At 66.6% G+C, this 57,379-nt stretch carries 50 protein-coding genes (2 of these 50 only partly in view); 29 read left to right on the top strand and 21 right to left on the bottom strand.

What is annotated here, in order from left to right; all coding sequences use genetic code 11:
* A protein-coding gene (locus CKJ84_RS06225) for an LCP family protein (protein ID WP_095535981.1) crosses the window boundary here: on the bottom strand, positions 1-955 show its 5' portion. Its footprint begins 275 nt before the window's first position; the window shows 955 of its 1,230 coding nt (coding positions 1-955); it begins with the start codon at positions 953-955; its stop codon lies beyond the left edge, outside the window.
* Positions 956-1,140: 185 nt separating this feature from the next.
* Between CKJ84_RS06225 and CKJ84_RS06220 the strand changes: the two genes are divergently transcribed.
* Complete coding sequence (locus CKJ84_RS06220; protein ID WP_095278884.1) at positions 1,141-1,467, top strand: helix-turn-helix transcriptional regulator; 327 nt, start codon at positions 1,141-1,143, stop codon at positions 1,465-1,467.
* Positions 1,467-2,600 carry an MFS transporter gene (locus tag CKJ84_RS06215; protein WP_233125556.1) on the top strand — a complete coding sequence of 378 codons (1,134 nt, stop codon included), beginning with the start codon at positions 1,467-1,469 and terminating at the stop codon, positions 2,598-2,600. The genes CKJ84_RS06220 and CKJ84_RS06215 overlap by 1 nt, the downstream gene beginning before the upstream one ends.
* 98 nt (positions 2,601-2,698) lie before the next feature.
* Here CKJ84_RS06215 and CKJ84_RS06210 read toward each other — a convergent pair whose 3' ends face one another.
* Positions 2,699-3,445, bottom strand: coding sequence for a CPBP family intramembrane glutamic endopeptidase (locus CKJ84_RS06210; protein WP_095546259.1), 747 nt, complete (start codon positions 3,443-3,445; stop codon positions 2,699-2,701).
* A gap of 17 nt (positions 3,446-3,462) precedes the next feature.
* Between CKJ84_RS06210 and pheA the strand changes: the two genes are divergently transcribed.
* Positions 3,463-4,383, top strand: a complete 921-nt coding sequence (gene pheA, locus CKJ84_RS06205) for a prephenate dehydratase (RefSeq protein ID WP_095546258.1) — start codon at positions 3,463-3,465, stop codon at positions 4,381-4,383.
* Here the strand turns inward: pheA and CKJ84_RS06200 are convergent.
* The 3 genes from CKJ84_RS06200 to CKJ84_RS06190 are packed head-to-tail and all read right to left on the bottom strand — an operon-like array spanning position 4,380 to position 6,553.
* The gene (locus CKJ84_RS06200) at positions 4,380-4,727 is read right to left on the bottom strand and encodes a metallopeptidase family protein (protein ID WP_095278888.1); all 348 of its coding nucleotides are present in this window, start codon (positions 4,725-4,727) and stop codon (positions 4,380-4,382) included. The genes pheA and CKJ84_RS06200 overlap by 4 nt on opposite strands.
* The gene (locus CKJ84_RS06195; protein ID WP_095546257.1) at positions 4,727-5,806 is read right to left on the bottom strand and encodes a septum formation family protein; all 1,080 of its coding nucleotides are present in this window, start codon (positions 5,804-5,806) and stop codon (positions 4,727-4,729) included. The genes CKJ84_RS06200 and CKJ84_RS06195 overlap by 1 nt, the downstream gene beginning before the upstream one ends.
* A gap of 3 nt (positions 5,807-5,809) precedes the next feature.
* Entirely contained in the window at positions 5,810-6,553 is a 744-nt protein-coding gene (locus CKJ84_RS06190) for a GntR family transcriptional regulator (protein WP_095535985.1), read from the bottom strand.
* Between the two features lie 143 nt (positions 6,554-6,696).
* Here CKJ84_RS06190 and serS point away from each other — a divergent pair, with 143 nt between their 5' ends.
* The 3 genes from serS to CKJ84_RS06175 are packed head-to-tail and all read left to right on the top strand — an operon-like array spanning position 6,697 to position 9,642.
* Positions 6,697-7,950 (top strand): serine--tRNA ligase, encoded by a 1,254-nt coding sequence (gene serS / locus CKJ84_RS06185; protein WP_095536086.1) that lies wholly within the window; start codon positions 6,697-6,699, stop codon positions 7,948-7,950.
* Positions 7,950-8,810 carry a 1-acyl-sn-glycerol-3-phosphate acyltransferase gene (locus CKJ84_RS06180; RefSeq protein ID WP_095278891.1) on the top strand — a complete coding sequence of 287 codons (861 nt, stop codon included), beginning with the start codon at positions 7,950-7,952 and terminating at the stop codon, positions 8,808-8,810. Before serS ends, CKJ84_RS06180 begins: the two co-directional genes overlap by 1 nt.
* A gap of 4 nt (positions 8,811-8,814) precedes the next feature.
* On the top strand, positions 8,815-9,642 hold the full coding sequence (locus CKJ84_RS06175) for an HAD family hydrolase (RefSeq protein ID WP_095546256.1): 828 nt from the start codon (positions 8,815-8,817) through the stop codon (positions 9,640-9,642).
* A gap of 37 nt (positions 9,643-9,679) precedes the next feature.
* On the opposite strand, the gene CKJ84_RS06170 is transcribed toward CKJ84_RS06175, so the two are convergent.
* Positions 9,680-10,594, bottom strand: coding sequence for a LysR family transcriptional regulator (locus CKJ84_RS06170; RefSeq protein WP_095535988.1), 915 nt, complete (start codon positions 10,592-10,594; stop codon positions 9,680-9,682).
* Positions 10,595-10,652: 58 nt separating this feature from the next.
* Here CKJ84_RS06170 and CKJ84_RS06165 point away from each other — a divergent pair, with 58 nt between their 5' ends.
* From CKJ84_RS06165 to glpK, 4 genes are all read left to right on the top strand, one after another.
* On the top strand, positions 10,653-11,552 hold the full coding sequence (locus CKJ84_RS06165) for an EamA family transporter (RefSeq protein ID WP_095535989.1): 900 nt from the start codon (positions 10,653-10,655) through the stop codon (positions 11,550-11,552).
* Complete coding sequence (locus CKJ84_RS06160; protein ID WP_036316262.1) at positions 11,549-12,202, top strand: NAD(P)-dependent oxidoreductase; 654 nt, start codon at positions 11,549-11,551, stop codon at positions 12,200-12,202. Before CKJ84_RS06165 ends, CKJ84_RS06160 begins: the two co-directional genes overlap by 4 nt.
* Before the next feature lie 86 nt (positions 12,203-12,288).
* Positions 12,289-13,275: an IS481 family transposase gene (locus tag CKJ84_RS06155; protein ID WP_095546255.1), complete on the top strand. Its 987-nt coding sequence runs from the start codon at positions 12,289-12,291 to the stop codon at positions 13,273-13,275.
* Between the two features lie 22 nt (positions 13,276-13,297).
* Positions 13,298-14,764, top strand: a complete 1,467-nt coding sequence (gene glpK, locus CKJ84_RS06150) for a glycerol kinase GlpK (protein WP_095546254.1) — start codon at positions 13,298-13,300, stop codon at positions 14,762-14,764.
* Between the two features lie 16 nt (positions 14,765-14,780).
* On the opposite strand, the gene CKJ84_RS06145 is transcribed toward glpK, so the two are convergent.
* Positions 14,781-16,751, bottom strand: a complete 1,971-nt coding sequence (locus CKJ84_RS06145; RefSeq protein WP_095546253.1) for an N-acetylmuramoyl-L-alanine amidase — start codon at positions 16,749-16,751, stop codon at positions 14,781-14,783.
* Positions 16,752-16,907: 156 nt separating this feature from the next.
* Here CKJ84_RS06145 and glf point away from each other — a divergent pair, with 156 nt between their 5' ends.
* Genes glf through CKJ84_RS06120 form a run of 5 tightly spaced genes read left to right on the top strand, consistent with a single transcriptional unit; the run spans position 16,908 to position 21,859 of the window.
* Positions 16,908-18,101 (top strand): UDP-galactopyranose mutase, encoded by a 1,194-nt coding sequence (glf, locus tag CKJ84_RS06140; RefSeq protein ID WP_095546252.1) that lies wholly within the window; start codon positions 16,908-16,910, stop codon positions 18,099-18,101.
* Between the two features lie 58 nt (positions 18,102-18,159).
* Positions 18,160-19,062, top strand: a complete 903-nt coding sequence (locus CKJ84_RS06135; RefSeq protein WP_095546251.1) for a siderophore-interacting protein — start codon at positions 18,160-18,162, stop codon at positions 19,060-19,062.
* A 12-nt stretch (positions 19,063-19,074) separates the two neighbouring features.
* Entirely contained in the window at positions 19,075-20,097 is a 1,023-nt protein-coding gene (locus CKJ84_RS06130; RefSeq protein ID WP_369801157.1) for a FecCD family ABC transporter permease, read from the top strand.
* The gene (locus CKJ84_RS06125; protein ID WP_095546250.1) at positions 20,097-21,092 is read left to right on the top strand and encodes an iron chelate uptake ABC transporter family permease subunit; all 996 of its coding nucleotides are present in this window, start codon (positions 20,097-20,099) and stop codon (positions 21,090-21,092) included. Before CKJ84_RS06130 ends, CKJ84_RS06125 begins: the two co-directional genes overlap by 1 nt.
* Positions 21,089-21,859: an ABC transporter ATP-binding protein gene (locus CKJ84_RS06120; RefSeq protein ID WP_095546249.1), complete on the top strand. Its 771-nt coding sequence runs from the start codon at positions 21,089-21,091 to the stop codon at positions 21,857-21,859. Before CKJ84_RS06125 ends, CKJ84_RS06120 begins: the two co-directional genes overlap by 4 nt.
* Positions 21,860-21,879: 20 nt before the next feature.
* On the opposite strand, the gene CKJ84_RS06115 is transcribed toward CKJ84_RS06120, so the two are convergent.
* Together CKJ84_RS06115 and CKJ84_RS06110 are read right to left on the bottom strand one after the other, a co-directional pair.
* Entirely contained in the window at positions 21,880-22,833 is a 954-nt protein-coding gene (locus CKJ84_RS06115) for an ABC transporter substrate-binding protein (RefSeq protein ID WP_233125520.1), read from the bottom strand.
* Positions 22,834-22,932: 99 nt separating this feature from the next.
* A complete protein-coding gene (locus CKJ84_RS06110) occupies positions 22,933-23,136 on the bottom strand; it encodes a hypothetical protein (RefSeq protein ID WP_233125519.1) in 204 nt (67 codons plus the stop codon).
* Between the two features lie 292 nt (positions 23,137-23,428).
* On the opposite strand from CKJ84_RS06110, the gene CKJ84_RS06105 reads away from it, so the two are divergent.
* Positions 23,429-25,033, top strand: coding sequence for a sodium:proton antiporter (locus tag CKJ84_RS06105; protein WP_095546248.1), 1,605 nt, complete (start codon positions 23,429-23,431; stop codon positions 25,031-25,033).
* A 3-nt stretch (positions 25,034-25,036) separates the two neighbouring features.
* On the opposite strand, the gene CKJ84_RS06100 is transcribed toward CKJ84_RS06105, so the two are convergent.
* The 3 genes from CKJ84_RS06100 to CKJ84_RS06090 are packed head-to-tail and all read right to left on the bottom strand — an operon-like array spanning position 25,037 to position 27,432.
* A complete protein-coding gene (locus CKJ84_RS06100; RefSeq protein ID WP_095546247.1) occupies positions 25,037-25,381 on the bottom strand; it encodes a hypothetical protein in 345 nt (114 codons plus the stop codon).
* A 49-nt stretch (positions 25,382-25,430) separates the two neighbouring features.
* Entirely contained in the window at positions 25,431-26,648 is a 1,218-nt protein-coding gene (locus tag CKJ84_RS06095; RefSeq protein WP_095546246.1) for an acetyl-CoA C-acetyltransferase, read from the bottom strand.
* 16 nt (positions 26,649-26,664) lie between these two features.
* Positions 26,665-27,432: an IclR family transcriptional regulator C-terminal domain-containing protein gene (locus CKJ84_RS06090; RefSeq protein ID WP_095546245.1), complete on the bottom strand. Its 768-nt coding sequence runs from the start codon at positions 27,430-27,432 to the stop codon at positions 26,665-26,667.
* A gap of 151 nt (positions 27,433-27,583) precedes the next feature.
* Here CKJ84_RS06090 and CKJ84_RS06085 point away from each other — a divergent pair, with 151 nt between their 5' ends.
* Both CKJ84_RS06085 and CKJ84_RS06080 read left to right on the top strand, forming a co-directional pair.
* Positions 27,584-28,327 carry a CoA transferase subunit A gene (locus CKJ84_RS06085; RefSeq protein WP_095278995.1) on the top strand — a complete coding sequence of 248 codons (744 nt, stop codon included), beginning with the start codon at positions 27,584-27,586 and terminating at the stop codon, positions 28,325-28,327.
* Positions 28,328-28,966 carry a 3-oxoacid CoA-transferase subunit B gene (locus tag CKJ84_RS06080; RefSeq protein WP_095278996.1) on the top strand — a complete coding sequence of 213 codons (639 nt, stop codon included), beginning with the start codon at positions 28,328-28,330 and terminating at the stop codon, positions 28,964-28,966.
* Between the two features lie 286 nt (positions 28,967-29,252).
* On the opposite strand, the gene CKJ84_RS06075 is transcribed toward CKJ84_RS06080, so the two are convergent.
* Positions 29,253-30,023, bottom strand: a complete 771-nt coding sequence (locus CKJ84_RS06075) for an alpha/beta fold hydrolase (protein WP_095546244.1) — start codon at positions 30,021-30,023, stop codon at positions 29,253-29,255.
* 22 nt (positions 30,024-30,045) lie between these two features.
* Positions 30,046-31,161, bottom strand: coding sequence for an ATP-binding protein (locus CKJ84_RS06070; RefSeq protein WP_233125518.1), 1,116 nt, complete (start codon positions 31,159-31,161; stop codon positions 30,046-30,048).
* A gap of 261 nt (positions 31,162-31,422) precedes the next feature.
* Here CKJ84_RS06070 and CKJ84_RS06065 point away from each other — a divergent pair, with 261 nt between their 5' ends.
* From CKJ84_RS06065 to CKJ84_RS06015, 11 genes are all read left to right on the top strand, one after another.
* On the top strand, positions 31,423-33,369 hold the full coding sequence (locus CKJ84_RS06065) for a glycosyltransferase (protein WP_255407223.1): 1,947 nt from the start codon (positions 31,423-31,425) through the stop codon (positions 33,367-33,369).
* On the top strand, positions 33,359-33,892 hold the full coding sequence (locus CKJ84_RS06060; protein ID WP_095537459.1) for a phosphatase PAP2 family protein: 534 nt from the start codon (positions 33,359-33,361) through the stop codon (positions 33,890-33,892). Before CKJ84_RS06065 ends, CKJ84_RS06060 begins: the two co-directional genes overlap by 11 nt.
* Positions 33,889-34,869: a decaprenyl-phosphate phosphoribosyltransferase gene (locus CKJ84_RS06055; protein ID WP_095546242.1), complete on the top strand. Its 981-nt coding sequence runs from the start codon at positions 33,889-33,891 to the stop codon at positions 34,867-34,869. Before CKJ84_RS06060 ends, CKJ84_RS06055 begins: the two co-directional genes overlap by 4 nt.
* A gap of 13 nt (positions 34,870-34,882) precedes the next feature.
* Positions 34,883-36,706, top strand: a complete 1,824-nt coding sequence (locus CKJ84_RS06050) for a hypothetical protein (protein ID WP_095546241.1) — start codon at positions 34,883-34,885, stop codon at positions 36,704-36,706.
* 76 nt (positions 36,707-36,782) lie between these two features.
* The gene (locus tag CKJ84_RS06045; RefSeq protein ID WP_095536009.1) at positions 36,783-37,793 is read left to right on the top strand and encodes an alpha/beta hydrolase family protein; all 1,011 of its coding nucleotides are present in this window, start codon (positions 36,783-36,785) and stop codon (positions 37,791-37,793) included.
* Positions 37,794-38,081: 288 nt separating this feature from the next.
* Positions 38,082-40,043 (top strand): alpha/beta hydrolase-fold protein, encoded by a 1,962-nt coding sequence (locus tag CKJ84_RS06040; RefSeq protein WP_095546431.1) that lies wholly within the window; start codon positions 38,082-38,084, stop codon positions 40,041-40,043.
* Entirely contained in the window at positions 40,040-40,531 is a 492-nt protein-coding gene (locus CKJ84_RS06035) for a DUF732 domain-containing protein (protein WP_095546240.1), read from the top strand. Before CKJ84_RS06040 ends, CKJ84_RS06035 begins: the two co-directional genes overlap by 4 nt.
* Before the next feature lie 12 nt (positions 40,532-40,543).
* Positions 40,544-41,515, top strand: a complete 972-nt coding sequence (locus CKJ84_RS06030) for a cutinase family protein (RefSeq protein ID WP_095546239.1) — start codon at positions 40,544-40,546, stop codon at positions 41,513-41,515.
* 29 nt (positions 41,516-41,544) lie between these two features.
* Complete coding sequence (locus CKJ84_RS06025; protein WP_095546238.1) at positions 41,545-43,404, top strand: FadD32-like long-chain-fatty-acid--AMP ligase; 1,860 nt, start codon at positions 41,545-41,547, stop codon at positions 43,402-43,404.
* Positions 43,405-43,438: 34 nt separating this feature from the next.
* Complete coding sequence (pks13, locus tag CKJ84_RS06020; protein ID WP_095546237.1) at positions 43,439-48,268, top strand: polyketide synthase Pks13; 4,830 nt, start codon at positions 43,439-43,441, stop codon at positions 48,266-48,268.
* Positions 48,252-49,793 (top strand): acyl-CoA carboxylase subunit beta, encoded by a 1,542-nt coding sequence (locus tag CKJ84_RS06015; protein WP_095546236.1) that lies wholly within the window; start codon positions 48,252-48,254, stop codon positions 49,791-49,793. The genes pks13 and CKJ84_RS06015 overlap by 17 nt, the downstream gene beginning before the upstream one ends.
* A 170-nt stretch (positions 49,794-49,963) precedes the next feature.
* On the opposite strand, the gene CKJ84_RS06010 is transcribed toward CKJ84_RS06015, so the two are convergent.
* The 7 genes in view from CKJ84_RS06010 to trmB are tightly spaced (at most 51 nt apart) and all read right to left on the bottom strand, a layout consistent with a single transcriptional unit that may run on beyond the window.
* Positions 49,964-50,317, bottom strand: coding sequence for a DUF3054 domain-containing protein (locus CKJ84_RS06010; protein ID WP_233125517.1), 354 nt, complete (start codon positions 50,315-50,317; stop codon positions 49,964-49,966).
* 41 nt (positions 50,318-50,358) lie between these two features.
* Positions 50,359-51,663 (bottom strand): cyclopropane-fatty-acyl-phospholipid synthase family protein, encoded by a 1,305-nt coding sequence (locus CKJ84_RS06005; protein WP_095546235.1) that lies wholly within the window; start codon positions 51,661-51,663, stop codon positions 50,359-50,361.
* Positions 51,664-51,695: 32 nt separating this feature from the next.
* A complete protein-coding gene (locus tag CKJ84_RS06000) occupies positions 51,696-53,180 on the bottom strand; it encodes an FAD-binding oxidoreductase (protein ID WP_095546234.1) in 1,485 nt (494 codons plus the stop codon).
* A gap of 51 nt (positions 53,181-53,231) precedes the next feature.
* Positions 53,232-54,263, bottom strand: coding sequence for a YbhN family protein (locus CKJ84_RS05995; protein WP_233125516.1), 1,032 nt, complete (start codon positions 54,261-54,263; stop codon positions 53,232-53,234).
* Positions 54,247-56,565, bottom strand: a complete 2,319-nt coding sequence (locus tag CKJ84_RS05990) for an MMPL family transporter (protein WP_095546233.1) — start codon at positions 56,563-56,565, stop codon at positions 54,247-54,249. Before CKJ84_RS05990 ends, CKJ84_RS05995 begins: the two co-directional genes overlap by 17 nt.
* A 13-nt stretch (positions 56,566-56,578) precedes the next feature.
* A complete protein-coding gene (locus CKJ84_RS05985) occupies positions 56,579-57,250 on the bottom strand; it encodes an NYN domain-containing protein (RefSeq protein ID WP_095275712.1) in 672 nt (223 codons plus the stop codon).
* Between the two features lie 3 nt (positions 57,251-57,253).
* Positions 57,254-57,379 carry the 3' portion of a tRNA (guanosine(46)-N7)-methyltransferase TrmB gene (gene trmB / locus CKJ84_RS05980; protein ID WP_095536024.1) on the bottom strand. The gene runs 654 nt beyond the window's last position, so 126 of the gene's 780 nt are visible here — the last part of the coding sequence; the start codon falls outside the window, past its right edge — the gene reads right to left on this strand; its stop codon occupies positions 57,254-57,256.

Here is a 57,379-nt window from a genome sequence, read left to right as displayed (position 1 = left end):
GCCGCATGACGCGGTCCAGGTCGCCCTGTGCGGTGGCGCGGGTGCGCACGTAGCCCAGGCTGGTCGCGCCGTCCATCTTCTGGCAACCGGGCTGGACGGAGATGTTGGCCAGGGGGTCGTCGATCGGCTCCTGCACGCAGATCTCCACGCCGCCGACGGCGTCGACCACGTTGGCCAGCCCGCCCATGCCGATTTCGGCGTAGCGGTCGATGTGCAGGCCAGTGCTCTCCTCGACGGTCTGCGCCAGAAGCGGGGCGCCGCCGTACGCGAACGCGGCGTTGATCTTGTCGTAGCCGTAGCCGGGGACGGCCACGTACGAGTCGCGCGGGATGGACACCAGCGTCGGCTTCCCGTGCAGCGGGAGGTGTAGCAGCATGATCGTGTCGGTGCGGGTTGTGCCCAGGTCGCCGCCCGTGCCGAGGCGCTCCACGTCCTTCTCGCTCAGGCCCTGGCGGGAGTCGGAGCCGACGAGCAGCCAGTTCGTGCCCGAAGTGTTCGCAATCTGCTCGGGCGGGAGCGCCTGGATGCGGGTGAGGCGGGCGTCGGTAAACAGCGTGCCCACCACCACGAGCACGATCAGCGCGAGGAAGAGGACGCCGCAGCCTGGGGCCTTCGCTTTTCGACGCCGCTTCGTTCCCCTTCGACGCCCCCGCGACACCTGCGACGGCACCGGCTCGCGGGCGGGCTCGGGCGCCGGGCGCGAGTACTGCGGGGTGCGACGGGGCTGGTATTCCTGGCGCGGCGCTTGCTGTCGGGGGCGCTCCACGCGGGTGAATTCGGGGACGCGTCGTGGCTCGTATTCCTGGCGCGGCGCCGGCTGCCGGGGAGGCTCCTGGCGCGCGCTGCGCTTGCGGATTGGCCGACCGTACCGGTCTACCAGGGGCTTTCCATCCTTGCCCAGCACGAACTCCCCCAGGTGATCGCGTGGGTCGTTGGAGTGGGGCGTCGAAGACATGCACTTAGTGTAACGGTTGTGGCGTGTGGGACCTACTGCTTCGTAGCGCCGCGCGCTGGGAGTTCGCCGGGAAATCCGCCACTAGATGCCCTGGACGGGGCGGTCGGAAGCTACCGAAGAAGAGTTGTGCAACAATTGCTGCACGATTATCATGCAGGTATCACTGCACGAAAGAAGGAGGTTTCATGTCCCCTCGCACATACCACCATCCAGAAACCGATGAGATCACACTGGCTAGAGTGTTGGCAGCCCTGAGCGATCCCACGCGTCTGGAGATGATTCGTCGCCTAGCGGACGGGGGTGAGCACGATAGTCTCGAGCTCGCAGACGATCTTCCTCGGTCGACCCTGACTTATCACACCCGCATGCTGCGCGATGCGGGTGTGACATGGACGCGGAGTGAAGGTCGTGCGTGTCTCATTCGGCTGAGAAGTGAGGATCTAGATCAGTTGTTCCCGGGCGTGCTTGCGGCTGTGATCGCCAACGCCGGCACGAAGGCGGGACGAGCTTGATGGGGCGGCTTTGGCCCTTCGTGGTGGGCAGTGTTGCTCTCGGGCTAGACGCCTACGTTGTTGCCGGTCTTCTTCCTGCTATTGCCTCGTCCATGAATGCACGCGAATCCACCGTGGGCCTGGGGGTGGCGGCCTTCACCGGCGCATATGCAGTAGCAGGACCCCTGCTGGCTGGGCGTGCGGGTCGGAGATCACGACGGAGCCTGATCCTTTCCCTTCTGGTTTTTACAGTGGCGAACTTATCCACAGCGCTCTCGTCGACCGTCGTGGTGTTCTTGGTTACCCGAATAGTGGCTGGCGCGGCAGCGGGGGTGTACTCGCCCTTATCGTCCGCGGTTGCCGCCGAACTCGTGGGAGAAGAACGCCGGGGACGCGCGTTAGCCCTGGTCCTTGCGGGTTTGGCAGTTGGTACCGTGTTCGGTGTCCCGATAGGCTTGGAGCTGGCACATCGCTGGGGGTGGCGAGCCGCCATTTTGTTGATCGTGGCTATCGGTGGCGCATCACTAGTGGGAGTCGCTGTGCGGGGAGGAGAACTGCCAGCAATACCTGCGTCGGGCGCGGGCGACCGGCTGCGATCGATCGCGCGCCCCAAGAACTTACTCACGGTGACAGTGACATTGCTGACTGGCGTAGCTTCTCTGGGGCTCTATACATATATGACCGTGATTCTGTCCGTGGGAAGTCTCGCCACACACCAGACTCTTGCGATTTGGGTTTGGGGCGTTGGAGGCGCGGTGGGTGCGCTAGGTATAGGCAGACTCATGGATCGGTGCAATCCGCTGCGTCTAAGTGTGACCATCCTCGTGGGGCTCATCTGTGCGTTGCTCGGTATGACGCAGGGGCAGACCGTCTGGCTTCTGGTTGCGAGCCTATTTGTTTGGGGAATGTGCGGGTGGGCCTCACTTGCGCCCCAGCAGCACATCCTTCTCCAGGCAAACCCGGCTGACGGCGCCACTGCCGTAGCCGCGAATGCCTCTGCTAACTACTTGGGATCAGCACTGGGCGCGACTGCTGGCTCACTGCTCGTAGCGGCACAGGCGGCGCCTACCGTTCTCTGTAGCTCTGCAGCTGCCGTGGCCGGGATGGCACTGCTTTGCCAGCTTTTTAGGCAGCGCATGAATTCCAAGGAGTAGACACGTGCTCGCCAGCGCCCAGGCCGTGCATCCTGACGGATTACGAGGACGTGTGATTGTTGCAAAAACCAGCGGAGCCGACTAGCACGGAAGTATATCTAGATACCCAGCCAGGAGAGGTCTACAAGCGGGTACGCCACGAACGCGACGGAGTCAATGAGGAAGTGCGCGAGCACCAGCGGCCACACGGCGCCGATCTCGGGTGTGCGCCACTCTGCGGCCGCAGAGTGGCTCCGCCTGCTCCGCCACAGGAAGTAGCACGCGAAGACCACGCCCATCACAATATTGCCCGCGCCCGCCGAAACGCCCTGGTAGAGGTGGTAGGAGCCGCGCAGCACCGCCGACGCCGCGACCGCCTGCCAGGGTGCCCACCCCAGGGCCCGCAGCCGGGTCACCAGGTAGGCCACCACCACGACCTCCTCGCCAAAGCCGTTGGCCAGCGCCCACAGCAGCGAGGTGGGGATCTGCACCGCCTCCGTGGCGGGCACCACCACCTTGGACAGGCCGAGGTGCACCGCGCCAATGTAGAACGCCAGGCCCGGCAGCCCGATGAGTGCGGCCAACCCCGCCGCGTGCGCCCAGTCGCGCCACCTCGGCCAGCACCATCGAGAGCCAAGGAGGTACCAGGCCAGCCCGCCCCACGCGAACAGCGTGCCCGCGGAGGCGACCTGCATGGCCAGGTCCAACCAGCCGATGGCCGAGGCCTGCTGCACCAGCGTGGTGGACTGCTCGTTCAAGGGGGCGGTGAGGTAGGCGTCGATAAGCTTGAGCCCGGAGCGAAGCCCGCTCATGCCGAAGGTGACTGCGAGCACGAGAATGATTTCGGTGATGAGGCGGCGGCGCATGCGATAACTTTAAGCCCATGACCCGTATCGCGTACCTGGGACCTGCCGGCACGTTTACTGAGCAGGCTGTGCACGCCTTCGCGCTGCCCGCACCGGAGCTCGTGGCCGTGGACTCGTCGGCGGAGGCGCTCGCCGCGGTGGCCGAGGGGCGGGCCGACCGCGCGGTGGTGGCCATCGAGAACTCGGTCGACGGAGCCGTGACCACCACCTCGGACGCGCTCCTGGCCACCCCGGGCGTGCAGATCTTCGCCGAAACCGAGCTGGAGATCGCGTTTGCCATCATGACTCGCAAGGGGCAATCGCTTGCGAGCGCCACCCGCTTCGCCACCCACCCCGTCGCCTACCAGCAGGTGAAACGGTGGATGGGCGAGCACGCGCCGGGCGCCACCTTCCAGGCCGCGACCTCGAACGCGGCCGCCGCGCAGCAGGTCGCCGAGGGAGCGGCCGACGTCGCCGCCGCCCCGGAGCGCGCCGCCGAGCTCTTCGGGCTTGAGGTTCACGCCCGCAACGTGGCGGACCTGGAGGCGGCGCGCACCCGCTTCGTCCTCGCGGGTCCGGTCGCGGCCCCGCCCGCGCGCACGGGCAACGACCGCACCTCCATCGTCTTCCAGACGCCCAACGAGCCGGGCAGCTTGGTGGGCATCCTGCAGGAGTTCGCCTACCGCGGCGTGGACCTCTCGCGCATCGAATCCCGCCCGACCCGCAAGGAACCGAACACGTACGACTTCTTCGCTGACCTCGTCGGCCACATCGATGACGCGCCGGTCGCGGAGGCGCTGCGCGGGGTGTACCTGCGCTCCTCGCGCATCCGGTTCCTTGGGTCGTGGCCGCGCTGCGCCGACGGGCCGCACCCGGTGCGCGACGCACGCATCGCGGCGGCTGCGGAGTGGGTCGACGCGGCCCGCGCCGGGACACTCGGGCAGCAGGAGCGCGCTTAGCCCCAGCCGAGGGCGTGGAGCTCGTGCTCCTCCATGCCGAAGTAGTGGCCCACCTCGTGCTTGACGGTCACGTCCACCTCGTGGCGCAGCTCCTCCACGGAGTGGCACATCGCCTGGAGCGGCTGCTTGTAAATGAACACCGCGTCGGGCAGGTAGCCGGTGTGGTTGGCGTGCTGCTCCGGCAGCGGCACGCCCTCGAACAGGCCCAGGATCTCGGGCTGGTCCTCGTTGAACTCGCGCGCAAGGATGACCACGTTGGTCATCCGGCGGGCAAACTCGTCGGGGATGGTGTCCAGGGCGTCGTCGATCATCGCCTCGAACTCCTCGTCGCTGACCTCGACCATTACTGCACAGTCTCCGGGGCAGCCTCCGGGGCGGCTTCTGGGGCAGGCGAGGCCGGGGCGGAGGAGGCGGCCGGCGTCTGGTTCTCGCGCAGCGGGCGGCGCTGGGGTCGCTCCGGCGGCGGGGTGCCGTCGATAAGCAATGCCTCCCGGCCTCCGGTTGCCGAGCCCGTGAGCTCGGAGAACCCGCCGTTGGGCGAGGAGAAGACGAGCGCGCAGTTTACGCTGTGCGAGCCGCCGTCCCACGAGGCGGGCTGCTGCGTGGTCCAAAACGGCTGCAGCGAGATCTGGTACAGGTTCTCCTCGCTGCCCAGGTAGGTGTGGGCGGCCTCGGTGCAGGCGTCGCCGAGGTACTTGTCCTGGTCCTCCACGGACGGCGTGCCGTCGGGGAAGACCGGTGCGAGGTCGACTTTGCTGGTGATCTCCATCTGGTGCGGCTGGCCGCAGTCGACCACTGTGGCGTTGTTCGCGCCGTCGATGGCCACGCACTCGCCGGGCGCGAAGGTGCGCGCCTGGTCCTCCTCGGCGACGCGGCCCGTGGTGAGCAGCTGCTCGCCGGCGCGGTTGGTCTCCTGCAGGCCGCACAGCATGGTGCGGTCGCCCGCCTCCCAGGCCGCGGCCGGCGGGAGGATCGGCGCGATGGAGTAGCGGCCGTTCGGGTCGTATTTGCCCTCCAGGTAGCGCAGGGTGGACGCGCCGCACAGCTCCTCGCGCAGCTGGGCCTGGCGCGTCGGGTTGGGCATGGGTGCGTCCTGCCCGAACTCGGAGGTGGGGTAGATGGCCAGGTCTTGGCGCGAGGCCACCTCGAAGCGGTGCTCGACGGCGCAGTCGGTCTGTTCAAAGTCGGTGACGCTGCCGTCCTCGGCCACGTTCCAGGTCAGGCAAGCGCCCTGGTCAGCGGTGGTAAACGGCGTTGGCGGCGCGCCGTGCTCGCTGGTCTGCGCCTGGGGTTGTCCCTGCTCGCCGTTCGCGCCCCCGCCTGGGGCGTTCGCGTCGGTGGTCATGGCGTAGGAACCCATGCCCACCGAGCCGGCGAGCGCGGCGATGAGGAACGCGCGGGTGGCGTTGGAAGTCGAAACCATGCCTTACATACTAGGCAACTGCTCGCCGCAGTCAGCGTCCTGGCCGACGCGGGTGGTCAGCCAGTAGCGGTCCGAGCGGTAGCACGAGGTGCAGTATTCCACCGGTCGCGCGCCGCTTCCGGCCCGCCGCACGATGCGCAGCAGTGCGGTCCCGGTTTGCACCTCCAGCGCCTTCGCGTTGGCGGCCGTGGCGCTCGCTGCGGTGACGGTCTGCTCCGCCTCGGTGATGGGCAGCCCGTAGCGGGTACGGAGTAGCGAGTAGACGGATTGCTCCACGTCGTGCTCGAGTAGATCCGGGACGAGCGCCGCGTTGTACCAGGCGTCGTCCACGGCGTAGGGCTGGCCGTCGCCAAGCCGCAGCCGGCGCAGCTGGATGTGCGGGGTCTCCGGCGCGGTGCCAAAGAACTCGGCCGCGTCGAGCGGGGGAGTGGCGAGGCCAGAGTGCAAGATTATCGACGCCGCGTCCACCCGCTGCTCACGCATCTCCTCCGAAAAGCTCGCCAGGTGCATGCGGCTTACCAGCGGCGACGGCGCCACGAACGTGCCCTTGCCGCGCACCCGCCGCAGCTTCCCGTCCGCGACGAGGTCCCCAATTGCGCGCCGCACCGTGATGCGCGAAACGCCGTACTCCTCCTCCAGCGCCCGCTCGCCGGGCAGCAGGTCCCCGGGAGCGAGTTCCTCGGCGCAGCGCCGCTCCAACAGTGCCCGCAGCTGGGCGTGTTTGGGGACCGGGCCGTTGGTGATCATACCTCCACCATACCGCGCTGGTTATGACCAGCTGGGGTGAAATGGGATGTGGTGTGCGTCGCTAAGCGTCGCTAAGCTCGGTGCGCAACGCCACGCCCCATTCCCGGCTGCGGTGGGGCGGCGACAAGGTAGAGTGAGTGCTTGTGATTGATCTGAAATTCCTGCGCGAAAATCCGGACGTTGTACGCCAATCCCAGACCGCCCGCGGTGAGGACCCGGCGCTGGTTGACCAGCTGATTGCCGCCGACGAGCAGCGCCGCGCCGCGATCCAGGCGGCGGACGAGCTGCGCGGTGAGCAGAAGGCGTTTGGCAAGAAGATTGGGCAGGCGGCGCCGGAGGACCGCCCCGCACTGCTGGAGGGTTCGAACGAGCTCAAGGCGCGCGTGAAGGCCGCCGAGGCCGAGCAGGAGGAGGCAGAGGCCAAGGTCAAGGCGCTGCAGTTCAAGATCCCGAACCCCATCCAGGGCGCGCCCGCCGGCGGTGAGGAAGACTTCGTCGTGCTCGAGCACGTCGGTGAGGTCCCGGAGTTCGACTTTGAGGTCAAGGACCACCTGGACCTGGGCGAGGCGCTCGGCGCGATTGACATGAAGCGCGGCACCAAGATCGGCGGCGCCCGCTTCTACTACCTGGTCGGCGACGGCGCCTGGATGCAGCTGGGCATGCTCATGCACGCCGCGAAGAAGGCGCGCGAGGCTGGCTTCAAGGTCGTCGTCCCGCCGGTGCTGGTGCGCCCCGAGATCATGGCGGGTACCGGCTTCCTGGATGAGCACGACGAGGAGATCTACTACCTCGAGCGCGATGACCTCTACCTGGTGGGCACCTCCGAGGTGGCGCTGGCCGGCCTGCACCAGGACGAGATCATCGATCTCTCCGACGGCCCGCTGCTCTACGCCGGCTGGTCCTCATGCTTCCGCCGCGAGGCCGGCTCCTACGGCAAGGACACGAAGGGCATCCTGCGCGTCCACCAGTTCGACAAACTCGAAATGTTTGTCTACTGCAAGCCGGAAGAGGCAGAGGACATGCACCAGAAGCTGCTCGGTCTGGAGCGCGAGATGCTCGCCGACGTGGAGGTGCCTTACCGCGTCATCGACGTCGCCGCGGGCGACCTCGGTTCCTCCGCGGCCCGCAAGTTTGACACCGAGGCGTGGGTGCCGTCGCAGCACACCTACCGTGAGCTGACTTCCACCTCCAACTGCACAACCTTCCAGGCCCGCCGCTTGAACATCCGCTACCGCGACGAGAACGGCAAGACCCAGATCGCCGCGACGCTGAATGGCACCCTGGCCACGACCCGCTGGCTGGTGGCTATCTTGGAGAACAACCAGCAGGCCGACGGCTCCGTCCGCGTGCCCGCCGCGCTGCAGCCGTGGGTGGGCAAGGAAGTGCTCGAGGCCTAATGGGCACCGCACCGCAGTGGAAGACGCTGCGCGGGTTCACCGTCCCGGCGGACTACCGGGCCCCGGCGAAGCACCCGGTGGAGTCGAAGGAGCGGCTCTACCCGTTCACCGTGCGCATGTTCAATCGCCTGATGCGCCTGCAGCGCATGCGCGTGCGCGTGGTGGGGGCGGAGCACGTCCCGGAGCGCGGTGGCGCGATCATCGCTGCCAACCACACCGGCTACTACGACTTCATGCTCACCGGCACCGGCCCGCTCCTGCAGGGCGGGCGCCTGCTGCGATACATGGCGAAGCAGGGCGTGTTTGACATCCCCGTGCTGGGGACGCTGCTGCGCACCATGAAGCACGTGCCGGTGGACCGGGACAACGGGGGCTCGGCTGTCGACGCCGCCGTGCGCGGCCTCCGCGACGGCGACCTGGTCGGCATCTTCCCGGAGGGCACGATCTCGCGCTCCTTTGAGCTCGCGGACTTCAAGACGGGTGCGGCACGCATCGCCGCGCAGGCGGACGCGCCGCTGATCCCGTGCGTGATCTGGGGCTCGCACCGCATCTGGACCAAAGATTTGCCCAAAAAGTTCCGCGGCGTCGGCGTGATCGTGCGTTATGGCGCACCGGTCGAGGTCACCGGCGACGCCGAGGCCGACACGGCGCGGCTCAAGCAGGCGATGCAGCGCATGCTCGAGCAGTCCCGCGCGGAGTACGACGCGGAGTTCGGACCGTTTGCGCCCGGCGACAAGTGGGTGCCCGCCTCCCTCGGTGGCGGCGCGCCCACGCTGGAGCAGGCGGCCGAGATGTACGAGCGCGAACGCGCGGAACGCAAGGCGAAGAAGGCCGCGAAGCAAGCCAAGAAAGGCACCTAAACTCATGCACGCCCCCAAGCTCATCATCAGCGACATCGACGGCACCTTCATCACCCCCACCGGCCGGGTGACACCGAGGTTGCGCGACACGGTGGTCCGCGCGGTGCGCTCGGGGGCCAAGTTCGCCCTGGCCACGGGGCGCCCTCACCGCTGGCTCATGCCGGTGCTGGATCAGCTGCCCATCGCGCCGACCTGCGTGTGCGCGAACGGTGCCGTGGTCTACGACCCGGTGAAAGACACCGTGGTGCGCTCCTTCGAGCTCGCGCCGGAGACGATGCAGCGCGTCGTCGACGCCGTCGGCAAGGCGCTCGCCCCGCACGGCCTGCAGCACGGCTTTGGGGTGGAGCGCGTCGGCCAAAGCGCGCTCGACCCGGAGGAGGACTGCTTCCTCATCACCCCCGAGTACAACCGGGACGCCTGGGACAGCAGCTTTGGCATTGGCACCGCAGCGGAGATCGTCGCCGAGCCCGCCGCCAAGCTGCTCGTGCGCTGCCCGCAGCTGCGCTCCGCGGAACTGTTCGACCTGGTCGCGCCCACCATCGAGCCGGAGGACGCGCACCTGACCTATTCCATGGACGAGGGCCTCATCGAGCTGTCCCACCCGGGCGTGAACAAGGCGACCGGCGCGTCCGTGCTCGCCGCCAGCTACGGCATTGACGCCTCCCAGGTCATCGCGTTCGGCGACATGCCCAACGACCTCGAGCTGCTCGCCTGGGCCGGGATGGGCGTGGCGATGGGCAACGCCGCGCCCGCGCTTCTCGACGCCGCCGACTACACCACCGCCACCAACTCCGAAGATGGGGTGGCGCAGGTGCTGGAACACTGGTTCTAGCTGTACGGACCGGAGACGTTGATCGATGGGACCGGCATCAGCCGACCATGTGCAGGGCGATTGATTCCTTGACCTGTTCGATGAACGCCCGAGACGCGGGGCTCGGATTGAAAGAGCCCCACGCGACGTACTCGGCCCGGCAGGGGCCATCGGCCACGGGAACTGCTCGCAGCGCTGGGTTAGCCGGCACACATTCGACGGGCAGCAGGCAGACGCCCAACCCACGTTCGACGAGGGCGAGCATGAACTCGGTCGACATCGCCTCGAAGCCCACGCGGCGCTGAAGGCCTGCGGCAGCGAATGCCCGATCGCCTTGGAGTCTGCCTGGTGAACCGGCCGGGAAGTCGATGAACGTCTCGTCGACCAAGTCAGCCAGGGCCAGGGTGCCCGTGTGCGCTAGCCGGTGTTGTGACGCCATGACGGCGACGAGACGCCCTCGGGCGATCTCGTGCGCGGTGAGTCCGGACGCTGGGGCGACGTCGGCGTCCACGCCGAGAAAGGCCACGTCGAGTCTCCCGCTGCCGAGGTCGCGCATGAACTCATTGCTTCCCCCGCCCCGCACGGTGAGGTCCACGTGGGGATGGCTGGCGTGGAAGGCCGCGATGATGTCGGGCACGCTGACGGCTGTGACCGTCGGGATGACACCTACCGATAGGCTTCCGCGGACCTGGCCCACGGCCTCGGCAGCGACCGCCACGGCACGGTCGGCGGCTGCGAGGCTGGCGCGTGCTTCCATGAGGAAGGCTTCGCCGGCGGCGGTCAGCTCCACCCGACGGGATGAGCGCACGAACAGTGCCGTGCCGAGTTCCTGTTCGAGGGCCTTGATCTGGTGGCTCAGTGCTGATTGCACGACGAAGCAGCGTTCTGCTGCTCGCGTGAAGTTGCGCTCCTCGGCGATCGCCACGACGTACCTGAGCTGTTGGAGTTCCACTAAACCATGATTGTAGGTCATTGTTTGGATGAGAACAATGTGTTGGACTCACCGCTGGTGGGCGACTGACAATGGATCTATGAACACTTCTTCCCATGGTGCCCGCAGTTCGTTGCTGTGGACCTGTCTGACGGCGCTGGCCCCCGCTACGTGGGGGACAACGTACATCGTGACCACCCACCTCCTCCCAGCCGGACACCCCTTGTTCGCCGCGTTCATGAGGACGCTGCCGGCAGGGATCATCGCGGTGGGCCTGTCGATGCAGCTGCCGCGCGGCTCGTGGTGGTGGAAGAGCTTCGTGTTGGGCGGTCTGAACATGGCCGCGTTTTTCCCCCTGCTGTTCTTGTCGGCGCAGCGTCTTCCGGGCGGGGTCGCGGCCACGCTGGGTGCGGTGCAGCCCATCATCGTTGCCCTGCTGGCCGTGGCTGTCCTCCACGAGCAACTCTCCGGCTGGCGCCTGGGATGGGGTGTCGTGGGTGTCGTGGGGGTGGCTCTCGTGGTCCTTGGGCCGAGCGCCGCCCTGGACCCGGTGGGTGTGGCTGCAGGACTCGGTGGCACAGGGGCCATGGCCACGGGCGTGGTCCTGACCAAGAAGTGGAAGCTCCCCCAAGGTGTCTCGCCCATCGCATTGGCCGGTTGGCAGCTGACGGCCGCCGGCCTTCTGCTGGCGATCCCGGCGCTGCTGGTGGAGGGGCCACCGGCAGTGATTTCCGGTCGTGGCTGGCTTGGGTACGCCTGGCTCGGCCTGGTCGGGGCACTGGTCTCTTACAGCCTCTGGTTCACCGGCATCCGACGCCTGCCCGTCACGTCCACAGCCCTCCTGGGACTTCTCTCGCCGTTGGTCGCCGCCCTGCTCGGCGTCCTGATCGCGCACGAACACCTCGGAGCCGAGCAGTACCTCGGCTTCGCGATCGCCCTGGCCGCCATGGTCTGTGGCCAGCTACCCGCACCCACTCATCATCGAAAGGACAATTCATGAACATCACGGTTCTCGGAGCCACCGGCATGGCCGGCGCAGCGATCGCGCAGGAGGCCACACGCCGCGGCCACCACGTCACTGCCGTATCGCGGAACCCACAGGAGACCAACGACCCGCATACCACCGTCACTCGTCTCGATCTGACAGACCTCGAGGCACCCTTGCAGCCCGTCCTGAACGACGCAGACGCCGTCGTGCTCGCCGTGCGCATGGCCCCCGGCGACGAAAGCCGTGTGGCTCCGCTGACCAGCCGTGTCCTCGACCACGCCGCCGTCGCGGGGGTCCGGGTCTTGGTCGTGGGAGGAGCAGCGCCCTTGCGCTCACCTCACGATCGAGAGTTGCTCGTCCTGGACGACCCCGCCTTCGTGCCGACCCAGTGGCGTGACGTCGCGTCGGCCAGCCTCGACCAGTTCAACGCGTGTACCGAACATCCGAACCAGAACTGGATCTACCTGAGTCCGTCGGCAGTCTTCGAGCCCGGACAGGGAACCGGCGCCTATCGCCGTAGCGGTGACACGCTCCTCATCAACCACGATGGCACGTCGCGGATCACCCCTGCGGACCTGGCCCTAGCGGTGCTCGACGAGCTCGAGCAGCCCAGCGCCGTACATCACTTCACCGCCATCGAGCTGGCAAAGGGTCTGGCCTAGGGCCAGCGGTCCACAGAGGAATCCACGCTAACAACCGTGAGGGGGTCGAGCTATCGGCCCCCTCCGTCTATTCCAAGGGGACGCTCTTGCTCCACGCCAACGCAGCACTGACCCCGCGCCACCGCTTGATCGTCGGCCAGCTCGTGGTCGACCAGGGCTGGCCGATCAGCGAGGTCGCCGCCCGGTTCCAGGTTTCCTGGCCCACTGTGAAGCGCTGGGCCGACCGCTATCGCGCCGGCCAGTCGATGCAGGACCGCTCGTCACGGCCGCATCACTCGCCGAACAAGACCAACGCGAAGACGACGAAGCGCTGCATCCAGCTCCGTCTCCGTCTTCGAGAAGGACCCGTGCAGCTCGCTTGCCGGCTGGGGATCGCTCCGTCGACGGTTCACCGGATCCTCGTCGACGCGCACCTGAACCGGCTTTCGCATGTCGACCGGGCAACCGGGGAGCCGGTCCGCCGCTACGAGCACGACCACCCCGGGGCGATGCTGCACGTCGACGTGAAGAAGCTCGGCAACAACCCCGACGGCGGCGGCTGGCGCTACGTCGGCCGCCAGCAGGGCGAGAAGAACCGCGCCGCCACCCCGGGCAAGCCCAAGAACAAGTACAGCGACCCGTTGATGGGCAAGGCCTACGTCCACACCGTCATCGACGACCATTCCCGCGTCGCCTACGCCGAGATCCACGACGATGAAACCGCCCTCACCGCCACCGCGGTCCTCGTTCGGGCCGTCGAGTGGTTCAACGCACGCGGGGTGACCGTTGAGCGGGTCCTGTCCGACAACGGCGGCGCGTACCGCTCACACCTGTGGCGAGACACCTGCCACGAGCTCGGCATCCGGCACAAGCGCACCAGGCCCTATCGGCCGCAGACCAACGGGAAGATCGAACGCTTCCACCGCACCCTGGCCGACGGCTGGGCCTACGCCCGCTGCTACACCAGCGAGACCGAACGCCGCGGAGAACTCGACGGCTGGCTGCACTACTACAACCACCACCGGCCCCACACCGCTTGCGGGAACCAGCCGCCCTTCTCACGCTTGACCAACGTACCCGGTCAGTACATCTAGCCCACACCATACAATTGTCGGCATGCCTCTCATCGCCGCCATTGACCAGGGCACGACCTCGACCCGCGCGGTCATCACCGATACCGAAGGACGCGTCGTCGCCCAGGCGCAGTTCGAGCACACCCAGCACATGCCACGCGAAGGCTGGGTCGAGCACGACCCCATGGAGATCTGGCGCAACACCCGCCGCGCGCTGAGCGAGGCGATGGCGGAGGCCGACATCGCCGAGGACGACATCGGCGCGCTCGGCCTGACCAACCAGCGCGAAACCGCCGTCATCTGGGACAAGGCGACGGGCGCGCCGATCTACAACGCGATCGTGTGGCAGGACACCCGCACCAACCCGGAAAACGACGCCGACCCGGGCCGCTACCTCGAGCGGACCGGCCTGCTGCACAACTCCTACCCGGCCGGACCGAAGTGGGCCTGGATCCTGGACAACGTCGAAGGCGCGCGCGAGCGCGCCGAGCGTGGCGAGCTGCTCGCCGGAACCATTGATACCTGGCTGATCTGGAACCTCACCGGCGGCGCGCGGGAACCCGAGCGTGCGCTGCACGTCACCGACGTCACGAACGCCTCGCGCACCCTGCTCATGGACCTGCGCACGCTCGCGTGGGACGAGGACCTATGCGCGGAGATTGGAGTCCCGCGGCGGTTGCTGCCGGAGATACGGGCGTCGATAGGCACGTTCGGCACCGTGCGCCGCCGCGGCCCGCTCGCAGGGGTGCCCATCGCGGGCGTGCTGGGCGACCAGCAGGCCGCGCTGTTCGGGCAGCACTGCCTGCGCGAGAACGAGGCGAAGATGACCTACGGGACTGGGCTGTTCATGCTGCTCAACACGGGTGCGCAGCCGCGAATCAGCAGCGACGGCCTGCTTACCACCGTGGCGTACCAGATCGACGGCGAGCCGCCGGTGTACGCGCAGGAGGGGTCCGTGGCCGTCGGCGGCTCCCTGATCCAGTGGCTGCGCGACCAGCTGGGCATCCTGCGTACCGCGGAGGAGTCGGAGCGGCTCGCGGCGCAGGTGGACAACAGCGGCGGGGTGGTGATCGTACCGGCGTTCTCCGGGCTGTTCGCGCCGCGGTGGCGCCCCGACGCGCGCGGCGTGATCACGGGCCTGACCAGGTTCGTGGACCGCCGCCACATCGCCCGCGCGGCGCTCGAGGCCACCTGCCTGCAGGCGCTCGAGGTGGTGCGCGCGATGGGCGGCGAGCCAACGGAGCTGCGCGTCGACGGCGGCATGACCACCAATGACCTGCTCATGCAGATGCAGGCCGACATCCTCGGCCTTCGCGTCGAGCGCCCCGCGAACACGGAAACCACGGTGATGGGCGCAGCGTCGGCCGCGGGCATTGGGGCCAAGCTTATCTGCGCCCCCTTGTCCCTCGGCCCCACCACCGCCTGGGAAAACACGTGGGCCGGCCCCGAACGGGACCGGCTGGTGGCGCGGTGGGAGGACGCGGTGCGCCGCTCCTACGACCAGGCCTAGCTGCGGGCCTGACGGCCTAGTTGGTCGTGATGTTTACCGCGTTGGTGGCGGGGTTGTAGCTGATGGAGCCGCCTTGGAAGGTGACCTGGACGGTGCCGTCGCCAAGCGTGCGCTCCTGCGAGATCGGCATGCCGAGCGGGCCGGCGTCCATGCCCTGCTGGAGCCAGGCGTCCGCCACCTTGCCAGCCAGCGTGTAGATCTGGCCCTGGCGGTCCTTGACACCGATGCCCTTCTGGAAGAAGGCGTACTCGCGGCCGCCCACCTGCGGGCCGCCCACGCCGGCGGTGATCGCGCCGAGGGTCGGCTCGAACTGGTACCACACGTCAGCGAGGTCCTGCTTGCCCACCGCCTGCAGCGCGGGGCCGATGTACGGGGTGAGCTGCTGCACGGTCAGGCCGGGGATGATCTCCATCCCGGCGACGGACTTGGTGGCGCCGGGCAACAGGCCGCGGGAGTTGGCGTACAAGATGACCAGGCCGGCGAGCGTGCCGGCAGCGGCGGCGATGGCGACGGCGTCGCCGGCGGCCAGGCCCTCGAGGGAGACGTTGCTCTTCGCCTTCTGCGCGTCGCCGTTCGGGCGGACCACGGTCGTGGTGGTGCCGTCAGGGTTGGTCACGGTCTCCGTGTCGGCGTCGCTGGAGCCGAGGGCGGAGGAGAGGTCGCCGACGGTGGTGTCGGTGGCCTCGACGTCGGGGTTGGCGTTGTCGGGCAGGCCGTTATCAATCCCGCCGTTGTTGCCCGGCTTGGACGGGTTGAGGATGGAGTCGAGGCCCGTGGAGCCCTTGAGGCTGTCGTACTTGCGGTTGGCAATCCGGCGGATGTCGCCCATCCGGTTGTACAGGTTCTGGCCCGGGCAGGCGTTGTAGTGGAAGTCGCGGTGGGCGTTGATGTTGGGGAACATCGCGCCCTGGCCCGCGGGGTAGCGGGATCCCGGGAAGGAAAAGTCGGCGTAGTGGTAGTCGGAGCCCATCGGGTCGAAGCCGGCGACGGCGGCCTTCCAGCCGATGATCTCGCCCATCGCGTTGATGGCGGCCTCGGTGGGGGAGGCGGTCTCGTAGTCGCCCAGCATGGACACGCCCCAGGTGTTCTGGTTGAAGCCACCCACGTGCGCGCCCTCGACGGCGCGGTCCAGGCCGCCGGCGCGGCCCTCGTAGATGTTGCCGTACTTATCCACCAGCGCGTTGTAGCCGATGTCGCCCCAGCCCAGGTTGCGGGCGTGGTACTGCCAGATGCCGCGGACAATGCCCGGTGCCTCGGCCTCGGAGTAGCTGTTGGAGCCCGCGGTGTGGTGCACCGTCGCCGCCGTCACCGGCTCGGTGTAGGTGGGGTTGGAGGAGGCACCCGCGCCCCACTGGGAGCGGGTGATCACCTTGGGCATGCCGCGGGTGTAGGAGTCGGCCGCCGGGGCGATGGGGTTCGCGTTGCCGCTGCCGCCGTCCAGGAACACGGCTTGCAGGTCCTTCGCGGTGGTGGGGGCGGCGGAGTCCGTGCGGCCCTCATCCAGCAGGTCGACGTTGCCGGTGGAGACCTGGATGCGCTTGGTGGATTCGACGAAGATCGGTTCGGTGCCGTTGGTCTCGCCCTGCGCGTTGTCGGCGTGGTCCATCTCGAACCATTCGGTCCAGGAGCCGTCGGCCTTTTGCGAGCGTACGTAGGCGACGATGTCGCGGTCGCCCTTCCAGGTCAGGCCGAAGAGGTTGAACTCGCGGTCGCGGCTGAACTCCTTGACCACGCGGCGTGCCTGCGAGTCGCCGCCCTGGGTCTTCACGGCGGCGTCGTCCACCGTGGTGTTGTTGCCCGTGTCAAAGGAGGCGGTGTCGGAGTAGATTTCGGCGTCCGCGCCGCCGACCGACTGGACGTTGAGGATGTGGTTGCCGCCGAAGGCGCCCGCGGCGACGACGGCCACGGTGAGGATTGCGGCCACGGTGGTGGTCAGCAGCGGCGAGGTCCGGGTGGGCGCCGGATTAAGGCGTTTGCGTTGTTGCACGGTAGGACTCCTGGAAACTCCTGTGGCGGATGTGAAAACAGTTATCTGTTGAGCAGTGTAGAGGAATCTAAAGTTTAAAGTAAGTCTTGAGACTTCCGGCGTGTCGTCGTGTCGGGCGGGGCTACGTCGATAAGCAAATATGCAAAGATTGAGACCATGACTTATGACCTCATCGTTGTTGGATCCGGATTCTTTGGGCTGACCGTGGCGGAGCAGGCCGCGAGCGAGCTGGGCAAGCGCGTGCTGATCGTGGAAAAGCGCGACCACCTCGGCGGCAACGCCTACTCCGAAAAGGACCCGGACACCGGCATTGAGGTGCACAAATACGGCGCGCACCTCTTCCACACCTCCAACAAGCGCGTGTGGGAGTACGTGAACCGCTTTACCGATTTCACCGACTACCAGCACCGCGTGTTTGCCATGCACGACGGCACCGCGTACCAGTTCCCCATGGGCCTGGGCCTGATCAACCAGTTCTTTGGCAAGTACTACTCGCCGGATGAGGCACGCAAGCTCATCGAGGAGCAGCGCGAGGGCCTCGACCCGGCCGCCGCGACCAACCTGGAAGAGCGCGGCATCGCGCTGATTGGCAAGCCGCTCTACGAGGCCTTTGTCAAGCACTACACCGCCAAGCAGTGGCAGACCGACCCCACCGACCTGCCGCCGGAGATCATCTCCCGCCTCCCGGTCCGCTACACCTTTAACAACCGCTACTTCAACGACACCTACGAGGGCCTGCCGGTCGACGGCTACGCCGCCTGGTTGGAGAAGATGGCGGAGCATGAGCTTATCGACGTCCACCTGTCCACCGACTACTTCGACGTCCGCGATGAGCTGCGCGCCGAATCCCCCGACGCCCCCGTGGTCTACACCGGGCCCGTGGACCAGTACTTCGACTACGCCGAGGGCCACCTCGGCTGGCGCACCCTGGACTTCGAGCGCGAGGTGCTGGAGACCGGCGACTTCCAGGGCACCCCGGTGATGAACTACAACGACGCGGACGTGCCGTACACCCGCATCCATGAGTTCCGCCACTTCCACCCGGAGCGGCAGGAGGCATACCCTGCCGACAAGACGGTGATTGTGAAGGAGTTCTCCCGCTTCGCCGAGGACGGCGACGAGGTGTACTACCCGATCAACACGCCCGAGGACCGCGACAAGCTGAAGAAGTACCGCGAGCTTGCTGCCGAGGAGTCCCGCGAGAACAAGGTGCTCTTCGGCGGGCGCCTGGGCACCTACCAGTACTTGGACATGCACATGGCCATCGGCGCGGCGCTGTCCCTGTTTGATAACCACCTGCGCCCGCACTTCGAGGACGGCGAGGCACTGAACCAGGCACGCGGGCACTAAGGGGGCCGACAGCCCGCCCTTCTTCCTTTAGGTAAGGCAATCCTATATAGTCTGCAGGGTGAGTTTTAGGCCCTTCCTTGCAACCGTCCTCCGTAGTGAACGTGTCGCGCCGAATTTCCAACGAGTGACGTTCACCGGGGTCAATGCAATGGGGCCTGCCGTACCCATCAGGGATTTGCGCATCAAGCTGCTGATCCCGTCTGCCAGCGGAATGCTCAGCCTCCCAGAGGAAGGATGGTGGGACGCGTGGCGTGCGATGCCGGAGCGCACGCGCGGGCACCTCCGTACCTACTCGATTCGAGAGCTCCGACGATGCGCCGACGGCCCTGATGAAATAGATGTGGATTTTGTTCTGCACAGTGACAACCCCGGCCCCGCCTCGGCATGGGCGGAGGACGCGCAACCTGGCCAGCAGCTCCTGATAATTGGGCCGACCCGCGACGATGATTCCGGTGTTGGCATCGAATTCAATCCGGGGTCTGCAGCAATGGCATGCCTCTATGGTGACGAGACCGCGCTTCCAGCAATAGCCCGCATCTTGGAGGATTGGCCCGAGGGCCTCGCCGGGTCTGCTGACATTGAGGTACCGGCCGGCAACCACTTGCCCATCGACGCCCCTGTGCAGGTCGACGTCCGCTGGCACTTCCGCGAACACCACGACGTCGACCACGGGGATTTACTTCGTGCACAACTGCAAGACGATGCCGCATCCCGCTGTGCCTCAGTATCTTCGGGAGCTGGAAAACTAGAGCCAGTTGATGAGGCCCTCCTCGACATGGTCTGGGAGACACCCACGTACTCCAGCGGCGGTGAATCTATCGCCCCCGCTTCGGGTACTGCAGGGCATACCTACTACTGGATCGCAGGGAAGAACACGGCTGTGACGGCGATGCGGCGGCTCCTGGTGAAAGAGGCAGGTGTGCCTCGCCACCACGTGTCGTTCATGGGGTACTGGCGATAACGGGGTTACAACGTGGATAAACGTGTAGGGCTTGTCGCTTTCCTTGCGGCTTTCACCGTGTGCGCAGCATTAGTGTCGCTTCTGTTCGGGGCGCGCGAAATGGGGTTCGCAGCAACGGTGAGCGCGGTTCGCGACGGAATCACGCTGGCGTTCTCGGGAGGCGCCGAACAACTCGAGGCGGCCAGCGACGAGGCGAAGATCATTGCACAACTTCGAGTTCCGCGCACCCTGCTCGGCCTGTTGGTAGGGGCAGCGCTAGGTACAGCGGGGGCGCTGCTGCAGGGCCACACCCGAAACCCGCTCGCAGACACAAACCTGCTGGGCGTAGGGCCCGGTGCGGCGCTCGCAGTGGCGGCAGCTATTTCCTTTCACGGCTCCATGACGGTGTTGGGCACTGTTGGGGTGGGCTTCCTCGGCGCAATACTCGCGGTGGCGCTCGTGTTCGCGCTTAGCATGAGGAGCCTGGGATCTACCCCAATCATGGTCGTGCTCGGTGGTTCTGCGCTGGGCGCGGTCTGTAGTGCGCTTACCAGTGGCATTGTGCTGACGAATACGCAAAGCCTCAACGAGATGCGGTTTTGGACAGCGGGTGCTATCGCTGGGCGCGACATGCAGGTGGTTGCGGTGCTCGCCCCGGTGATTCTCCTCGGGCTTGTGGGGGCCTTTGCCACGGCCAATCGGGTGAACCTCTTGAACTTGGGAGACGACGTGGCAAGTGGACTTGGGGTGAGCGTCCCCATCGCGCGTGCCGTGGGCATCGTCCTGGTTGCATTGCTTACTGGCGCCGCGGTGGCTGGGGCGGGCCCAATCGGGTTCGTTGGCCTGGTTGTTCCGCACCTTGTGCGCGCCTTCACCGGGCCCGATTACCGCTGGGTGCTGCCCTGCTCCGCGCTGGCTGGGGCCTCGCTACTCTTGCTTGCCGACGTCATTGGCCGCGTCATCGCACGGCCCGGCGAATTGCAGGTGGGTATCACGCTCGCCTTTGTTGGCGCCCCGTTCGCCCTGTACCTCTTGCGTAAAGGGGCGAAACTGTGATGCGGGTTTTCGTGACGAATGGTGTCCTAGCGGTGTTGGCTCTCGCCGCGGCCCTTGGGGGTGTCATGGTCGGAGACTTCGAGCTTACGGTCCGGGATATTGTTTCTGCGCTCATGGGCCAAACCACGGAATTGGCTCGTACGGTGATTATTGAGTGGCGTCTGCCGCGGGTAGTGACAGCTTTGGGAGTAGGAGCTGCGCTGGGTTTTGCGGGGGCGATCTTCCAGACCATCACGAGGAATCCATTGGCGAGCCCAGACATTCTGGGCGTCACCTCGGGTGCCTCCGCTTTCGCGTTGACTGCGTTACTTGCTGGTGGAAGCTCCGGAATGCTGCTGCATCTTCTGGGGGTCCCGCTCAGTGCATTCCTCGGTGGATTGGCAGTGTCTGCGGCAATCTGGTGGCTGAGCCGTGGCGCGGGTCTCGGGTCTTTCCAGCTTGTCTTCGCCGGGATCATCATCAATGCGCTGGTGATGGCATATACCTCGTTCCTGCTCGTTCGCGCCGACTATCGCGATGTGGGCAAAGCGCAGGCGTGGATCACCGGTTCGGTGGGGTCTTCGAACTGGCGCGATGCACTCGCCGTACTTATTGCGCTGGCAGTCGTCGTTCCGTTCTTGCGGTGGGCAGCCTTCAATCTTCAGGCGCTCTCGCTCGGGAAGGATACAGCTGCTGGCCTCGGGGTGGAGCCACGGCATATGCAACTCATCCTCATGCTCATGGCTGTCGTGCTGGCATCGACGGCCGTCGCGGCGTCCGGGCCGATAGCCTTCGTGGCGTTTGTCGCGCCACAGATCGGACGCAAGATCACACACGCAGCAACGCCAACTTTAGGCACCGCGATGCTCGCCGGTGCGGCGATCGTGTCCGGCGCTGACTTAGCAGTGCGCACCCTGGTGCCCGGGAACTTGCCGGTGGGGATAGCTACAACTGCGATTGGTGGTGCAGTGCTGCTCTACACGCTGCTGCGCGCAACACGAAAGGTGTCCGTATGATGCTTCAGGTTCGAAATCTCAAAGTGAGCTATGGCGCTTCCGTCATTGTTGACGGCATTGACCTCGACGTGCCTCAAGGTGGGGTCACCACGATCATCGGCCCGAACGGTTGCGGCAAGTCAACGCTGTTGCGAGCTACCGCTGGGCTTATTGCGCGCGATGGTGGCACGGTAACGATCAACGGCGTGGACACGGCGAAACTGAAGCGCCGCGAGATTGCGCGACAGCTTGCAGTATTGCCACAGGCACCTGTCGCACCCGAGGGACTCACGGTCCGTGACTTGGTCAGCCGCGGGCGTCACCCGCATCAGTCGTGGCTACGGCAGGCCTCTGCGGAGGATGCGCGTGCGGTCGATGCAGTGATGGAGCTGACCAATATTGCGGAGTTTGCAGAACGTCCACTCGAACGGCTTTCTGGCGGACAGCGCCAGCGCGCCTGGATCGCGATGGTCTTAGCGCAGGACACTCCGCTTGTATTTTTGGACGAGCCGACGACATACCTCGACCTGTCTCACTCCGTTGAGGTCTTGTCGCTTGTACGTCGACTCGCCGATCAGGAGGGGCGAACCGTGCTCATGGTGTTGCATGATTTGAACCTCGCCGCACGATACTCAGATCAGCTCATCGTGATGCAGCGTGGCGAGGTTCGTGCGGTCGGTGCGCCTGCCGAGGTGGTCACGGAGACTTTGCTGAACAGCGTTTTTGATCTGCCGGCAGTCGTGGCGTCGGACCCAGTGAGCGGTGGCCCACTGGTCGTTCCCCGGTAGACGCTGCGTCCCCGCGAGGCTTAGAGTTGCTCTTCGATTTGCTCGACTGCGTACGGGATAGAGAGGGGGTTTGGCATGCTCATTGCGTTGGCTGTATCGGTGTCGAGCCAGTAGAGTCCGCCACGCTTGTTGACATCAAGGTCCATGAAATTCTCGTCGTTCTTTAGCGCATCGATTGCGCCGTAGTAGTCCAGCACGAAGAGGTAGTCCACGTCGTCGAAGTCGGCGTAGTTCTCAGGCGACCAATCGAGAAAGAAGCTGGAACCATCGCCGTTGAACTTTTCTGGGATCTTGAAGCCAAGCTTTTCAATGAAGGAGCCGCGGCCGTCTCCCGAAGTGTACACGCCGAACTTCCCGTCGTAGGGCATGCCGATGACCGCTGTTTTGCCCTGCAACTCGGGGTGCGCTTCGCAGAAATCCTTGAAGGCCTGCTCGGCGTCGTCGATAAGCTTTTGGCCCTCGTCTTCCTTGCCTACAGCCTTGGAGATCTCCTTGACCTGTGCGTCCCAAGGCACCTGCCAATCCTGGTACTCATCCGAGTGGAAAGTCGTCGGTGCGATCGGTTCGAGCAGCGCCTTCTGGTCGTCCTCGAGACCGCTGTTGACCGCGATAATCTTTGTCGGGTTCAGCGAAGCTACTTTTTCGGCAGTGTCGGTGCTGAATTCGGTGGTGGTATCACGGATCGGGTTTGGCTCCACCGTGAGCTTGTCCTCGGCCCACGGACCAAGTCCGGAGGGGTCGCCCGAACCCTCTTGTTCCCAGGTGGCGTAACCGACCGGTTGTTCGCCCAGGGCAAGAAGCGTATCGACGTCGCCGAGACCCATTGCGACGATGCGTTCGTCTGACCCGTTGGCGCCGGAAACTTCGGGAGCGGACGTCGGGTCGCCCGCGCCGCTCGAGCAGCTGGCAAGCATGAACGCTGCGGTGACAGTGGCTGCGACTGCCTTGAAGGGACGAGAGGTAAAGAGTGCCAAGGTTGCACCTTCCGTAGGTAAATGAAGAATGTCCAGTTAGGCCTGCCTAACCTAAAGGATGCATTTTAAGGCATGCCTTACCTCACGGGCAATCCCTGTCTATGCACTCGGGACGGGAGCGACAAACGTCGAGACGAGGTAGCGGTTGATGTCGGAGCGATTGATGATGCCAACGACGGGGGCCTTTTTCAGGTGCTTGTCTGCAAGAACAGCCGAGATGCGGCCGAGGTCGTCGTTGACGCTCACCGTGATGACGGACTTCGTCGCAATTGACGAGACCGGTCGGTCGAGGGCAGCAGCCACGTCAGTACCGAACTCCGTCGAGCTGTTGTGCGCGAGCAGCGCGTACGGGCGTGCCGGCTGTGGGTTTTGGTACCGGTGTTCCGAAGACTCGGTGAAGACTCGGTACTGCCCCGTTCCGAGTTTGGTACCGCCACCGTCACCGGTGCCGACCCGACTGTAGCAGCCCGGCTGTATGAATTATTGCTGTTCGGGTCTACACCGAGGACGGCGAGGCGCTGAACCAGGCGCGCGGGCACTAGAGCCCATCTAGTTCCGCGAACACCTCCGGCGAGCGCCCACTACTATCAGGACTGTGGAAGTCCTGATTGCCGTTATCGCCCTGCTGTTCGCAACCGTGCTCGTCGCCGCCGTAGGCGAGCGCACCGGCCTGCCCTGGCCGGCGCTGCTCACCATCGTCGTGGCGGCCGCCATCTTCATCCCCGGCGTGCCGGTGGTGACTATTCCGGCGGAGATCATCCTGCCGATCTTCTTGCCGCCGTTGCTTTGGTCGCTGGCTCGCCACACCAGTTGGGGCATGATCCGCTCGCAGCTCAACGTGGTGTTCATGATGTCGGTGATCCTGGTGTTTCTAACTACTGCGGCGCTGTCCGCGACCGCGATGTGGCTCATGCCGGGTATCAGTCTTGCGGCCGCGGTGGTGTTGGCCGCTGCGATCGCGCCGCCGGACCCGGTGGCAGTGGAGGCGGTGGCCGGGCCCGCCGGCATCCCGAAACGCATCACCGGCACGTTGCAAACGGAGGGGCTGTTTAACGACGCCGCGTCGATCGTCACCTTCAACCTCGCCGTCGCAGCACTCGTGGCGGATAACCAGATCGACTTCGGCCACGGCCTGCTGAAGTTCCTCTACGCGGCGGCGGTCGCGGTCGTCATCGGGCTGATCGTCGGTAGGCTCGCGGCCCTGTTTGTGAACTCCGTGCCGGACTCCGTGATCCGCACCGCGTTCACCTGGGTGCTCCCGTTCTTCATCTACATCATCGCCGAGGAGGTCGAGGCCTCCGGCGTGATCGCCATCGTCATCGCGGCGGTGGAGATGTCCTCGCGCGCGCCCCTGACCGCGGAGGACCGTCTGTCCGGCTCCTCGTTCTGGTCCACCGTGGAGATGCTGTTCACCGGCGTCGCCTTCGGTCTGATCGGCATGAGCGTGCGCGATGCTATCGACGCCGCCGGCACCGTCCTCTGGCACGCCGTGGGCATCGGCGTGGCGCTCTCCGTCGTCGCGTTTCTGGTCCGCCTGCTGTGGATGTGGGTGCTGTGCGGGATCAACCAGAAACAGAAGCGCACCAATGTCGCGCCGCTGCGCATGCAGGAGGTTCTGCTTATGGCGTGGTCGGGCATGCGAGGCCTGGTCACGCTGGCCCTGGTGCTGTCAGTGCCGCTGGGGGTCACGCAGTACCACCACGAGTTCGACGTCATCGCCCTGACGGTCCTGATGTGCACGATGGTGCTGCCCGGCCTGTCGCTGCCGTGGCTGGTGAGCAAGCTGGACATGGAGTCCGGCCCGGACCCGGCCGGCGACCGCGCGAAGGCGGAGCTGAACAAGCGCGCCTACGCGGCGGCGCGACGGTCGGTGCAGAAGCACGGCCCGGAGCTCGCCCCGGAGTCCTATGAGATCGTGCAGCAGTGGCTAGACAAACTCTCGCAAAGCCACGAGGAGGAGGACCCGGAGACGGCGGAGGACCGCAAGCAGAAGTTCCAGCAGGTCCGCCTGGCTGCTGCGGACATGCAGCAGATCGCGCTCGCCGCAGCGAGCCAGGAGCTGCAGCGCGCTCGCCGCGAGCGCAAGTACAACCCGGCGGACGTGGACGCGGTGCGCGCGGACCTGGACCGGCTCATCGTGGCGGGGCGTCGCAACGCGCTGATGAGCCCGCGCGACGTCTACCGCGAGGCGAAGAAGTAGCGCCTAGCGGTACTGGCTGCTGCCGCCCTGTGTATCGTCCTGCTGGCCGAATTCGCGCTGGTAGTGCGCGTCCCAGTCGTATTCCCCGGCCAGACCCGCGCCGAGTCCCGAGCCGCTGGTCTCTTGCGCCGGGCTGGAGTTGTTCAGCTCGAGCGGGTCGGGCTGTCCGGCGGGTGGGTGCGGTGCGTCGTCGTTAGCCTGCATGGCCTTGATAATGAAGACGGCGCCGGCGACAGCGCCGATGATCGCGATGAAAGCGCCGGTCGATCCGGACAGGAACGCGACCGCGAGGCCGGCGACGACGATGAGCGCGATGCCGATCAGGAGATCCATGTGGGACTTCTTCATGCCACCGAGTATCCCGGGGGATCCCCGGTGTGGCAACTGGCGTCGGGCCCTACACCTTCTCAATCACCGCGGCGAGGCCCTGGCCGCCGCCGATGCACATAGTCACCAGGGCACGTGAGGCGTCGGTGCGCTGCAGCTCGTGCGCGGCGGTGACTAGCATGCGGGCGCCGGTGGCGCCCACCGGGTGGCCGAGCGAGATGCCGGAGCCGACCGGGTTGATGCGCGGGTCGTCCTCAGAAATGCCCCAGGCATCCAGGACGGCGAGGGCCTGCGCGGCGAAAGCCTCGTTGAGCTCGATGAGGTCGATGTCGTCGAAGGACATATCGAGGCGGTCGAAGAGCTTCTTCGTGGCGTCGACGGGGCCGATGCACATGGTCTCCGGCGGCACGCCGGCAACGGCCCAGCCGCGCAGGACGACGGACGGGGTGAGCCCCAGCTCCTCGGCCTTTTCTCGGGTGGTCACGATCATGGCAGCCGCGCCGTCGTTTTGGCCGGAGGCGTTGCCGGCGGTGACGGTGGCGCGCTCAAGCGTCTTGCCCATGACGGGGCGCAGCTTGGCCAGGGACTCCATGGAGGCGTTCGGGCGGATGTGCTCGTCCTTGTCCACGATGATCGGGTCGCCCTTGCGCTGCGGCACGGAGACGGGGACGATTTCCTCGTCGAAGTGGCCAGCCTCCTGCGCGGCGGCGGCGCGCTGGTGCGAGTTGACGGCCAGCTGGTCCTGGCGCTGGCGGGCGATGGAGTACTCCTCGCGGACGTTCTCGGCGGTCTCGATCATGCCGCCCGGGATCGGGTGGTGCTTGCCGCCGGCCTTTTCGCGGCCCTCCTGCAGGCGGTCGGTGAGCTCCATGGTGCCGCCCTTGGCGCCCCAGCGGATCTTGCCGTCCACCGTGTACTCGGTGTTGGACATGGACTCGGCGCCGCCGGCGATAATCAGGTCGGCCGCGCCGGAGGCGACGTGGGCGGCAGCGGTGGCCACTGCTTGCAGGCCCGAGCCGCAACGGCGATCCAGCTGCATGCCGGGCACGTTCACGCCCAGCTCGGCGTCGAGCGCGACCACGCGGCCCAGGGCGGGCGCCGCGCCGTTGGGGGAGGCCTGGCCGAGAATGATGTCGTCAACGAGCGAGCCGTCGATGCCGGACTCCTTGATCACGGCGGTGACCACGGCGGTGGCGAGGTCCTGGACGGGCACGCCGACGAAGGCGCCGCCGTAGCGGCCCACGGCGGTGCGCTTGGGGTGGCAGATGACAATTTCGGGCTGGTTCATGAGGGGTCCTTTCGGGTTAAGCGTTGGCGTGCGTGGCCACGAGGTCGCGGGTGATGGCGTCCGCGGTGTCCACGAGCTTGGGCAGGAGGGAGTCCACGAGCTCCTCGTATGGGTGGGCGGCCACGTGGGTGGAGACGTTCACGGCGGCGACGGTGGCGCCGGTGGCGTCGCGCACCGGGGCGGCGATGGAGCGCAGCCCCGCCTCGAGCTCCTGGTCAACGACGCACCACCCGGCGTCGCGGATGTTGCGCAGGGCGGCGCGTAGTGTGTCCGGGTCCGTGATGGTGGATGGCGTGATGGCCTCGAGCGGGCGGGCGAGGAAGTGGTCCACGGTGGCGTCGTCAAGCCCGGCCATCATGACGCGGCCCATCGAGGTGGCGTGCGCCGGGAAGCGGGTACCAATGGTGATGTTCACGCTCATGATGCGGTGGGCCGCGGAGCGCGCGACGTAGACCACGTCGGTGCCGTCGAGCACGGAGAGCGAGCAGGACTCGTTGAGCGTGCGCGACAGCGCCTCGAGGTGTGGCTGCGCGATGGTGGGCAGCCCCAGGCTGGACAGGTACGCGTACCCCAGCTCGAGCATCTTCGGTGTGAGCCAGAACTCCGCGCCGTCGGTGGCGGCGTAGCCCTCGGCGATAAGCGTGTGCAGGAACCGGCGCGTGGTTGCGCGCGCCAGCCCCGTCGCATCGGCCACCTGTGCGAGGCTGCGGCGGGGGTGCTCGGCGTCGAAGGCGCGGATGACCGCAAGGCCGCGGATCAGCGACTGTACGGTTTGGACTTGCATCGTATCTCCTTTGCACAGGTCAAGGGCGCTTTTCGACGCCATGTTGTCGGCCACATTACGTACTCTAATGTGCGCCACGCCCCACGATAGCGCAAAACCGTTCGCTTTGTGAACCCTTGTGCAGGAGTCGAACGCCCGCTAGGGTGGAGCCATGCTGAACAAAGTTGTGACAAACATCGACGAGGCGGTTGCCGACATCGGTGACGGCGCCTCGATCGCCGTTGGCGGTTTTGGCCTCGTCGGCATCCCTGCCCGGCTCATTGACGCGCTGCGCAAGCAGGGCGCGAGCGAATTGACCATCATCTCGAACAACCTGGGTACCGACGGCTTCGGTCTGGGCCTCCTCCTGCAGGACGGCAAGATCGCCCGCTCCATCGGCTCCTACCTGGGCACCAATAAGGAGTATGCGCGCCAGTACCTGGAGGGCGAGCTCACCGTCGAGTTCACCCCGCAGGGCACGCTCGCCGAGCGCATGCGTGCCGGCGGTGCGGGCGTGCCCGCGTTTTACACCAAGGCCGGGGTGGGTACCCCGCTGGCCAACGGCGAGATCCCGGTGCGCTACAACCCGGACGGCACCATCGCCGAGTACTCCACGCCGAAGGAGATCCGCGAGTTTGGCGGCGAGCAGTACGTGCTGGAGGAGGCGCTGACCCCTGACTTCGCCTTCGTTCACGCGCACACCGCGGACCGCTACGGCAACCTCGTCTTCAACAAGACGGCCCGCAACTTCAACCCCGACGTTGCCGCCTGCGGCAAGGTCACCATCGTCCAGGCGGAGCACGTCGTGGACACGATCGAGCCGGCGGATGTGGACCTGCCCGGCATCTACGTCGACCGCGTGGTGGAGGTCGGCCCGCAGGAAACAGGCATCGAGTTTAGGACGGTGAGCAAGTAAATGAGCTGGAACCGCGAAGAAATGGCGGCGCGCGCGGCGAAGGAGCTGCGCGACGGCCAGTACGTCAACCTTGGGATCGGCATGCCCACGCTGATCCCGGGCTACCTGCCCGAGGGGCTCGAGGTGGTCCTGCACTCCGAGAACGGCATCCTGGGCGTGGGCGCGTACCCGCAGGACGGCGAGGTGGACCCGGAGCTGATCAACGCTGGTAAGGAGACCATTACGGTCGCGCCGGGCGGCTCCTTCTTCTCCTCCTCAGACTCCTTCGGCATGATCCGCTCCCGCGCGATTGATGTGGCGGTGCTTGGCGCGATGGAGGTCTCCCAGTACGGCGACCTGGCCAACTGGATGATCCCGGGCAAGATGGTCAAGGGGATGGGCGGCGCGATGGACCTGGTGCACGGCGCGAAGGAGATCATCCTGCTCATGGAACACACCACCAAGAAGGGTGCGTCCAAGGTGCTCGAGGAGTGCCGCCTCCCGCTCACCGGCGCGAAGTGCGTCGACCTCATCATTACCAACCTCGCCGTGTTCAAGGTTGACCCGAAGAACGGCCTGACCCTCGTCGAGGTCGCCCCGGGCGAGACCGTTGACTCCGTCCGCGAGGCCACCGAGGCGCCCTTTGAGGTCGCCGTGTAGTCACGCCCCTCGCTTCTTGGCGCCCCGCTGCCCACATTGTCCGTGGACAGCGGGGCGTTTCTTGCATTCTTAGATAGTTGATCCACGTCAATACTTGACGCGAACCAACTAAACTGCCTAAAGTTAACGCGAAGTTAACCACAGGCAAACAGAAAGGAGAATTGCAATGAAGTTCTGGAAGCGTTTCCTGACCTACGAGACGAATACTGTTCTCCAGGCCATCGCGGCCGCCAGCCGCCACACCAACTAGTGGCAGCTGTGTTTCGGGGGATTGACCTACATTGGTCTACTCAGTAATAAAGGTGCGGATCGCGCGGGTGACCTCGTCGGGCACCTCGACGGTGGGCACGTGCCCGCCGCCGCTGAGCGTGACGGACTGCGACTCGCCGCCGACCATTTTCCCGATCGCGTGGACGACCTCGGGAGGGGTGGAGGGGTCCACGGCCCCGGAGATGGTGAGGACCGGCACCGTAATGTTTCGCAGTTCCTCTGTGTAGTCCCAGCCTGCGAGCGCATCGGCGCCGACGGCGTATCCCTCACCGCGGGTGGAGTCGATCATGTGGGTGAGAGCGTAAGTAAGCGCCGGGCGTTCCTGGCGAAACTCGGGCGTGACCCACAGCTCGATGGCACTCTGCACCCGGGGTGCGATGCCCTCCGCGCGTGTTTCCTCGGCGCGCGGGGCCCACGTGTCGGGGCCACCGAAGTTGGCGGCGGTGCACATGAAGACTGCCTTGGTCACGCGGCCGCTGGTGGCGGCGAGGTACTGCGCGATCGCGCCGCCGAGCGAAAGGCCGACCACGTCGAACTCGTCCACGCCGAGAGCGTCGAGGGTGTCGAGGACGTTGTTGGCCAGATCATTGATCGTGGTCTCGCCGGGCATGGCCTGCGGGTCGGGGGAGAGCCCGTGGCCGGGGTGGTCGAGGGCGATGACGCGGAAGTCTTTGGCCAGTGAGTCAAGTTGCGGCAGCCACATGTCGGTGGTGGAGGCGATGGAGCCGAGAAACACCACCGGGTGCGCGTCGCGGGGGCCAAAATCAACGGAGTGCAGAATCGTCATGCGGACAGTCTAATGGTCTGCGTCACACGTCGTAGTTTTCTGATGGAAAGGATAGCTGCTCCATTGCGTCGGACGCTGGATGCGCGCGGAGGTACTCCCGGATGTAGGGCAGCTCGTAATCCACGAAACCGCGGCCGGCTGGGCGGATCATCTCGGCCTCAATGAGACGCCTCCTATACGTGCCCGCGTATTGCGTATCAACGCCCATCCGCTCGGCGATGTCGGCCATCCGCGACGGCCCATCGTCTTTCGACATGGCGGTGAGGAATGTGCGGTCCACATCTGAAAGATCAGCAAGCGACGGTTCATGAACCAGCTCGCCGAGTTTGCGTCGCGCTGTCTCAATACCAGCACGTACCGCGGATTCGTCGATAATTCCGCCACTTGTGTTGCGGAACGCGTGCTGCCCGACGAGTTGGATCATAAACGGATAACCCCCGGTCGCCTCGGTGCCGAGTTCGAGCGCCTCCGGGGTCCATTCGATTCCCACCTCGAGGGCAGGGGCCTTGAGCGCATTGGCGACGCTGTCCAGCGGCACGAGACCCATCGCGATACGATTCGCACGGCGTAGGAAAGTGACAGGGTTGCGCCCCTCGTTCGAGGCAAGCAGGCGTTTCACCGCGCCGGGGATGCCCGCCATCGCGACGGCAATTTCGCGGTCTTCGCGGATCATGTGCTGCATGGTCGTGCCGAACTCGATGATGTCGCGCACGTGCGCATAGTGCAGCTCATCCAGAGTAATGAGGATGCCAGTTGGTGGTTTACCCATTTTCTGGTCAATCGTCTCAAGTAGGGAGAAGCACTCCTCTAACACTGAGCGAAGTGACTGAGACGGAGCTTGGTCGGAAGTTGAGTCGAAGCTCAGGCGTGTGCTGTCAGGGGTTGCCTCCCGAATTTTCCGGATCAGCGTATCGCGGATGCGTTCATTGAAATGTTCGGTCGTGGTTTCTGAAATGACGAGCCAAGATTGTTGTCGTGCTGCTTCTTCGAACTCGTTGAGCAGGACGGTTTTTCCGATGCCACGCGGGCCGGTGACGATGGAAATCCGCTCGTGAGTACCGGGGCCGTCGTAAAGCGCCTCGGCGAAGTCCTGGACGTAGGAGTCGCGGCCCGCCACGACGGGAGGGGTCTTGCCCATGGTGGCGGTGTACGGGTTGCGGGGGCGTCGCGGCAGCTGTGGCATGAGGCACCTCGTTTTTACTCGTTACTATTCTTACTATTCTTACTACTGTTACTATTCCGGTGCTGCGCAACCGCTCTGTCATCCCAACCCGAAAACCCCGCTGCCGCGCGAGCCGCACGAAGCAAACGGGCCGCGAGCCATTACGCTGGGGAGGAACTGTCTGAAATACGTCCAGTACACAAACCCAGTACACAAATACAGTGGAAGTGAGACCTCTTGGATACGCAGATTGCCGTAGAGACGCTGGCGCGCGTGCTCATGCCGCGCAAGGGCGAACCGCACGACGTGCGCTCGCTGTACCTCGTTGAGGCGGAGCAGAATAAGCAGCGCGTGCGCTGGTCGGACCGCACGACCCTGACTGTCCCGGAAGGGCAGGAGGTCAGCTTCGAGACCTACTTCAACGCGTTCCCGGCTTCCTACTGGCGTCGCTGGTCGCAGTTGGACCGCGTGGTCCTGAGCCTGGATATTCAGGGCGCGGCCACCATCTCCGTCTACCGCTCGAAGCACGACGGCGTGCGCATCAGCGTGACCAACGTTGAGGTCGCCGACCAGCACGTAGAGATTCCGCTCCCGCTGAAAAACTTCGAGGACGGCGGCTGGCTCTGGTTCGACATCACCGCGGAGTCCGACGCCACCGTCACCAACGCCGCGTGGTGCGCCGACCAGGCGCCGCAGGAGCAGGTGCTTCACGACGCCACCACGATCCCTCCCCAACCCAAGCAGGTAGCCGTGGGCATCCCCACGTTCAACCGCCCCCGCGACGCGGTCAACGCGCTGCACGCGCTGGCCGAGGACCCGGTAGTGGAGGCGTGCATCAGCCACGTGCTCATGCCGGACCAGGGCAACCAGCACCCGGCGGACGAGCCGGACTTCGCGGAGGCGCAGGCCGCGCTCGGTGACAAGCTGCGCATCTTCCCGCAGGGCAACCTGGGCGGGTCCGGCGGCTACAGCCGCATCATGTACGAGGGCCTGAACAATACGGACGCGCCGTTCATCCTCTACATGGACGACGACATCGCGATCGAGCCCGACTCCATCGTGCGCGCGGTGCAGGCAGCCCGCTACGCGCGCACCCCGATCCTGGTCGGCGGGCAGATGCTCAACCTGCAGGACCGCGCGCAGCTGCGTACCACCGGCGAGGCCGTGGACCGCTCCACCTTCATGTGGGGCGCTGCCGAGCACGCCGTCTACGACCACGACTTTTCCAAGTACCCGCTGGGCTACGTGGGCACCCAGGAAGAGGAGCTGGACCCGCGCAAGACCACCTCGCGCGCGCTGCACCGTCGCATCGACGTGGACTACAACGGCTGGTGGATGAACCTGTTCCCGCGCGCCGTCGCCGAGCAGCTCGGCCTGCCGCTGCCGCTGTTTATTAAGTGGGACGACACCGAGTACGCCCTGCGCGCCAAGGAGGCCGGCTACCCCACGGTGACCTGGCCGGGCGTGGCCATTTGGCACATGGCGTGGGCGGACAAGGACGACGCGATCGACTGGCAGGCTTACTTCCACCTGCGCAACCGCCTCATCGTCGCCGCGATGTACGGCCCGGAGAAGGCCGACGGCATCCTGCGCAACATGCTCAAGTCCACCTACAAGCACATCATGTGTATGGAGTACTCCACCATGGCAATCCAGGTGGAGGCCATGCAGGACTTCCTCAAGGGACCGGACCAGCTGTTCAGCATCCTCGAGTCCTCGCTGCCAAGGATCCAGGAAATCCGCAAGCAGTACCCGGACGCCCAGGTCGTCGACTCCGCCGCGGACCTGCCCGCGCCCACCGGCGCGCCGGGCGTGCCCACCCGCAACATCGGCGGCCGCCTGGCCAAGGTGAAGAAGATTCCGTGGGCGTTGAAGGCGCTGCGCCACCAGTTCACCACCGAGGACCGCGCGCACTGGGACGCGCCGCAGCTCAACCTCACGGCCGAGGAGGCCCGTTGGTACACGCTGGCCCGCGTCGATTCCGCTACGGTATCCACCGCCGGCGGTACGGGCGTGGCCTTCCGCAAGCGCGACAAGGCTACGAGCGACGCCCTGCTCAAGCAGACCAAGGAACTCCAGGCGCAGATCAAGGAGCGGTGGGCGGACCTGCAGTCCGAGTACCGCGCCGCGATGCCACGCCTGACCAGCCACGAGGAGTGGGGGAAGATTTTCGATGCCCAGTAAGCCCAGTAACAAGCACTCGCTCGACGCCCGCGAGGCCGAGCTGCTCATCGCCCTGCAAGACCGCGCGTTTACCCCGGCCACCACGAAGGTGGCGCGCACGCTGAGCCACTTCGGCGAGCACGACTTGGGCTGGATGGGCGTGGCTGCGGTGGGCGCGGCGTCTACAAGCGCGAACCGCCGGAAGTGGCTGGCCTTGGGTGCGGGCACCTTCGTTGCGCACGCGGCGAGCGTGGTGCTCAAGCGCATCGTGCGGCGGCCACGCCCCCACGACCCGCGCGTGCAGATTGGCGTGAAGACACCGTCGCAGCTGTCGTTTCCTTCCTCGCACGCGACGAACACGGCGGCGGCCGCGGTGCACCTCGCGGACATTACGGGCTCGAAACTGCCGTGGCTTCTCGTGCCGGTAATGATGTGTTCGCGTAACGTGCTCGGGGTGCATTACCCTACGGACACCCTGGCGGGCGCTGCGCTGGGCGCGGCGGTGGCCAAGGTTGCAGTTGAGGTGGAAAGGACAACCCGATGACGGAAAAGGAATACGACGAGCCCCTGCTCAAGCCGGAGCCGCACACCACGGGCGTGGACATCAGCACCAAGCGCAAGCCGCCGAAGAACCTGCCCGACGCGATGATCAAGGGCCTGCGCCCCAAGCAGTGGGTCAAGAACGTGCTCGTGCTTTCCGCCCCGCTCGCCGCCGGTGAGTTTACGGGCCGCACGCTTATCGATGTCGCACTCGCATTCATCGTCTTCTGCCTCGGCGCGTCCTCCATCTACCTGGTCAACGACGCCCTGGACGTCGAGTCGGACCGCGAGCACCCCACGAAGCGCTTCCGCCCAATCGCCTCCGGCATGCTGCCGATCAAGCTGGCCTTCGGCATGGCTGCCATCCTCATCGCCCTGGCCCTGGGCCTTTCCTTCTTGGCCACGGACGGCCCTGCGCTCGCGCTGGTCATCGGCATCTACATCGCCCTGCAGCTGGGCTACTGCTTCGGGTGGAAGCACATCCCGGTGATCGACATCGCGCTGGTGTCCTCCGGATTCATGCTGCGCACCATGGCCGGCGGCGTGGCCGCAAGCATCGCCCTGTCGCAGTGGTTCCTGCTGGTGGCCGCGTTCGGCTCCCTGTTCATGGCGTCGGGCAAGCGCTACGCGGAGATGCTGCTGGCGCAGAAGACGGGCGCGAAGATCCGCAAGGCGCTGGAGGGGTACACGGCCACGTACCTGCGCTTCGTGTGGACGCTGTCCGCAACGGCGGTCGTGATGAGCTACGCGCTGTGGGGCTTCCAGCTGTCCAACGACACCGATGGCCCGGCCGCGATCTGGTACCAGATCTCCATGGTCCCGTTCGTCATCGCGATCCTGCGCTACGCGGCAGAGGTAGACGGCGGCAAGGGCGGCGCGCCCGACGAGATCGCGCTGGAGGACCGCGTCCTGCAGTTGCTCGCCCTGGCGTGGATCCTCTGCATCGTCATGGCGGTTTACGTCATTCCGGTGGTGGCTTAGTAGTATCGCTGGAATGAACAAACAGGCCCGCATTTCGCTGCTCGCTGCAGCGGCAATCGCGGGCATCTTTGCGTTCTGGGGAGGATTCACCCGCCGCTGGATGTCCGACGATGGACTCATCGTGCTGCGCACCGTGCGCAACCTGCTCGCGGGCAACGGCCCCGTGTTCAACATCGGCGAGCGCGTGGAGGCCAACACCTCAGTGCTGTGGCAGTACCTCATCACGGCGTTCGGCTGGCTCACGGGCGCCCGGCTCGAGGACGTGGCGATGTGGCTCGCGCTCGCCTGCACCGTCATCGGCGCCGTCGTGGCCACCGTGGGCTCGGGCCGGTTCTGGGACCAGAATGCCGCCACCCGCGGCGTTGTCCTGCCGTTTGGCATCCTCATCTACCTGGCGCTCCCGCCCGCGCGCGACTTTGCCACCTCCGGCTTGGAGTGGGGCCTGTGCATCATGTGGCTCGCCGTGTGGTGGGCGCTGCTGGTCCAGTGGGCCGGCCCGATCGGGCGCCGCGCCCTCCCGGTGTCCGGGTATTGGCTGGCGTTCTGGTGCGGCCTGTCGTGGCTGGTCCGCCCGGAGCTTGCGCTCTACGGCGGGGTGACCGGCATCGTGCTGCTGGCGTACAGTCCCCGCAAGTGGGCGGGCATCCTCGCGGCTGCGCTGCCGGTGCCCGCCGCGTACCAGCTATTCCGCATGGGCTTCTACGGCCTGCTCACCCCGCACACGGCGGTGGCCAAGTCCGCCTCGGACGCGGAGTGGGCCCGGGGCGGGACCTACTTCTGGGACTTTGTCGGCTACTACTGGCTCTGGCTGCCCCTGCTGGTCGTCGCGGGGTGTGCGGTGTGGTTGCTGCGGGGTGCGAGGGGGCGTCGATTAGCAATTGTCCTGCTCAGCGCGGGCTGCGCCCTCGTGCACGTGCTGTATGTGCTGCGCGTGGGCGGCGACTTCATGCACGGGCGCATGCTGCTGCTGCCACTGTTTGCCCTGCTCTTGCCGATGATGACGGTGCCGCTGACGCGCGTGACCATCGCGCTGACGCTTGCCGCGACGGTGTTCGCCGGCGTGACGATCGTGCGCGCGCACCCCATCGACTGGTTCGCGTACGAGCGCGGCGAGAAGGAGCTGAGCATTGTCGACGAGCGCGAGTTCTGGTCCTACGCAATCGGCAAGAGTCCGGCAGACCCGCCGCTGCACGCGGAAGACTTCCTCGGCTCCAAGCTGATGGAATCGTGGACCGAGGCGGTGGAGAATGGGCGAGCGCACGACGCCGGGCAGCTCAACATCGCGCGGCTGAGCACGCACCCGGACGAGTACTCCTGGTACTGGCGCCCCCGCATGGACGAGGACGAGGCCAATGGGAGCGACTTGCTGGACCTGCCGACCACGGCTTACCTCACCAACCTGGGCATGACGAGCATGAACGCGCCGCTGGAGATGCGCGTGCTGGACTCGGTGGGCCTGGCCACGCCGCTGGCCGCGCGCATGCCCCGCGACCCGGACGGGCGCGTCGGGCACGACAAGTATCTGCCCATGGAGTGGCAGGTGGCGGACTCCGCGACGAAGATCGACTCGATGCCCAAGGACGTGGACCGCGAGCAGGCGCGTGCGGTGCGCGCGGCGCTGCGCGAGGAGCCCATCGCTGACCTGCTGGCCAGCTCCCGCGAGCCGATGAGCTGGCACCGTTTCTGGGAAAATGTGCAGTATTCTCTGGGTGACGGTCGCTCGCTCCAGCTTGAGCAAGATCCAACGGTCTACCTCTCGGACGAGACGATCCGAGAGATCAAAAAGGGCAAGGATCCTGGGGTTTCGGGGACGCAGATCGCCTGGCCGGTGAATTGAATGGCTCTTACGGTCTCAACTTGGTAACGTTGCTGTAACCAAAAGCTGAAAAACATTCACCGAAGTTGGGAGAGTAATGTCCGCGACGAAATCGAAGCGTGGTCTGCTTGCGCTGCTCATGGCGCTGCTGACCGCCCTGGGCGCAGTGGTGAGCGCCCCGCAAGCCTCGGCAGCAAACCGCGACTGGCTGCGCCCCGACTCCACGGGTACGTGCGAGTGGGACCGCGTCGGCTTCTGGGTACAGCGCTGCACCGTCTGGTCGCCCGCGATGGGCCGCCACATCACCGTGCAGATCCAGCCGGCGCAGCGCGGCGGCAACGCGGGCCTGTACATGCTCGACGGCCTGCGCGCCACGGAGATCACCAACGCCTGGGTCAACGACGTCAACGCGGCGCAGATGTTTAAAGACAACAACATCACGCTCGTCATGCCGGTCGGTGGCCAGTCCTCCTTCTATACGGACTGGAACGCGCCCGCGACGTACGACTTCAACCACCCGGTGACCTACAAGTGGGACACCTTCCTGTCCCAGGAGCTGCCGAGCTACCTGCGGGACAACTTCGGCGTTTCGCCCACGAACAACTCCATCCTCGGCCTATCCATGGGCGGCACCGCCGCGATCAACCTCGCCGCGCTGCACCCAAACCAGTTCCGCCAGGTCCTCTCGTACTCCGGCTACCTCACCACCACCATCCCTGGTGGCCAGACGGCGCTACGCGTCGCGCTTCTCGACGGCGGCCTGTACAACCTCAACGCCATGTGGGGCTCCATCTTCAATCCCCGCCGCTACGAGAACGACCCGTTCCTGAACATGGGGAACCTGCGCGGCAAGGACGTCTACGTGTCCTCCGGGAGCGCGGTCCCGGGCCCGGCCGATGACAAGTACCTGCCGGAGCACCGCGCGTCAGGAATCGCGCTGGAGTCCATCGCCAACTTCACCACCCACCTGTGGAGCGCGAAGGCGACCGTGACGGGCGTACAGCACACCGCCGTGTTCACGCCGACTGGCTTGCACAACTGGGATCAGTTCGGCTCCCAGCTCGTGGCCACTCAGCCGCGCATTCTCAACGTGATGAACGCCTGGTAAAACCCCGGCTGCCGCTGGCCCCGTTCCCCGCATTCGCGGGAGCGGGACCAGTTTGCGTTCTGGCACCGTGCGGGCACCGTGCGGGCGCCGCCCGCGGCGCAGTCACACGGAAAACATTTGCCCCAAAAGTTCCCGGCGTGTCACCGTGTAAAGTCTCAAGTCAAACTTAACCTTTGGGTTACACAAGCGCTCGTGCACTGGCTACGCCGGGGGAGGGGAACCCTCGGACCGGCCTGCAGGGGCGCGACGCCCCCATGACCAGACGAATTGATGAGGCAGGACACCTTCATGCGCGAACACCGTTCCCCCAACACGAGGCTGCGTGCCCGTATCGCTCGGGTAGCAGCAGTGCCCACCGCGGCGCTCATGGTCGCAGCGGCGCTTCCCGGCGTCGCCCCGCAGGCGCAGGCACAACTGAGCAGTGGCAGCAGCACGTTCGGCGACTCCCGCGGTCTCTCGGACGCGATCCGTCCGAAGGATCCGCCGGCGCGGACCCCGATCGAGGTCGACGAGCACCCGCAGATCCCGGGCCTGCCGGACGGCGTGAGCGTGGACCGCATCGAGTGGCTGACCAACCGCCGCGTCGCCGTGTTTATCAAGTCCGCGGCGATGCCGGACCAGCTTATGCAGGTGCAGATCCTCCTGGCGCGCGACTGGCACCAGAACCCGGACGCGACGTTCCCGGAGGTCTGGGCGCTCGACGGCCTGCGCGCGCGTGATGACGAGAACGGCTGGACCATTGAGACCAACATCGAGCAGTTCTACGCCGACAAGAACGTCAACGTGATCCTGCCGGTGGGCGGCGAGTCCTCCTTCTACTCCGACTGGCAGCGCCCGAACAACGGCAAGAACTACAAGTGGGAGACCTTCTTTACCAAGGAGCTCATCCCGGTTCTGCACAACCGCTTCCGCTCCAACGACAAGCGCGCGCTGACCGGCATCTCCATGGGCGGCACCGCGGCGATCAACCTGGCGGAGCGCAACCCGCACCTGTTCGACTTCGTCGGCTCCTTCTCTGGCTACCTGGACACCACGACCACCGGCATGCCGTCGGCGATCAAGGCGGCGCAGCTGGACGCGGGCGGCTACGACGCGGAGGCCATGTGGGGCCCGCTCGGCTCGCAGGACTGGGTCGACCACGACCCCAAGCTGGGCATTGAGAACCTGGAGGGCAAGACGGTCTACGTCTCCTCCGGCTCGGGCCGCGACGACTTTGGCAGCCCGGACTCCGTGGCAAAGGGCGCGGCCAACCCGGCGGGTGTGGGCCTCGAGGTGCTCTCGCGTCTGTCCACCCAGACCTTCGTGGACTACGCCAGCCGCACCAACGTCAAGCCGATTGTGAAGTTCCGCCCGTCCGGCGTGCACTCCTGGGAGTACTGGCAGTTCGAGATGACGCAGGCGTGGCCCTACATCGCCAACTCGCTCGGCGTGGCCGAGGCGGACCGCAGCGCGGACTGTACCCCAGTCGGCGCGATTGCCGAGGTCACCGCGGACGGCTCGATCGGCTCCTGCGTGAACAACGAGTACGACGCGGGCAAGGACAAGCAGGGCAAGGCCCAGGACTTCCGCGGCGGCACCGCCTTCTGGGCGCCCAACACCGGCGCGCACGCCCTGTACGGCGCCATCCTGGCCAAGTACAGCGGCCTGGGCGGCGCGCAGGGCTGGCTCGGCTTCCCCACCACGGGCGAGCAGGCGACCCCGGACGGCGTCGGCCGCTTCGTACACTTTGAAAACGGTTCCATCTACTGGACCCCGGAGACCGGCGCCTACGCCATCCCGGGGGACATGTTCCAGGCTTGGGGCGAGAACGGTTTTGAGACGGGAGACCTGAAGTACCCGGTCAAGGAGGCCAACAAGGTTGGCGAGGGCTACGTCCAGCAGTTCCAGGGCGGCTTCCTCACCCGCAACCCGGACGGCACCCACCACATCGTCCACGGCGCGATCGGCGCGAAGTACGGCGAGATGGGCACCGCCACCTCGGACCTGGGCTTCCCCACAGGCAACGAGATTGCCATCAAGGGCGGGTTCTTCCAGCCGTTTGAGAAGGGCAACATTTACTGGTCCGCTGAGTCCGGCGCGCACGTCATCTACTACGGCGACATCTTCGACGAGTGGGGCAAGCGCGGCTACGAACAGGGCGAGCTGGGCTGGCCCACCTCGGACATGCAGGACATCAGCGCCGGCGGTCTCACCATCAGCTTCCAGCACGGCACCCTGGAGCAGGTCAATGGCACGGTGGTGAAGCGATGAGGCGTCTCGGAGCCCTGTGCTTAGCGACGCTCACTCTCTCCCTCGCCGCCTGCTCCGGTTCCACCACCGTTGACGGCGAGGACGCGAAGGCGTCGGCAAGCGCTGAGCAGTCCTCCTCCGCCCCGGCGGAGTCCTCGACCGCCGCCCCCGGCACCACCCGCTCTGAGGCGACGAGCTCCAAGGCCCCGGCGGCCCAGTCCGGCTCGCGGCCGGAGGACCAGCCGGCGCAGGAGGTGACCTCGGTGCCGCAGCAGGCCTCGGGCTTTACCGCGCAGGAGGAGACCTACCTGGAGCAGCTCCGCCAGAACGGACTGAACGTGGAGGGAGTTGAGGACCAACTCACAGCCACGGGGCGTACGGTGTGCTCGGACGATACCGTCACGCGCGATGCGGTCGCCGGCCAGCTCGTGGCGCAGCGGCGCACCGACATGGACCCCGCTGCCCTGGGCACGCTGATTGCGGACACCGCGCGCGCGAACCTCTGCTAAGAAAGGCACTTCATGCGCAAAGGGCGCAACGTTTTTGTGGTTGCAGCCGTCCTGGTGGTCCTCGCAGTCATCGGGCTGGGGGTCTACCAGTGGCAGGCGTCGGACCAATCCGGTGATTCGGCGCTGTCCCCGGTGCCCGGCCAGGGCGAGACCGGGGGCGGGTCGCAGGACCCGGAGCACCCGGAGCAACCGGTGGAGCCAGACTGGTGCCCGGCCGTGGAGTTCGTCTCCGTGCCCGGCACCTGGGAGTCTTCGGCGGATGATGACCCGTTCAATCCGCAGGCTAACCCGCAGAGCTTCATGCTCTCCATCACGCAACCGCTCCAGCAGGAGTACGACATCAACCACGTCCGCGTGTTTACCGTGCCGTACACCGCGCAGTTCCGGAACATCCAGACTGAGCATGGCCGGCGCGAGATGACGTATGACGACTCCCGCGTCGAGGGCAAGGCGAAGCTCAACGGCGAGCTGAAGCACGTGGCGACGACATGCCCGAGCACCAAGTTCATCATCGCCGGGTTCAGCCAGGGCGCGGTGATCGTGGGCGACATTGCCAACGAGATTGGTACCGGGATGAACGCTGTGCCGCCGGAGCGCCTGCTTGGCGCGGTGATGATTGCGGACGGGCGCCGCGAGAACGGCGTGGGTGTGAACCCGGGCGCGCCGGTGACCGGCGTGGGCGCGGAGATCGCGCTGCAGCCGCTGCAGCTGGTGGCCGACGGCGTGACGCCGGGCGCGACTATGACGGGCGCTCGCCCCGGCGGGTTTGGCGAGGTTGCGGACCGCGCCTTTGAGATCTGCGCACCCGCGGACACCGTGTGCGATGCGCCTGCGCGTGTGGGCAACGCGCTGGAGCGTGCGCAGGAGTTAGTAATGGCAAGCGGAAACCACGCGATGTATGCGACAAACCCGGATGTGATTCCGGGAACGACCACACCACAGTGGACGCTGGATTGGGCGCGCACTACTATAGATGCTTTGTAGGTACTAACTAATTTTTGGAGGGCCCAGACATGGATCTCGACGCAATCATCGCACGCTTCCTCGACGAGGCCGGAAACATCACGATCCCGCCGGGATTTACCATCCCCGCCATGACGGAGATGCTCTACGCCGCGGCCGAGCAAGCCGGGCAGGCAGACGCCGTGAGCATCAGGTTCTGGGACTACTCCGATAGCGCCGAGGGCAACTCCGTTGTGTACACGCGCCGTGAAGTCAACACCCGCATCAAAGCGATCGCCGTGCGCCTGGCCCAGGTGGGCAAGCCCGGTGACCGCGTAGCCATCCTGGCGGCCAACTCGCCCGAGTACATCCTCGGCTTCATGGGCGCGATGTACGCGGGCCAGGTGCCCGTCCCGCTCTATGACCCGAACGAGCCCGGCCACGAGGGCCACCTGCGCGCCGTGCTGTATGACTCCGGCGCGAAGACGGTCCTGACCAACAAGAAGGGCGCCGCCGCGGTGCGCGCCTACTTTGCCGACCTGCCGTCGGCGCAGCGCCCGCGCATCATCGCCGTCGACGCGCTGCCGGACACCCTGGCCCAGGGCTGGGGCGAGCTGCGCGCAGCGGCAGAGGCGGCGGGTGCCGCCGGCGCGGACACCGCGAACCAGACCGCGTTCCTGCAGTACACCTCCGGCTCCACCCGCACCCCGGCGGGCGTGAAGCTGACCAACGAGTCCATTGTGTCCAACGTCATCCAGATCTACAGCGGCGTGGGCGTGCAGCAGCCGATGCGCCTGGTGTCCTGGTTGCCGCTGCACCACGACATGGGCATCGTGGTCACCACGCTGCTGATCATCCTGGGCAACGAGATGGAGATCTTCACGCCGCAGGATTTCGTGCAGCAGCCGAAGCGCTGGATGGAGCGCCTCTCCCGCCGCGAGTCGGACCCGGAGGACATGCACATCTACACCGTCGCGCCGAACTTCGCGCTGGACATGGCCGCCCGCTACGCTGCGCCCAACGGGCCCGAGGCAGCCGAGGACTACGACTTCTCCCAGCTCGAGTGCATCATCATCGGCTCCGAGCCGGTGACCAAGCCGGGCGTCGACGCGTTCTTCACCGCGTTTGGCAAGTCGGGCCTGCGCCGCGAGGTCCTGCGCCCCTCCTACGGCCTGGCCGAGGCGACCCTCCTGGTATCCACCCCGCAGGCTGGCAAGACGACGGAGCTGCCGCGCTTTACCTCCTTCGACCGCGAGCAGCTCGCGGCCGGCACCGCCGCCGAGGTGGCGGAAGGCGAGGGCGTCCAGTTCGCGTCCAACGGCCAGCCGGTCAACTGGATGCGCTTTGCCATCGTTGACCCAGCAACCAAGGACGAGGTCCCGGAAAATTCGGTGGGTGAGATCTGGGTCCACGGCCCGAACGTGGCCGGCGGCTACCTGGAGCGCAAGGAGGAGACCGCCGACACATTTGCCAACACCATCGGCACGACGCTCCAGGAGAGCCTGCCGAAGGACGGCTGGCTCAACACCGGCGACCTCGGCGTACTCGTGGACGGTGAGCTCTACATCACCGGCCGCGTGAAGGACCTGGTCGTCGTGGCGGGGCGCAACCACTACCCGCAGGACATCGAGGCCACCGTGATGGAGGCGTCCGAGCATGTGCGCAAGGACTCCGTCGCCGCCTTCTCCGTCCCGGGCGATGACGTGGAGCGCCTGGTCATCCTGGTCGAGCGCGGCGACACCGCCGACGCGTCCGGCGACGCCGCCGCGGAGGAAGCGATCCGCGCGGCTGTATCTTCGCACCACGGCGTGTCCCCGGACGTGGTGGAGTTCCGCGCGCCGAACGAGATCGCGCGGTCATCGTCGGGCAAGATCGCGCGCCGGGTGAACGCAAAGCAATTCCAGGAGCGTGCTAACGCGAACCCGCAGTAGGACGATAACCTTAGGTGTTATGAACTCACGCGCAATGACTGAGACTGAACTGATCCGCTGGCTGCAGGAATGGGTGGCCCAGACCGCCGAGGCCGCCGACGTTACTGGTGCCGATTCGGTCGATCCGGCCAAGTCGCTCGAGGCCTACGGGTTGTCGTCTCGTGATGCCGTGGTGCTCTCCGGCGAGCTCGAGCGCACGCTCGGCCGCCGCGTCGACCCCACTATCGCCTACCAGCACCCGACCATCCTCTCCCTGGCCAAGGCGCTGACTGTGCCCGAGCAGCCCGAGCAGCCCGAGCAGCCCGAGCCGAAGGGGGGCGTGAGTGAGGGGGCGAGTGGGCGTCGTGAAGCACTTGCCCCGGCGCAGCGCGACATCGCGATTGTGGGTTCGGCCGGCCGCTTCCCGGGCGCGAAGGATCAGGCGGCGTTTTGGCAATTGCTTGTCGACGGCACCGTGGCCACCGGCCCGCTGCCCGAAGGCAGGTGGAGCGAGTACACGGGCGACCCCTACCTGCGCACCAAGATGGCGGAGGAGTCCACGGACGGCGGCTATCTCGACGACATTGCGTCCTTTGACAACGAGTTCTTCGGCCTGTCGCCGCTCGAGGGCACCAATATGGACCCGCAGCAGCGCATCATGCTCGAGGTCGCGTGGGAGGCGCTGGAGGACGCGCACATCCCGGCCGACTCGCTGCGCGGCGCGCAGGTCGGCGTGTTCGTGGGGTCCTCGGCAAATGATTACGGCATGCTCATGGGCGCCGACCCGGCGCAGGCTCACCCGTACGCGCTGACCGGTTCGGCGAGCTCGATTATCCCGAACCGCATCTCCTACGCTTTCGACTTCCGCGGCCCGTCCATGAACGTGGACACCGCCTGCTCGTCCTCGCTGGTCTCCGTGCACCACGCGGTGCGCGCGCTTCGCGACGGCGAGGCGGACGTGGCCCTTGCCGGCGGCGTAAACATTCTGGCCAACCCGTTCGCGTCCCTGATGTTCTCCGAGCTGGGCGTGATCAGCCCCACCGGGCGCATCCACGCCTTTTCCGACGACGCCGACGGCATCGTCCGCTCCGAGGCCGCCGGTTTCGTCGTGCTCAAGCGCGTGGAGGACGCGATGGCGGACGGCGACGAGATCCTCGGCGTGATCAAGGGCTCCGCCACGAACTCCGACGGCCACTCCAACGGCCTGACCGCCCCGAACCCGGACGCGCAGGTAGACGTGCTGCGCCGCGCCTACGCCGACGCGGGCGTGGACCCGCACGAGGTGGACCTGGTCGAGGCCCACGGCACCGGCACCATCCTGGGCGACCCGATCGAGGCCACCGCGCTGGGCGAGGTGCTCGGCCGGGGCCGCGAGGCCACAGACCCGCTGCTGCTCGGCTCGGCGAAGTCGAGCGTGGGCCACTCCGAGTCCGCCGCGGGCGTGGTGGCAATGATCAAGGTGATCGAGGCGCTCAAACACGACACCATCCCGGCGAGCGCGAACTTCACCGCGCCGAACCACTTCGTGGACTTTGACGCGGAGCGCATCGAGGTCGTGCAGGACCCGCGCGAGTGGCCCCGGTACTCCGGCCGCCGCGTCGCGGGACTGTCCGGCTTCGGCTTCGGCGGCACCAACGCGCACGTGGTGGTCACCGACTTCGACTCCGCTGATTATGAGCCAGCGGACACCGAAAACACCGACGCCGCCGCCTTCGTCGCCGGCGCCGCCGAGCAGGTCGCGCTGCCGGTCTCCGGGCTGCTGCCTTCGCGACGCAAAGAGGCCGCGGCCCAACTCGCGGACTTCCTGGAGGGCCGCGCCGACGAGGACCTCGCGCCCATCGCCCGCTCGCTGGCCAAGCGCAACCACGGCCGCTCCGCCGCCGTGGTGCAGGCCGCGACCACCGAGGAGGCCGTGAAGCGCCTGCGCCAGGTGGCCGACGGCAAGATCGGCCCCGGCATCGTCACCGCCGACGCGCCGGGCGCGGTCGGCCCCGTCTTCGTCTACTCGGGCTTCGGCTCGCAGCACCGCAAGATGGCCAAGCAGCTGCTCGACGCCTCCCCGCTCTTTGCGCAGCGCATGCGCGAGCTCGACGAGTACGTGCAGTTCGAGGGCGGCTGGTCCATGCTGGACATCATCACGGACGACGGCCAGACCTACGACACCGAGACCGGCCAGGTCACCATCACCGCGATCCAGATCGCGCAGACCGACCTGCTCGCCGCCATGGGCATCACCCCGGCGGCAACCATGGGCATGTCTATGGGCGAGATCGCCGCCGCCTACGCCGCGGGCGGCATCTCGGACAAAGACGCCATCCTCATTGCCACCCAGCGCGCCCGCCTCATGGGCGAGGGCGAAGCCATGATCGCCGGCACCGACCAGGAGGGCGCGATGGCGGTGGTGGAGCTGTCCCGCGACCAGCTCGCCGAGTTCATCCAGGCCCACCCGGAGGCCGCGGGCGTGGAGCCCGCCGTCTACGCCGGTCCGGGCATGACCACCGTCGGCGGCCCGGGCAAGGCCGTGGACTACATCGTGGACGCCCTGACCAAGGAAGAGAAGTTCGCCCGCAAGCTGAAGGTGCGCGGCGCGGGCCACACGAGCGCGCTCGACCCGATCCTGGGCGACCTGGCCGGCAGCATCGCCGGCATCGAGCCGCACCCGCTGACTGTGCCGCTGTTCACCTCCGTGGACCGCGGCGAGGTCTACCCGGCGGGCGCGGTCGTGCACGACATGGACTATTTCCTGCGCATGACGCGTCAGCCGGTCTACTTCCAGGACGCCACCGAGGCCGCCTTCGCCGCGGGCCACACCACCCTGGTGGAGGTCACCCCGAACCCGGTCGCGCTCATGGGCATGATGAACACCGCGTTCGCCGCGGGCAAGCCGGACGCGCAGCTGCTGTTTACCAACAAGCGCAAGGTGGACGAGGTCGGCGCGCTGCTGGATCTCGCCGCCAAACTCTACGTCGGCGGCATGCCCGTGAAGTTCGCTGGCTTCTACGGCGAGGGCTCGCTTATCGACGCCCCCCGCACCGCCTTCCACACCAACTCCTACTGGACAGCCGCCCGCCCCTCGGCGGCGGGCGGGTCCCTGCTGGGCGCCAAGGTCCGCCTGCCCGGCGGGAAGGTCGCCTTTGCTACCCAGGCCGACCAGGTCTTTAGCCCCTACCAGCTCATTGAGGCCGCGGCGGCCGAGGTCCTCCCCGGTGGCCGCGTCGTGGCGAGCGAGGAGCACAGCTACCTGCCCGCCGACGGCGAGGTCACCACGGTGGTCCAGCCGAGCCTGGGAGGCGCGAGCGTGAAGGTATTCAACGAGGACACGCTGCTCGCGGAGGGGTTTGTCACCACGCTGTCGCTCGGCGGCGATGAGCAGCTCGCGGGCGTGGCGGAGATCGCCCCGACGGGTGACGCCGCCACCGCACCGAGCGCGAGCGAGGCTGCCGCAGGCGCCGAGGGTGTCGAGGCCGTGCGCTGGGACCCCGCCTCCGGCGAGACGGTGGCGGACCGCCTGCGCGGCATCGTCTCCGAATCCATGGGCTACGACCCGGAGGACCTGCCCGACGAGCTGCCGCTGATCGACCTCGGCCTGGACTCGCTGATGGGCATGCGCATCAAGAACCAGGTGGAAAACGACTTCCAGATCCCGCCGCTGCAGGTGCAGACGCTTCGCGACGCCTCCGTCTCCGACGTCATCCGCATCGTCGAAGAGGCCGCGGCCGGCCGCGAGAATTCCGCACAGGCGGAAACTCCGACCCCGGAACCGGCGGAGCCCAGCAAGCATTCCGCGCAGGCGGAATCTGCGGAACCGGCGCAGGGCGTCGGCGTCGCCCCGCGCGACGCCTCCGAGCGCATGGTGTTCGGCGCCTGGGCGAAGTACGCGGGGAAGGCCGCGGCTGGTGTGACGTCCCCGTTGGCGTCGATTAGCAACGAGCAAGCGGGCCAGATCGCCGCGCACCTGACCGAGCGATCCGGCATCGAGGTCACCGCGCGGCAGGTACTCGAGGCGGAGACGCTGGAGCCGCTGGCGAACATCGTGCGCGAGGGGCTCGAGACCGAGGTTGAGGGCAACATCCGCGTCTTCCGCGAAGGATCCGACGAGGTCAACCCCGTCTTCGTGTTCCACCCCGCGGGTGGGTCCTCGAGCGTGTACGCCCCGCTGGCGCGCCGACTCGGCGACAACGTGCCGGTCTACGGCGTGGAGCGCCTCGAGGGCTCGCTTGAGGAGCGTGCCGCGGCGTACGTGAAGGACATCACCGAGCTGGCGAAGGGGCGCAAGGTCGTGCTCGCCGGCTGGTCCTTCGGCGGCGCGCTGGCCTACGAGGTCGCGCACCAGCTGGGCAATGACACAATCGACTTCATCGCGCTTTTGGACACCACGCAGCCGAGCGAGCCGATCCCGGACACGCCGGAGGAGACGAAGGCGCGCTGGGGCCGCTACGCCGCCTTTGCCAAGGAGACGTACGGCCTGGACTTCGAGGTGCCCTACGACCTGCTCGAGACCGCGGGCGAGGACGCGCTGTTAGAGATGCTTTCGCAGTTCCTCGCTACGACCGACGCCTCCGAGCACGGCCTGGCCGCCGGGGTGCTTGAGCACCAGCGCGCGTCCTTTGTGGACAACCAAATCCTCAACCACCTGGACTTCACCCGCTGGGCCGACGTGACCGTGCCCGTGCTGCTGTTCCGCGCGGAGCGCATGCACGACGGCGCGATCCAGCTGGAGCCGAACTACGCGCACATTGACGAGGACGGCGGCTGGGGCGCTATCGTGGACGACCTGACCATCGTGCACCTTCCCGGCGACCACCTCGCCGTGGTGGACGAGCCCGCGGTGGGGATCGTGGGCAAGCACATGAACGATTGGATTGAGCATGACAACCGCCGATAAGCTTGCAGACCTGCGCGCCCGGCTGGAGAAGGCCCAGGACCCCGGGTCGGAGCGTTCCCGGAAGCGCCGCGATGACGCCGGCCGCACCACGCCGCGCCAGCGCATCGCCGCTCTGCTTGACGAGGACTCCTTTGTGGAGATCGGCGCGCTCGCGCGTACCCCGGGTGATGACAAGGCTGTCTACTCCGACGGTGTGGTCACGGGCTACGGGCGTATCGACGGCCGCCCGGTGGCGATCTACGCGCACGACAAGACCGTCTACGGCGGTTCTGTCGGCGTGACCTTTGGCCGCAAGGTGGTCGAGGTGATGGAGTTTGCCATCAAGATCGGCTGCCCCGTCATCGGCATCCAGGACTCGGGTGGCGCCCGCATTCAGGACGCGGTGACGTCGCTGGCCATGTACTCCGAGATTGCGAAGCGCCAGCTCCCGCTGTCGGGCCGCAGCCCGCAGATCTCCATCATGCTGGGCAAGTCCGCCGGTGGCGCGGTCTACGCCCCGGTGACTACCGACTTCGTGGTCGCCGTCGATGGCGAATCCGAGATGTATGTGACCGGCCCGAACGTGATCCGCGAGGTGACCGGCGAGGACATCACCTCCGCAGAGCTGGGTGGCGCGCGCGTGCAGGAGCAGTCGGGCAACATCCAGGCGGTGGTGGCTTCCGAGGAGGAGGCCTTCGACTACGTGCGCGACCTCCTCGCGCACCTGCCTACCTCGACGTTCGACCCGGCCCCGGTCGTCGATGCACCGGAGGACGAGGAACTCGACGACAGCGAGCTGGACTCTTTCATGCCCGACGACACGAACGCCGGTTACGACATGATGGACCTGCTGGTCCAGCTCGGCGACGACGAGGACCTGGTGGAGATCCAGGCGAACTACGCCGAGAACCTCATCTGTGCCTTCGGGCGTATCGACGGCCGCGCTGTCGGTTTTGTGGCCAACAATCCCATGTACCAGGCTGGCTGCATCGACGCCGATGCTGCCGACAAGGGCGCGCGCTTCATCCGCACCTGCGATGCGTACAACATTCCCATCGTCTACGTGGTGGACACCCCGGGCTACCTGCCGGGCGTGCAGCAGGAGCGCGAGGGCCTGATCCACCGCGGCGCGAAGTTCGCCTTCGCGGGCGTGGAGGCGACCGTGCCCAAGGTCGCGCTGATTGTGCGTAAGGCCTACGGCGGTGCCTACGCGGTGATGGGCTCGAAGAACCTGTGCGGCGACATCAACCTGGCGTGGCCCACCGCCCAGATCGCGGTGATGGGTTCCTCTGCTGCCGTGGTGATGATCCAGGGCAAGCAGCTCGCCGCCATCGAGGACCCCGCGCAGCGCGAAGCGATGAAGAAGATGTTCATGGACTTCTACGACGAGAACATGACCTCGCCGTATGTCGCCGCGGAGCGCGGGTACATTGACCAGATGATCGAGCCGAGCGAGACGCGCATTGCTTTACGACGAGCCCTGCGCCAGCTCTCCACCAAGCGGGAGTCCGATCTGCCGAAGAAGCACACGATCAGCCCGCTGTAACGAAATGGTTACGGTGCCGATAGGCTAACCGTACGATCTCCTCACCAGAAAGGTATAGCTTCGATGCTCTCTTCCACCCTCGATCTCACCGGCGACCTGATCAGCATGCTCGTCTGGTTTGTCAACGGCATCCAGACCGGCGACCCGATGTACAACTTCGGCTCGAGCTTCTAGCCCTTCTTTGCCACCAGCTTGGCAATGCCGCGCCAGCCGAGCATGAGCAGCGCGGACATCACGGTGGCCACGATGATGAAGGACCAGTGCGGGATGGACTGGTTGCGGATCCCCCAAATGACCAGGCCGGTGATGACGGTGACCGGCCAAATGATGCCGCCTTTGTTATCGCGGGCGATGAGCCAGCCGAGCGTCACTCCGAGCGCGAATGGCCACAGCGTGGACAGCCAGCCGGTGAAGTTAAACGGCATCTCCTCGGTCTGGTGCGCGGCGCGCGCGAGCAGCGCAAACACCGCGATAGCGACGTAGTCAGCGGCGATGGCGTACGGCTTCGAAATCGTTTTCTTCATACCCGCCATGCTAGCGCCTCGCGGTACTGAAAACACCGCGCCTAGAATACCGAGTCGTTCCACCAGCGGCGCTCGGGCGTGCCGGAGCGGGAGCCTTCGCTATCCAGCTTGATGCCCATCACCTGGTGCAGCTCCACGATGTCGTGCTCGAAGCCCCACTCGGAGCCCGCCATGTACATGCCCCAGAGCTTGGCCGTGTTCAGCCCGACGAGCTCGACCGCCTCGTCCCAGTGTTCCTTAAGGTTCTCGCACCAATCGCGCAGCGTGCGCATGTAGTCGAAGCGGAGGTTCTCCTCGTGGACAACCTCGAACCCGTGGTCCTGCATCTTGCGCACGATAGTGCCGGAGCCGGTGAGCTCGCCGTCCGGGAAGATGTAGCGGCCGATGAAATCGCCCTTGTTCGTCTTGTGGTTGTCCGGGAACGTGATGCAGTGGTTGACCATCACGCCGCCCGGGCGCAGCTTGCTGGAGAGGAAGTCGAAGTAGGAGGCGTAGTTCTTTACCCCGATGTGCTCCATGAGCCCGATGGAGGAGACCGCGTCAAAGCCGGACTCGGTGACGTCGCGGTAGTCCAGGTGACGTACCTCCGCGAGGTGCTCGAGTCCCTCCTCCTTGATCTTCGCCTGCGCCCATTCGGCCTGTTCTTTGGACAGGGTGACGCCGAGTGACTTCACGCCGCGCTTGGCGGCGTAGCGCACCATCGTGCCCCAGCCGCAGCCGATGTCCAGGTGGCGGTCGCCCGGCTTGAGGTGGAGCTTTTCAAAGACGAGGCGGAACTTGTTTTCCTGGGCCTCGTCCAGACTGGCGTCCTCGGTGGGGTAGTAGGCGCAGGTGTAGGCCATGGACTCGCCGAGGAACAGCTCGTAGAAGTCGTTGCCCACGTCGTAGTGGGAGGAGATGACCTCCGCGTCGCGCTCCTTGGAGTGGGGCGCGAGGCCCTCGCGAACGGTGCGCTCAAACCAGGAGGCCTGCTCCGCCTCCGGCACGGGCTGGATCTGGAACGCACCCATGCCGCGCAAGGAGCGCACGATGCGCCAGAGTTCCTTTGGGTTCGGGCGCTTGTAGTGGGCGTAGAGGTTGCGCAGCTTATCAAACACCGCGTACGGGTGTGCTAGGTGCTCGCCCTCGACCCCGAGTCCGCCGGTGACCCAGGCGCGCGCCAGGCCGACGTCGCCAGGTGCGGTGGCGATGTAGGACAGCCCCTCAGGGCTGTTCACGCGCACCGTGTGCTCCGCGCCCACCGGCCCTGTGGAGGACCCGTCGAACGCTTCCCAGCGGAACGGGTTGTACGTGGGGAACAGGGTATCCACGATGTCGGCCACGGTCATTGGTACGAACTTGCTCATGTGCTTTCTTCTCCTGTGCGCTGCGGTGTGCGCTATGCGTTGTTGACAGTTTTTTCAAACAGGCCCGGGAAGCGTCGGTCCGGGTCGTACGTGGCCTTCATCCGCTCTGGCAGGTCGCCGCCGTAGAGGCGTTCGAACTCGGGCCGGTCGTAGAAGGCCTCGGAGTAGAGCGACTTGTGGCCGCCCAGCTCGCTTACTTTGCGCTCGATCACCTTGTTAAAGGCGCCCGGCTCCTGGGCGGGCGAGACGTGGTCGGCGGGCACACCCGACCAGAACCCGACGTTGACCCAGGTTGTGCCCGGTTCGAGCGGGTAGAGCGGCCACGGGGCGTGCTCAGGCAGACCAAGCTGTGAGAGCGCAGCCGAGTCGCTGCGCAACCTGATGGGGCAGAGCCAGATGGGCTCGATCTCGCTGGCTTGGAAGAACCAGTCGAGGAACTCGGCGACATGTGCGTCGGTGACCTCGATGTCTTGCACGACGCGCTCGGTGCGCGGCAGGTTCTTGGGCTTTTTGAGGAAGCGGTATTCCAGATCGTACTTTTTGTCCAGCCCGACCAACTTCCAGTAGAAGGCGCTGCGTCTAAGCTCGCGGGGCCAGAACCGGCGCACCTTCGGGCGCTGCGTGCCAAAGGCGCGCGAGCACCAGAACCAGTCGGTGTCCCAGCGCCAGATGTAGTCGCGGATCGTGAGGAAGTCGTGCGTGATGCCCTCGGGGTGCTGCAGGGAGCGGTAAAAGATCGCGTCGCGCGTGTAGTCGGAGGTGCCCGGGGCGTCGTCGGCCTGGAAGGCGAGCACCAGGTACTGCTCTTCCGGGGAGAAGGCTACGCCGTCAAGCCCGTGCACCGTGCGGCCGTCCCACGATCCGGAGGCGGAGACGGCGCTGAGCGCTTCCTGGAAGTCACGCAGGGAGTGGAAGCGTGCGTGCTGCAGCTCCACGTATGGCGCGACGTACTCCAGCTCGATCTTCAGGCGCACCGCGTAGCCGAGGGAGCCGTACGAGTTGGGGAAGGCGCGGAAGAGGTCCACGTTCTCCTCGCGTGAGCAGCGCACAATGTCGCCAGTGCCGGTGAGCACGTCCATCTCGATGACAGACTCGTGTGGCAGGCCGTTGCGGAAGCTGGTGGACTCCACACCCATGCCGGAGACGGCGCCGCCGAGTGTGATGGTCTTCAGCTGGGGGATGACCAGGGGCGCGAGGTGGAAGGGCAGGGTGGCGTCGACAAGCTGCTCGTACGTGCACATCCCCTGGACATCCGCGGTTTTAGCAACCGGGTCGATGGCGATGACCCCGCCGAGGCCGCTGACATCGAGGCCAGCGCCGGGCTCGACGCGCTTGCGAAACAAATTCGACGTGCGCTTGGCCAGGCGGACGCGCTCACCCGCGGGGACCTGCCGGAAGCTCGCCAGCAGGGTCTCCACGCCCTGGCTGTGCGCATGCCAGCCCACTGGAGTGACTCGTTCTCCGTCGACGCTGCGCACGCCAGCGAGGGACCTTGCGAGACCATCAGATACGCTCATGTATCGAACAATAGACCCATCGTCTGGACTTCGCGCGGCGGGGGAGCGCGCCTAGTCGCGCGGCGCGCCCAGCATGTAGCCGCGCCCGGCGTAACAGACAATGTGGACGCCCCAGCCGATCGCGGTGATGAGTACGAAGGAGATGATGCGGTAGATGAGGGTGGCGGCGGTGGCGTCGATAAGCGTCATGCCCGCTGCGACGAGCGAGGCGGCAGCGGCGGCCTCGACGGTGCCGACCCCTCCCGGGGTGACCTGGGCGGCGCCGGCGAGCTTGGTCATGATGAACGCGAGCGTGACCCCCATGAGGCTCGCCCGGTTGAGCTCCGCGTGGAGTCCGGGCGCGTCGCCGACGACGGACCAGACGCAGAAGTAGAAGACCACGACGTCCAAGAGCCGGTTGCACAGGGAGCAAAACGCGGAGGAGAAGAACTGGCCGGCGGTCATGCGGATCTGGGAGACCTGCGTGATCACGTCGGCGACCTTGCCGCGCACGGAGCCGGGGAGGAAGCGGGTCCAGCGGGTCAGCAGTGCCGGGTGGCGGGTGGCCCAGAACATGGCGACGATGACGAGGACGGTGAGCACGATCGACGTGCACAAGGTAGCCGCGGACAGGTCGGCGCCGAGGAAGAGGACGGCGGCGAGCCCGATCAGCGCCATCCACACCGTGGAAAGCGCGCCGGAGATAACGAAGAACCAGCCGCACAGGCCGGGGGACGCGCCCCAGGAGCGTTGGACGCGGTAGGTCAACCACGCGGAGAGCGCGGGGCCGCCGGGCAGGGTGGTGGACCAGGCGTTGGAGCCGAGTGTGAGCGCCGTGGTGCGCGCCATGTCCGTGCGCTTGGCGTCGACGTTGAGCAGGATCTTCATCACCGCGGCCATGGCGACAATCGCGCCGAACGCGGCGACGACGGCACCGGCGATCGGGCCGGGCGCGTGAGTGACGGCGCGGCGCAGAGCCCGCCACGAGTCCGCGAGGAAGTCGAGCTCCTCCCAGAACGCGGTGACGAGGAGTGCGAGCAGGGCGACGGGCGCGAGCCAGCGCACCCACCGCATCACCTGCGCGCGGCTACCGCTCGAGCTCACGCTTTTGGGTGTACTCAAGGGCCTTGCGCTCCTCCAGCTGGCGCATGAGCTCGCGGAACGGGACGAGTTCGTGGTTCTCGTCCACCGAGACGCCGGCGCGGCCCGGGTGGGTCTCCGGGTCGTCGGCGGGCAGCGCGGGGGCGGCAGGCGCGCGCTGGCTGCCCGCAGTGCCCGCGCTGCTCTCGCCGCCTTCACCGAGGGAGGCGTAGGCGCGCTTGATGCAGCGGGGCGCCCACCAGTTGTCCTCGCGCAGCAGGTGCATCACCGCGGGGACGAGCAGGAGGCGGATAATCGTGGCGTCGAGCGCCAACGAGAAGATCATGCCGAAGGCGATGTACTTCATCATCACGATGTCGCTCATGGCGAAGGCGGCGGCGACGACGATCATGATGGCCGCGGCGGCGGTGATGATGCCGCCGGTGTGCGCGGTACCGTCCTTGATTGCGCGGTCCGTGGGCGCGCCGTTGTGGCGGGCCTCCACCATGCGAGAGACCAGGAAGACCTCGTAGTCCGTGGACAGTCCGTAGAGGATCGCCACAATAAGCACGAGCACCGGGCTCATCAGCGGGCCAGGGGTGAAGTTGAGCAGGCTCGCGCCGTGGCCGCCGACGAAGACGGCGGTGAGGAAGCCCAGCGTGGCACCGATGCCCAGCACGTTCATGATCACGGCCTTGGCGGGCAGGATGATCGAGCCGAAGAGCAGCGCCATGAGCAGGAAGGTGGCGAGCACCATGTACAGCGCCATCCACGGCAAGCGGTGGAGGAGCGCCTCGATGGACTCGACCTCCATCGCCGGTGTGCCGGAGACGTACGTCTGCACGCCGTCCGGGACGTCCAGGTCACGCAGCTGGTCCACGACCTCCTGGCCGCCGTTGCGGTCTGCCAGCGGGGCGGAGAGGATCGTGGTGCCGTCCTGGGTGGGGTGCGAGGGCTTCAGCGGCGAGGCCAGGCCGGAGACCTGGCGCGTCTGCATGACAATGTTGCCCAGCTGCTCGTTCGACGCCCCGGTGACCACCAGCTTCACCGGGTCGGTGCGGAAGGTGGGGAACGCCTCGTTGAACTCGTCCTGCGCCTGGCGCGTTTCCTGTGTGGGCGGCAGGTAGGACTCGTTGATGCCGCCGAAGGTGATGCCCACCATCGGGGCGGTGATGAGGAACAGCAGGGCGGTGATGCCCACGACCACCTTCTTGGAATTGCGCATGGCCCACGCCGGGATGCGGTACCAGACCGTATCCTCCAGGCGACGGGCCGTGCGGCTGGTGCGGCGCACCGACCACATGTCGATACGCTTGCCCAGCATGCTGAACAGCGCGGGCAGCACCGCCACCGAAATCACCGCGGCAAGGACGACCGCGCTGATCGCGCCGTAGGCCACGGACTTGAGGAAGGCCTGCGGGAACATGAGCAGGCCGGAAAGCGCCACGCCCACCATGAGCGCGGAGAAGAACACGGTCTTGCCCGCCGTCGTGGTGGTCACCGCCACCGCCTCTTCCACCTCCAGGCCGCGGTCGAGCTCCTCGCGGAAGCGGGAAACCATGAACAGGCCGTAGTCAATGGCCAGGCCCAGGCCCAGCAGCGTAATCACGGACTGGGAGAAGATGTTGACCTGCTGGAACTGCGCCAGGACGGACAGCAGCGACAGGGAACCAAGGATGGACAGGATGCCCACGATCAGCGGCATCGCCGCCGCCACCACGCCGCCGAAGACGAAGAGCAGGATGATGGCCACGAAGATGAGGCCGACCTTCTCAGCACGGGCGATGTCGTTGGCCATGCCGTCGTCCAGTGCGTCGGCCACGGCGGTCGCGCCCGCGATTTGCACGGTCGCGTCGCCGGGCAGCTCGATGGCGCGCAGGTCCGGCTCGATCGCGCGGAAGTCCTTGAGCGTCTGCTCCCCATCACCTTTCAGCCCGATTGCGGCGAACGCTTGGGTGCCGTCCGCGGTCACCTGCTGCTGGTTCGGCTTGGCAAAGTAGCTGGTGACGTGGTCGATCTGCTCCGGGTGATTGTCCTGGAGGGCAGAGATTTGGGAATTCGCGGCGTCGATAAGCGCCTTGTCCTGCACGCCGCCGGGGGCCGAGACGAGCACGATGACATCGCCGGCGTTGTCGCGGCCGAACGTGTCCTGCTCGATCTGTGCGGCGGCCGTGGATTCGGCGCCGGGGTCTTCCCAGCCCTCCTGCGAGAGGCGGTCGCCCAGCTTGGCGCCGAAGAGGACCTGCATCACCAGGATGATGGCAATGACCACCAGCGGGATGACCCGGCGGTGGCGGAAGGCGACGCGGCCCCACCTGTAAAACACGAGGGAGGCCTCCTTAGTCGCGGTTGTGCAGCAGCGCCGACAGCGGGCGGAACGGCTGCATCCAGGCGCCGCCGTCCGGCAGGTGGTCCAGGTTGACGCGCGGCAGCGGCTCGCGGAACACACCCGGAATGTCTTCCAGGTCCACAAAGTCCACCGCGTCAGAGTTCACGGCCCACGAGGCATGCTCGTGGAAGCCGAGCACCTGCACCGGGATGCCCTCGGCGGCGAGCTCCTCGATGCGCTCCTGGAAGTTCTGCCCGTCCGCGGACGCGACCACGAGGCCGCGCAGGACGCCCTCTTCGTAGCGGCGCTCGATGTGGTCCAGCATGTCCTGGTCCACGTCCGAATCCTCGTCCACCTTCGGCTTGGCAAAGACGGCGAAGCCGACGTTGCGCAGCGCCTCCACCCAGGGGCGCACCGCCTCGGTGTTGCCGGGGGAGACGTTGGTAAACACGGTGGCTTCGGGCTCGACCTGCGTGCCGGTCTCCGCGGAGCGCTCGTCCGCCTCGCCGACCAGCCAGCGGCCGATCGCGTCGAAGCGGGGACGGTAGGCGGCGGTGGGGCGGCTGCCCAGGATGGCGCCGAGCCCCATGTCCAGGTTCGGCGCGTCCCACACCAGCAGGTAGGACTCCGGCCCGGCCGGTGCGCCCTCGGTGTACGGGTGCGTCTTGTCCTGCAGAACCATTGGTTACTTCCTCTCCCAGAGGTACTCGCGGATCACGTGGTCCTTGTTCAGGCCCTTGCCCTCAAACTTAGTAATCACCTGGCGGTCCGTCAGCAGCGGGGCGTCCGGCCACGGCCAACCCTTGTACTC

Origin of the sequence: Corynebacterium sp. NML 120412 (assembly GCF_002285155.1) — a bacterium.
In the GTDB taxonomy this organism is placed as follows: domain Bacteria; phylum Actinomycetota; class Actinomycetes; order Mycobacteriales; family Mycobacteriaceae; genus Corynebacterium; species Corynebacterium gottingense.
This window is presented reverse-complemented; position numbering and strand designations above follow the sequence as displayed.

Excerpts from the sequence above, each read along its gene's own strand:
- CKJ84_RS06220 (WP_095278884.1), top strand. The coding sequence starts at position 1,141 with ATGTCCCCTCGCACATACCACCATCCAGAAACCGATGAGATCACACTG.
- CKJ84_RS06215 (WP_233125556.1), top strand. The coding sequence starts at position 1,467 with ATGGGGCGGCTTTGGCCCTTCGTGGTGGGCAGTGTTGCTCTCGGGCTA.
- CKJ84_RS06210 (WP_095546259.1), bottom strand. The coding sequence starts at position 3,445 with ATGCGCCGCCGCCTCATCACCGAAATCATTCTCGTGCTCGCAGTCACC.
- pheA (WP_095546258.1), top strand. The coding sequence starts at position 3,463 with ATGACCCGTATCGCGTACCTGGGACCTGCCGGCACGTTTACTGAGCAG.
- CKJ84_RS06200 (WP_095278888.1), bottom strand. The coding sequence starts at position 4,727 with ATGGTCGAGGTCAGCGACGAGGAGTTCGAGGCGATGATCGACGACGCC.
- CKJ84_RS06195 (WP_095546257.1), bottom strand. The coding sequence starts at position 5,806 with ATGGTTTCGACTTCCAACGCCACCCGCGCGTTCCTCATCGCCGCGCTC.
- CKJ84_RS06190 (WP_095535985.1), bottom strand. The coding sequence starts at position 6,553 with ATGATCACCAACGGCCCGGTCCCCAAACACGCCCAGCTGCGGGCACTG.
- CKJ84_RS06180 (WP_095278891.1), top strand. The coding sequence starts at position 7,950 with ATGGGCACCGCACCGCAGTGGAAGACGCTGCGCGGGTTCACCGTCCCG.
- CKJ84_RS06175 (WP_095546256.1), top strand. The coding sequence starts at position 8,815 with ATGCACGCCCCCAAGCTCATCATCAGCGACATCGACGGCACCTTCATC.
- CKJ84_RS06170 (WP_095535988.1), bottom strand. The coding sequence starts at position 10,594 with ATGACCTACAATCATGGTTTAGTGGAACTCCAACAGCTCAGGTACGTC.
- CKJ84_RS06165 (WP_095535989.1), top strand. The coding sequence starts at position 10,653 with ATGAACACTTCTTCCCATGGTGCCCGCAGTTCGTTGCTGTGGACCTGT.
- CKJ84_RS06160 (WP_036316262.1), top strand. The coding sequence starts at position 11,549 with ATGAACATCACGGTTCTCGGAGCCACCGGCATGGCCGGCGCAGCGATC.
- glpK (WP_095546254.1), top strand. The coding sequence starts at position 13,298 with ATGCCTCTCATCGCCGCCATTGACCAGGGCACGACCTCGACCCGCGCG.
- glf (WP_095546252.1), top strand. The coding sequence starts at position 16,908 with ATGACTTATGACCTCATCGTTGTTGGATCCGGATTCTTTGGGCTGACC.
- CKJ84_RS06125 (WP_095546250.1), top strand. The coding sequence starts at position 20,097 with ATGCGGGTTTTCGTGACGAATGGTGTCCTAGCGGTGTTGGCTCTCGCC.
- CKJ84_RS06120 (WP_095546249.1), top strand. The coding sequence starts at position 21,089 with ATGATGCTTCAGGTTCGAAATCTCAAAGTGAGCTATGGCGCTTCCGTC.
- CKJ84_RS06100 (WP_095546247.1), bottom strand. The coding sequence starts at position 25,381 with ATGAAGAAGTCCCACATGGATCTCCTGATCGGCATCGCGCTCATCGTC.
- CKJ84_RS06095 (WP_095546246.1), bottom strand. The coding sequence starts at position 26,648 with ATGAACCAGCCCGAAATTGTCATCTGCCACCCCAAGCGCACCGCCGTG.
- CKJ84_RS06090 (WP_095546245.1), bottom strand. The coding sequence starts at position 27,432 with ATGCAAGTCCAAACCGTACAGTCGCTGATCCGCGGCCTTGCGGTCATC.
- CKJ84_RS06085 (WP_095278995.1), top strand. The coding sequence starts at position 27,584 with ATGCTGAACAAAGTTGTGACAAACATCGACGAGGCGGTTGCCGACATC.
- CKJ84_RS06080 (WP_095278996.1), top strand. The coding sequence starts at position 28,328 with ATGAGCTGGAACCGCGAAGAAATGGCGGCGCGCGCGGCGAAGGAGCTG.
- CKJ84_RS06075 (WP_095546244.1), bottom strand. The coding sequence starts at position 30,023 with ATGACGATTCTGCACTCCGTTGATTTTGGCCCCCGCGACGCGCACCCG.
- CKJ84_RS06070 (WP_233125518.1), bottom strand. The coding sequence starts at position 31,161 with ATGGGCAAGACCCCTCCCGTCGTGGCGGGCCGCGACTCCTACGTCCAG.
- CKJ84_RS06060 (WP_095537459.1), top strand. The coding sequence starts at position 33,359 with ATGCCCAGTAAGCCCAGTAACAAGCACTCGCTCGACGCCCGCGAGGCC.
- CKJ84_RS06055 (WP_095546242.1), top strand. The coding sequence starts at position 33,889 with ATGACGGAAAAGGAATACGACGAGCCCCTGCTCAAGCCGGAGCCGCAC.
- CKJ84_RS06050 (WP_095546241.1), top strand. The coding sequence starts at position 34,883 with ATGAACAAACAGGCCCGCATTTCGCTGCTCGCTGCAGCGGCAATCGCG.
- CKJ84_RS06045 (WP_095536009.1), top strand. The coding sequence starts at position 36,783 with ATGTCCGCGACGAAATCGAAGCGTGGTCTGCTTGCGCTGCTCATGGCG.
- CKJ84_RS06040 (WP_095546431.1), top strand. The coding sequence starts at position 38,082 with ATGCGCGAACACCGTTCCCCCAACACGAGGCTGCGTGCCCGTATCGCT.
- CKJ84_RS06035 (WP_095546240.1), top strand. The coding sequence starts at position 40,040 with ATGAGGCGTCTCGGAGCCCTGTGCTTAGCGACGCTCACTCTCTCCCTC.
- CKJ84_RS06030 (WP_095546239.1), top strand. The coding sequence starts at position 40,544 with ATGCGCAAAGGGCGCAACGTTTTTGTGGTTGCAGCCGTCCTGGTGGTC.
- CKJ84_RS06025 (WP_095546238.1), top strand. The coding sequence starts at position 41,545 with ATGGATCTCGACGCAATCATCGCACGCTTCCTCGACGAGGCCGGAAAC.
- pks13 (WP_095546237.1), top strand. The coding sequence starts at position 43,439 with ATGACTGAGACTGAACTGATCCGCTGGCTGCAGGAATGGGTGGCCCAG.
- CKJ84_RS06015 (WP_095546236.1), top strand. The coding sequence starts at position 48,252 with ATGACAACCGCCGATAAGCTTGCAGACCTGCGCGCCCGGCTGGAGAAG.
- CKJ84_RS06010 (WP_233125517.1), bottom strand. The coding sequence starts at position 50,317 with ATGAAGAAAACGATTTCGAAGCCGTACGCCATCGCCGCTGACTACGTC.
- CKJ84_RS06005 (WP_095546235.1), bottom strand. The coding sequence starts at position 51,663 with ATGAGCAAGTTCGTACCAATGACCGTGGCCGACATCGTGGATACCCTG.
- CKJ84_RS06000 (WP_095546234.1), bottom strand. The coding sequence starts at position 53,180 with ATGAGCGTATCTGATGGTCTCGCAAGGTCCCTCGCTGGCGTGCGCAGC.
- CKJ84_RS05985 (WP_095275712.1), bottom strand. The coding sequence starts at position 57,250 with ATGGTTCTGCAGGACAAGACGCACCCGTACACCGAGGGCGCACCGGCC.